We start from the raw sequence: 55336 nt of genomic DNA, 5'->3' as shown, positions 1-55336 counted from the left end.
AATCGACATCGGCGCCCCCGCCGATCGCCTCGAAGCCTTCGCGCGCCAGTTCCGCGATCTTCATCCGCTCTGCTCCCCCGTGCCGTCCGGCACGAAAAAATCTGATGTGCCGCAGGCACGAAAAAAGCCGCTGCCGATCTCCCGCGAGGCGGTGATCGGACAGCGGCTTTGCTGAATTCCGGTGGATGTTCGCGCCTACGTCGCCGCGGACATCCGATAAGCGTCCCCCGGCCATTCGGGCGACTCGCATAAGCTGACGCGAAGTGGGTTTCTTCGCAAGTGCAAAAATTTCAGCTTTGTTTCAGGGCCTGCAGATAGCCAGAAATATCCTGCGGATCGAAAGACTTGCCATCGAAGAACCGATCGGGCGAGAGCATCAGGCTGCCCTGATGCGACGCAGCTGCGAGCGGATTCGCCAGCGAACCCTCGACCTTCATGCTCGCGCCCGGCATCGCGACACCGCGCCCGGCAAGCGCGCTGCGGTACAGGTCGGAGCGGAACACGCCGGCGGCCGCACGCTCGGCCTCGGCACTCGGTTCGACCATCCCCCAGCGGACGAACTGCGAGTAGATCCAAAGCGCCTGGCTGCGCCACGGGAAGTTGGCCGCGCCACGGTGGAAGACCAGGAAATCGGTCAGGTCGATCACCTCGCCGCCGCACATCAGCGGCATCCGCCCGGCCAGCGCCTGGGCGATCAGCTCGGCGGGCTGGCCGACATAGTCGGACCGGGCAAGCAGGGCCGCCACATCCTCCCGGTTGGCCGGATCGTCGCACCAGGCGGCGGCGCGGTCGAGCGCGCGGAGCAGCTGGCCGAGCTGATCGGCATTGGCTTCGGCCCAGTCGGCGCGGGTAGCGAGCACCTTCTCGACGCCGCGCTGCCAGATGTTCACGCCCGCGGCGGCGATCTCGCCGATCCCCTCGGCCACCGCGACGCTGCCCCAGGGCTCGCCCGCGATGAAGCCGTCGATCTCGCCCAGCCGCAACGCCTGCACCATCAGCGAGGGCGGCAGCACGCGCAGGGTCACATCGCGGTCCGGGTTCACCCCGGCATAGGCAAGCCAGTAGCGCAGCATCAGCGCGTGGCTCGAATAGCGATGGACGATGCCGATCACCGGCTTTCGGCGATGCAGCCCGATCGCGGCGGCGAAATCATGCGCGGTGGCGACGGGGTCCTGCACGCGGTTGCGCGGATCGGGATCGAGCGCGGCCGCCAGCTCGGCCGAAAGCGTCAGCGCATTGCCATTGTCGTTGAGCTTGAACGGCGCGGCGATCGCGCAGGGCGCCTGGCTGAGCCCCAGCGTCACCGCCACGGCGAGCGGCGCGAGCATGTGCGCGCACTGGACCTGGCCATAGACCAGCCGGTCGCGCACCGTCGCCCAGCTGGTATCGCGCACCAGGGTGAGGGCGATGCCCTCGGCCTCGGCGAAGCCACGCTCGCGCGCCACGATCAGCGGCGCGCTGTCGGTCAGGGGGAGGAAGGCGATCGAAAGCGGCGTCATCGCCCGTCTCCAAACAGGTCGGCGGCTGTGATCAGGGCTTCGGCGACTTCGGCGATGCGCCGCCCCTGCTTCATCGCGGTGGTGCGCAGCAGCGCATAGGCTTCGGGCTCGCTGAGGCCCCGGCTCTGCATCAGGATCGCCTTGGCGCGATCGAGCGTCTTGCGCTCGGCAAGCTCGGTGCGCGCGGCATCGAGCTCGGTCTGCAGCCTGGAAAAGGCATTGAAGCGGCGGATCGCCAGGTCGAGCACCGGCTTCACCCGGTCCTTGCGCAGCCCGTCGACGACATAGGCCGAGACGCCCGCATCGATCGCCGCCCCGATCATCCCCTCGTCCGACTGGTCGACGAACATCGCGATCGGCCGGGCGAGCGCGCGGCTCACCGTCAGCATCTCCTCCAGCGAATCGCGATTGGCGTTGCCGAGGTTCATCAGCACGACATCGGGCGCCATCCGCTCGAGCCGCGCGACAAAGGCACCGTGCGGGGGCACGATCTCGATTTCCTCGAAGCCGGCCTCGCGCAATCCCTCCTCCAGGATCGTGGCGCGCAGCCCGCTGTCGTCGATGATGGCAATGCGCAACGCCGGTCCCCAAGCCTACGCGCGCGAGGCTTATCCGGCGCATGCCCTGCGTCAACTTCGGACTCCCGCAAATCTGCGCCGTCGCAGTGGACGCGGCCATGGCGATATCTACACTGGCGCCATGCTTGCTGTGATGAGCGCCGTCTCCGCTTTCGTGCGCACGCGCCGGCTGGCCCGGCGACTGGCAACGCCTGACGACGTGCGACGCTGGCAGGCCGCGAGGCTTGCCGGCTGGATGAAGGCCGCGGTGCCGCGCGTCGATGCCTTTGCGGAGGAGCCGGTTCGCCGCCTCGAGGAACTGCCGGTGATGGACAAGGCGATCCTGACCGCCGATTTCGCCGCCTATAACCGCCCCCGCATCACGGCGGACGAAATCCGCTCGGCCCTCGATGCGGGCGCGGATCGGGTGCGGGGCCATCCGATCGGGCAAAGCACCGGGACGAGCGGGAATCGCGGCTATTACGTCATCAGCGAAGCCGAACGCTTCGTCTGGCTGGGAACGATTCTCGCCAAGGCGCTTCCCGATGTGCTGTGGCGGCGGCACCGTGTCGCGCTTGCCCTGCCCGGCTTCTCGACGCTCTATCGCTCGGCCGAACGGGGGCGGCGGATCAGCCTGCGCTTCTTCGACCTGGCGCTGGGGGTCGATGGCTGGGCCGACCAGCTCGCCGCCTTCGCGCCCGACTCGATCGTGGCGCCGCCCAAGGTGCTGCGGCGGCTGGCGGAGAGCGGCCGGCTGACCGCGCACAACCTGTTCAGCGGCGCGGAAGTGCTCGATCCGCTGGACCGCGCGGTGATCGAGGCTGCGACCGGCGCCAGGGTGCGTGAGATCTACATGGCGACCGAAGGGCTGTTCGGCGTTGCCTGCCCGCACGGCACGCTGCACCTTGCCGAGGATGCGGTGCGGTTCGAGTGGCAGCCATCGGGGGACAGCGGACTAGTGACGCCGCTGATCACCGATTTCACGCGGCGGACCCAGATCATGGCGCGATACCGGATGAACGACCTGCTGGTCCTTTCCGACGAACGCTGCGCCTGCGGCTCGCCGCTACAGGCCGTTGCGCGGATCGAAGGGCGGCAGGATGACGTGTTCGAGCTGCAGGATGCCGGCGGGCAGTGGCGCATGATCACGCCCGACGTGCTGCGCAACGCCGTTGTCGATGCCGATCGGGCGATCACCGACTTCCGCATCGTCCAGACCGCGGAGGACCGGATCAGCGTCGCGCTTGACCCCATACTCCCGCCGGAGAGCGACGCGCGAGTGTCCGCCTCGCTGGCGGGCTTGTTCGATCGTGCCGGCGTGGTGCGGCCAGAGATCGCGATCACCCGCGGGCTGACAGTGGATTTCGACCGCAAGCTGCGCCGCGTCCGGCGGGAGTGGCGTCAGAGGTAGAGTATCGCCTCGTGCTGCTCGACCGCCTGCGGCCTGCCATTGGCCAGCCGCCACACCGTCGGCCCGATCAGATCGGCCGGGCCGATCGCGAAATCGACCGCGCCCCAGTCCTTCAGCGCCTCGACCTGGTCGGCCAGCACTCGCTGGTCCTGGCGCAGCAGCGGCAGGTTGAACGCCTTGAGCACCCAGCGCTTGAGCCAGTTGGGCGCGATGCCCCGGCGGGTGGAGAACAGCGCATAGGGGCGCACCAGATCCGTGTCCTCCGGCACGAAGATCGCGGTCAGCGAGACACTCAGGCCGCGGTCGGTGCGGAATTCGAGCTGGCCGATCGTCGGCGGGAAATAGCGCCCGATCGACACCGTCCTCTTGCCCTCCAGCAGGCGCGGCATGATGCCCTCGGCACGGGCGTTCTCGTGATAGACGGCTTGCGCGCCATCGGGCCCGAGCGACACCTCCACCCGCATCGCCCGGCGCTTGCCGGTACCGCGCAGGAACCAGGGATGGACATAATGCGGGTGCGAGGCGTCGAGCATGTTCTCGATCCCGTCGAGCAACCGCATCCGGCTGGGCGCGACCAGCCAGCGAAAATGGTCGAGCGCCGGATCGTCGAGCAGCGCAGGCAGGCGAGGGAATGGCGGCGGGGTCTCGGCCAGGCAGGTCCAGACCAGCCCGGCGCGGATCTCGACCGGCAGGACCCGAGCCGAGACCGCCGGCACCTCGTCGGAGCCGGGGACCTCGACGCAGCGGCCATCCGCGCCGAAGCGCCAGCCATGATAGGGGCAGGCGATCGTGCCGCCCAGCACGCAGCCGTCGGAAAGCTTGAGCGCGCGGTGCGGGCAGCGATCGAGCATGACGACGGGCTTGCCCGCGCTCAGGAACAGCACGACCGGCGTGCCCATCAGCCGCCGCGCCACCGGCTTGCTGCCGAGCGCGTCCAATGCCGCCAACGGATGCCAGCCCTGCGCAATCGCCACCGGCCATGCGTCGCTCATAGCCCTCGCCTCCTCATCAACGGAACTGCCAGCCGATCGAGCGCGGCCTGCATCAACCCCAGCACGGCGCGCCGCCGCCAGGGCAGATGGCCGGCGGCGACCGCAGTATATTCGATCACCCCGGTGGCACCGCGGTTGCGCTTGAACTGCGCGGCACCGGCCGAGCCGTTGAGCCGAATGCCCTTCTCGTGCGCCATCGAGGTGAACAGGAGCGTGGCAATGCGGTACAGGCCTTCTCGCCGCGGCCGGGCGGTGTCGTAGCCGACGATCGGCGGGGTCAGGACATCGCCCCGCACCAGGGCGCCCGTCACCGCCAGCAGCGTGCCCTGCGCGTCGCGTGCCCCACAATACCGCAGGATGCCCTCCCGCCAGGTCATCAGGATCCAATCCGGCGAGAAGATCGGGTTCAGCGGCGAATATTTGCCGACATAGAGCAGATGGTAGAGCTCGGCGATCCGCGCCGCGTCGGCTTCGGTCATCACCGCGAACTCGTCGATCACCAGCCCGCTGCGGCGAAGCAGGCGGAAGTCGTGCCCGGTATTCCGCCGCGCGCGCCACTGCGTTTCGAGGTCGCCGGTCACCCAGATCTGGCGACTGGCGAGCAACCGCCAGCCGTCACTCCGCGCCGCGTCGAGCAGGGCCGGCGAGGACCAGCCGTCCACCGAGCGGACCGCGATGGCATGGGTCGGAAAACGCTCGGCCAGGAAGGCGCGGATCGCCGGGAGATCGTCGCCCTGCCAGTCGCCGTGCAGGTTGGTCGACAGCATCCAGTTGTCGATATGGAGGACGCGATTGACCTGCCCCCAGCGCAACAGCCGATCGGCGGCAGCGATCATCGCGCGCAGCAGCGGTCGCAGCCACCCGGTATCGACGATGTCGAGCTCGGCCCGCGCGTAGAGGATATAGGCGCTGTGCGGCAGGCAGACATAGCTGCCTCCCACCCCGCCTTCATTGATCGTCACCGGATAGACGCGCTCGCCCGCGCGAAGCGCCATCCAGCGCGTGGCGACGTTGGGGATCATCGCGCCCACGCCCGCCCGCGCGATGCCCTCGATATAGGCACGCGAATCGCAGCCGGCCGGCCACGCGCCCGGCGGCGGGTCGAGCGGATCGAACAGGATCATGCGATCGGCTCACCATTCCATTCGATGTCGGCCGTGGTCGCACCCGCCGCACTCCCGCGCGACAGCAGAGCCTGCCTGGCGAAACGCGCGGCATCGAGCATCGCACCGATAACCGGGCGGCGATCGCCCGGCCGCCCCACCGCATCGTGGCCGAGCCTGACGTCGCGCGCCAACTGGCCAAGCCGCCCGCCCCCGATCGCAGCCGGCAGCCCCAGCAAGGCCATCGCCGGACCGAGATAGCGCAAGCCCTTAACAGGCTGCGCCTCGCCCCGGCCGAGCATCGCATCCGCGAGTTCCGGCCGCGCATCGAACAGATGCACTCCGCTAACCGCACGCGGATTGCACTCGATCGGCACCGCCACGCCCTCCGGCGTGAGGATCAGGTCGAGCGAGAGGTGCCCGCTCAGCTCGTTTGCCGCAGCCAGCGTGCGCGCGACTTCGATCGCCGCCGGGCAATCGACGGCCTCAAACGCATAGGACGCCGCCTTGCCGTGCCGCCAGACCGGGCGATACACGACCGCGGTAACCAACCGCCCCGCCCGGGCGAAGGACCAGAGGCACAGTTCCTCGCCCGCGACGAAACGCTGCGCCGCCCAGGCCCGGTCGGCGGACGGATCGATCGCCGCCAGTTGCGCGCGCGAAGGCCGGACCAGAGTCTCGGTCGCGAAGCGGGAGAAATCGGGCTTCAGCACCAGTTCTCCGAACGCTACCGGCAAATCCTCGAGTTCGGCACAAGCCTCGATCCGCCAGGTTTCGGGCACCCCTATGCCCAGTCCCCGAGCATGCGCGACGAAAGCCAGCTTCGAATGCAGCGTACGGAGCGTCCCAAGCGGCGGCGCCAGCACGCGATCGCCGAGACCCGCCGCCGCAACGTAGAACACTTCCTCGCAGGTCGGGATGATCGCCACCGGGTCGAGCCTCGCCACCAGGTCGCGCAGCGCGCTGGCGAACCCCGCGAAATCGCCGCGCGGCGACGGAAACAGGTGCGTCGCGGCCACCGCCCGCGACAAGCTCGCCGCCCAGCCAGCGATCGAGTCGGCCAGGTGAACTTCATGCCCCGCTGCTGCGAAGGACCGCGCCAGATCGACCGCGACCGGCGCGCGCGCACCGGTGATGAGGATCTTGCTCACGCCTCGGCTTCGGCGGCGCGTTCGGGGCAATGCGCCGGGGTTAGCCGGATCGCCGGGTTGCGCTGCCAGAGCGCATGCAGCTTTGCCAGGGTCTGCTCGACGCGCCCGGCATTGCCCAGCAGGCTGCTGGTCAGCCGTGGCGGCGGCATGTTGCGGCGGATCGCGTCGCTCGACCAGGCGGCATCGGCGACCAGGAAATGCTCGCCGTGCAGGCTGTCGGCAACGACCATGCCCCAATGGCCCGGGCAGTGGCCGGGGAGCTCGGCCGCGAGCAGGCTGCCGTCGCCCAATATGTCGGCCCCTTCGGCAAAGGGCTGCAACGCGCCGGGCAGGGCAACGCGCGGCGCATCCTCGAAGAAGCGCGCACGCACCGCGATATCGGCGGGGAGCAACGCCGGCAGCACGCCGCCGAGCAGCGCCTTCACCCGCCCGCTCGAACATGCCGCGTCGAGCCCAGCACGCGCGCAGTGGATCGCGGCATTCGGAAAGGCATGGGTGCCCGCGATATGATCGGCGTGGAAATGCGACAGGACCAGATGGCGAACATCGCCCGGATCGAAGCCGAAGCGCCGCAACTGGCTCGCGACGTCCGCGCCCGGCGGCAGCGTGGCCGGGGTCAGCCAGCGATAGAAGCGTTCGGGAAAGGGCCGGGTCGCGGCGAAGAATGCCGGATCATAGCCGGTATCGAACAGGATCGGCCCCTCATGGGGGTGCACGATCAGGATCGAGAGCGCGGGGAAGATCGCCGGGCGCAGGCTGCCGTCGCGGATCGTTGCGCGCTGCGGGTGGACGCAATGCCCGGCGCGGATCAGCCTGACCTCGACCTCACGCATGGATCGCCTCCGGCAGGGCATGGGCGATCATCGCCTCGATCCCGTGGCGCGGCACCCAATCGAGCAGATCGCGCGCGCGATCGAGCTGCATCGTCTGCGAGAAGCCGAAGGTCATGACGCTGTAACGCGTCACCGGCGGTTCCGGCCTGCCGGGCAGCAGCGCGGCAACGCGTTCCATCGCGCCGGCCATTGTCATCGCAAGCCCGGTCGGCACCGTCACCAGGCGCGGTGCGCTTCCGGTCCGCGCGAACAGCTGGCCCAGCAGTTCGCGCACCGGCCGCGGATCGCCGCCCGATATGTTGATCGCCTGCCCGCCCGCCGTCTCCAATCGGCGGTCGGCGGCGACAAAGGCGGCTGCGGCATCGCGCACATCGGTCGGCTCGATCAGTGCCCCGCCCCCGCCCGGCAGCGGAAACCGCCCGCGACGCCCGGCGCGCAGGATTCGCGGCAGCAGGACAGTGTCATGCGGCCCCACGATCGCGCGCGGGCGGATCGCGAGGCTGCGGAAGCCCGGCGCGTCGGCAGCCAGGACCAGTCGTTCGGCGGCATATTTGGTCGCGGCATAGTCATTGGCGAAGCGCGGCCCGACCGGGCTGTCCTCGGTCAGGCCGATCCGGTCGCGCGGTTCGGCGTAGATGGAGGGCGTGGAAGCGTAGACCAGCCCCTCGCACCCCGCCGCGCGCGCGGCATCGGCCAGCCGCCGGGTCGCAGTGATGTTGATCGCCTCGAAAGCCGCACGCGACCCCCAGGGAGACGAGAGCGCGGCAAGGTGGAACACCACATCCACGCCGCCGAGCAGCGGCGCCAACGGATCGGTGACCAGATCGGCCGGCAGGAATTCCGTTCCGAGCTGGGCACCGATCGCCCGGTCGCGGCCGGTCGCGCGCACCTGATATCCGGCCGCGCGCAACTGGCCGACCAGTTCGCGTCCCAGTCCGCCGGTCGCTCCGGTCACCAGCGCATGCCGGGTCACCAGCGGATCACCGCGCCGCCCAGCGATACGCCAGCCGATGTTCCGATCAGCAGGCTGTGGCTACCGGGCGCGAGTTGACCTCGCTCACGCGCGACATGGAGCGCATGCGGCATGCCCGCCGCAATCTGGTTGCCATGGTCCCGGAAGATGTCGACCGTCCTGGCATGGCCATCCGGCACCGAGCGCTTGAGATGCTCGATCGCCGCCGCGCTTGCCTGGTGCGGCACGATCGTATCGAGCCCTTCGGCCGCCACACCGCCTTCGGCGAACAGGTCGCGCAGGAAACGCGGGAAGCGCTTGGCGGTCGCGGCGAACAATGCGGGACCGTCCATCCGGAACTTCGATACCGCCAGGAAGGCATCGAGATCCTCGGTCGGGCGCATGCGGGTGCCGCCCGATTCAAGCCGGCACAATTCCGACCCGTCGCCGAAGGTCGCGAGCCGGCAGGCAAGCAGGCGGCTGGGGCCGTCGGCTTCGATCGCCACGGCGGCCGCGCCGTCGCCGAAGATCACCGATGACTCGGGCGAACCGAAATCGAGTGCGGCGGAAGCGATGTCGACCGAAACGATCAGGCCCCGGCGCCATTTGCCGATCGCCATTCCCATCAACAGCGTGTCGAGCGCGACGAGGAACGAGAGGCAGGTCGCATTGACGTCGAATGCGGCGATGCCGCTCGCGCCGATGCCGAGCCGGCGCTGGATGAGCGGGGCGTTGCCCGGGATCGGCTGCTCCATCACGCCGCATGCAGAGATCACCACATCGAGATCGGCGGCATCCCAGTTCGCCGCCGCCAGCGCCGCCGCACCCGCCGCGGCGCCAAGCGACGAACTGGTTTCGTCGCCCCGCGCCCAATAGCGGGTGGCGATCGCGAAATTCGCTTCGGTCCAGCCGGGATCCCGGCCGAGCCGGGCATCGATCTCCACCGAAGGAACGGCGGTCCTCGGCAGCGCGACACCGCTGCCAGCGAAGCGAAAACCGAGGCCCCGAGTCGCATTCATGCGAATATATTGAACAGTGTCTATTTACTTGTAAAGGGGGCGCAACGAATTGCCTCGAGCACGCGGGCATGGACGGTGTCGAGCGGATCGGTTTCGCCGAGCAGCGCGAAGGTGCCGTTAAGCGTGAAGAAGCAATGGCCGTGCACCGTTGCCAGCAGCGATCGCGTCAGGGCGTCCGCTTCGTCCCGGCGCTTGGCCGGCAGCGCGGCGGCGATCTCGTCGCGCACGATCCCGGTAAGCGAACGGATATGGTCGCGATAATATTCGGGTGCCTCGACATCGTCGGGCAGGCGGTGATCGTATAGCGCCGTCCAGGCATGGCGGTGCAGGATGGCGAACTCGAAATAGGCCTCCACCAGCACCCGCAGCCGGTTACCGGTCGCAGCAGCCAGGCGCGCCTCGACATGCGCCTGCCACTGCGCCAGCGTGCGCGCATTGATCGCCACGATCAGCATGTCGTGGCTGCCGAACACATTGTAGACCGTCCCGATCGAGTAGCCGATCCGCTTCGCCACCTCGCGCGCGGAGAACCGCGCAAAGCCGACTTCTGAAATCTGACGATGCCCCTCGTGGACTATCATGGTCCGGAGCTCGTCCCGGGTATGATCGGACCGGCGTGCCACGGGGCCAACCTGCCCCTGAACTTTACACTGTTCAATAGATTTGCGCGCAGGAGCAGATCCGGCGACCGCCCAGCCTGTCGCTGCACTGCCCTCGGCTGGCGCGGCGCCCTCCCTTCGGCCTCGTGCCAGAAGAGACCGTGAAGATCGGGCGATCGCCCTTCATTCTCTATCCCAGCCTCAAGCGCCTGTTTGAACGATCGCCACGATGAGCGCGGCGATCGAGGTTCTCACCGGTGCCGGCGAGACGGGAGGCTGTGAACTACCGTCGATGCCGTCCAGGGATGGGCCGGTGCCGGGAACCATTCAATCGCGATGCCACAAGGCGTTCAACAAGAGGCTGAACGCAGGCGAAGGTTGCCGCCGGCTGGGATAATAGAGGTAATAGCCGTCGAACGGCTCACACCAATCCTCCAGGACGCGGAGAAGCCTCCCCTCCGCGACATGGCTGGTCACGTGATCTTCAAGGAGGAAGGCAATCCCGTGGCCGGCGAGCGCGGCGGTCATGATGAGGTCAACATCGTTGAACACGAACTGACCTTCGACCTTGACCCTGAGTTCCTTGCCGTCCCGCTCGAACTCCCACACGTACAGGGCCCGGGACCCAGGCAGGCGTAGGTTGATGCAGCTGTGGGCGGCAAGGTCATAGGGTGTCCCTGGTATTCCGCGCTCAGCGAAATAGGACGGCGCGCCAAACGCGGCCATGCGCAGCTTCGGGCTGATCGGGACCGCGATCATGTCCTGCTCGAGCCTTTCGCCAAGCCGGACGCCGGCGTCGAACCGCTCGGCGACGATGTCGACGAGCCCGCCTTCGATACTCACCTCCACATTGATGTCGGGATTCTCGGTGGTCAGCCTATCGATGACCGGCCACAACACCGCCCGCGCGGCATGGGATCCCGCCGTGATGCGCACCGTGCCTGCCGGACGATCGCGAAGCTCGGTCAGGGCGGCGAGCTTGTCGTCGATATCGTCCAGCGCGGGGCGAAGCGTCTCGATCAGCCGCTCGCCTGCCTCGGTCGGCGCGACGCTGCGCGTCGTTCGGGTGAGCAGACGCAGCCCCAGGCTCGCCTCCAGGCGTCGCATAGAATGGCTGAGTGCCGACTGCGAGATGCCGAGCTTGGCGGCTGCCTTGGTGAAACTGCGGTCTTCCGCGACGGCCAGGAACATCGCCAGGCTGCCCAGTTCTTCACGCCGCATGTCTCGTCGCCCGTACGTCAGGTTTCATGACACCGAGTCATAGACCCAAGCGATTTGCCCTGTCTAATCCGTAGAACCGGTTCGGGTTACATAGCTCCCATCGCGACAAGCATCCGCCGCCGTCGAGCGCAGTACGGGCGCTATGCCGCTCCCATGGGCAATTGGTCCGTCGCTGACCGATTGAGGAGAAGACATGACCAGCACTCCCCCGAACGTGACGCTGAACAATGGCGTCGAGATGCCTATCCTGGGTTTTGGCGTCTTCCAGGTGCCCGATCCCGTCGAATGCGAGCGCAGCGTGCGCGATGCGATCGATGTCGGCTATCGGCTGCTCGATACCGCGACGTCCTACGGGAACGAGGAAGCCGTTGGCGCAGCGATCAGAAACCACGGCATCGACCGCCAGGCGTTGTTCGTCACGACCAAACTATGGATCGAGGACGCGAGCTATGAGGGCGCCAAGGCGGCATTGGAACGCTCCCTCAATAAGCTGCAGCTCGATTATCTCGACCTCTGGCTGATCCACCAGCCCTATGGCGACGTCTATGGCGCCTGGCGCGCGATGGAGGAGATGCACAAGGCTGGACGCGTCCGGGCAATCGGCGTCAGCAACTTCTATCCCGACCGGCTGCTCGACTTCGTGCTTCACAACGAAATCACGCCCGCGGTGAACCAGATCGAGATCCATCCCTTTCACCAGCAGGCCGATGCGCAGGCGCTGCTCCGCGAATATGGGGTTCAGCCAGAGGCCTGGGGACCGTTCGCGGAAGGCAAGAACGGCCTTTTCAGCAACGAGGTTCTCCAGGCGATCGGCGATAAGCACGGCAAGAGCATCGCGCAGGTAGTGCTGCACTGGCTGATCCAGCGCGGCATCGTCGCGATCCCCAAATCGGTACGCAAGGAGCGCATGGCCGAGAACTTCGCGATCTTCGACTTCGCGCTCGATGCCGAGGACATCGCCCGCATCGGTGCGCTCGACCAGAAGGCGAGCAGCTTCTTCGACCACCGCGATCCCGCGATGGTGAAGTGGCTCGGCACGCGCAAGCTCTGAGTCCGCTTAGCTCCATCGCTCCGATCCTCGGGGCGTGACACGCACATCGCCACGAACCGCCCGCCAACTCGAAGGGAATTGCTCGTGAACTTCTGGAAAGGGTCCCTCGCCATCCTGCTTCTGGAGTGCGGCACCAACGCGCCGGCCGGTGCAAGCCCAGCCGCGAATGGCCCGGCCGAGCCGTTGGTCATCCAGCAGCAGGGCAGCTTTGCAGTCGGCGGGACGGTATCGCAGGCGCCCGGGACCTTCGTGAACAACGCCCCGACCACCCAGGGCCAAAGCTTCCATGGCGATCACCTCTACGCCTTCTACCAGGTCCCGGTGCGGCGGCGTGCCTTGCCGATCGTCATGTTGCACGGCGCCTATGTATCGGGCCGAAGCTGGGAGACGACGCCCGACGGCCGGGAGGGTTTCCAGACGATCTTCCTGCGCCGACGCTTCCCCGTCTATCTGGTCGACCAACCTCGGCGCGGTCGCGCCGGCGCCAGTATGGTCGCAACGGCCATCGAGCCGACGCCTAACGATCAGCTCTTTTTCGATCAGTTCCGTTTCGGTGCTTGGCCGAACTACTTCGACGGCGTGCAGGCCGCGCGCGGCCCCGAAGCAATGGATCAGTTCTTCCGATCGCTGACGCCAAACACTGGCCCATATGATGCTCAAGTGATTGCGAGGGCCATGGCGGCACTCTTCGACAGGACAGGCCCAGCAATATTGTTCTCGCATTCGCAGGGCGGCGAGCCAGGCTGGCTAACGGCGATCAAGAGCGCGAACGTCAAGGCTGTCGTTGCAATCGAGCCGGGAAGCGGGTTCGTCTTCCCGAAATCGGAACTGCCGCCCGAAATGCCCAGTGTGGCCGGCACGCTCAAGCCGCAGGCCGTCTCAGCTGAAGATTTCGCGAAGCTCACGCGCATCCCGATCGTGATCTATTACGGGGACAATATCCCGACCTCGCCGACCGCTGAGCGCGGGCGTGACAACTGGCGCGTCCGTCTCGCGATGGCGAAGCTCTGGGTCGCAGCGATCAACCGGCACGGCGGCGATGCGCGGGTAGTACACCTCCCGGAGATCGGCATTCGCGGCAACACGCACTTCATGATGTCGGACCTGAACAATGTTCAGATCGCGGACCAGATCTCGCGATTCCTGGCCGAGAAGAAGCTGGATCGAGAGGACTGAGACCATGGCCAACCCAACAATCGATCAGAGCAGGCGCAGATTCCTTGAGGTGTCCGCGCTCGTCCTCGCCTCAGCCTCGACAGGAGTGCCCTTCATGCACGACGCATCCGCTGAACCCGCGGCCCAGCCACTCGACTACCGCGATAACCCCTTTTCCCTCGTCTATGCCGGCGCGCTGACCGGGAACGAACCCGGCAAGGTCAACATCCACCCCGTCAAATATGAGCACCTCGGACGGGAGATCGCCGCAAACGTCTACACGCCGGCGGGCTACGATCCGCGCCGTACCTATGCCGCGATCGTCGTCGCGCATCCGAATGGCGGCGTGAAGGAGCAGGTCGCGGGTCTCTATGCGCAGCGCCTCGCCGAGCAAGGCTGTGTCACGATCACGATGGATGCCGCCTTCCAGGGCGCGAGCAGCGGCGCGCCACGCAACACCGACAAGCCGCAATATCGCACCGAGGACATCCATGGCGCGGCCGATTTCATCACCCGCTACCCTGGCGTCGATGCCGAGCGGATCGGCCTGCTCGGGATCTGCGGCGGCGGTGGCTACTCGCTGGCGGCGGCCAAGGTCGACAAGCGCTTCAAGTCCGTCGCGACGATCAGCATGTTCAATTCTGGGCGCGTGCGCCGCAATGGCTTCCAGGACTCGCAACTGGCCACAATCCAGCAGCGACTGCGCCAGGCGTCGAACGCGCGCGCCCGGGAAGCGGCGGGCGGCAAGTCTCAATATATCGGCGGAGGTGCGCCACTGACCGATGCCCAGATCGCGGCACTTCCTTTCGAGATGTACCGCGAGGGTGCGGTCTATTACGAGCGGACCCATGGGCATCCCAATTCGGGCGCCTATCCGAATTCCGGCGGCACCTATACGGTTAGCAGCCTGATGGACCTGATGCGGTGGGATGCCACTGACCAGATCGAGCTCATCAACCAACCATTGCTGATGATCGCCGGCAGCAGGGCCGACAGCGCCTATATGACCGACGACGCCTTCGCAAAGGCAACCGGCACCGCCTCAAAGGAGCTGTTTCTGATCGAGGGTGCCACGCACATCGAGACATATTGGGTCCCGCGATATGTCGATGCCGCCATGGGCAAGCTCACGCCTTTCTTCGACACCAGTCTTGCAAGCGATGTGGACTCCCAGGGGCGCCAGGCATGAAGTTCAGCACCACAATCAGGCTCGCGACAGCGGGCGCGAGCCTTCTTCTGACCGGGACACTATCGGCGATGGCGCACGCGCAAACCAGCGGCGAGGCGGCCGACAAGCAGCCGTCTCGCGCCCAGCAGTTGATGGGTGACATTGCCCCCAAGCTGGCCGAACTGACGGATAACGTTCTCCTCGGCGACGTGTGGGAGCGCCCCGGTCTCGCGAAACGGGATCGCAGCCTTATCACGGTTGCCGCGCTCATCGCGCTCAACCGCCCCGACCAGTTGCGCTCGCACATGCAGCTCGCGCGTCGGAACGGAGTCACGGAGACTGAAATGGTGGAGGCGATCACACAACTCGCCTTCTATGCGGGCTGGCCCAACGCGATCACCGCCGTCGGCATCGCGCGTGAAGTTTTCAACGCAAAATGAGGTGGGCGACATGCACATTCATCGCCCTCGGGCTGACCTCGCTCTCGGCATTGGCAATGGCCGGAACGAATGATCCGAACCAGGAAAGCCTCTCGGTCATCCGGGCGGGTTCTAGTCCTTCAAGCGAGGGATCGCCCGATAACTTCACCGGCAGGGTTCGGGTTCAGGGACGCTTCCAGCGGGAGTCTCCCGCGCGCGTCGGCGGAGCGACCGTCATGTTCGAACCGAGCGCACGGACTGCCTGGCACACCCACCCACTAGGGCAGACGCTGATCGTCCTCCAAGGACATGGTTTCGTACAGGAATGGCAGCATTCCGCGCGAGCTATCGGCCCCGGAGACGTGATCTGGATTCCGCCGGGGACAAAGCACTGGCACGGCGCCTCGGCGGCCGAGCCCATGACTCACGTTGCCATCGCCGAAACCAGGAGCAATCGCTCGGTCACTTGGATGGAAAAGGTCAGTGACACTCAATATGCCGACGCCGTGAGTCTGGGCAACGGAACACCATGAGTTTCCAGCAACGGCGCCTTTGCAATTGACGGACGACCATCGCAATCGCTCGCCGGCACACGGCCCCCCAGGTCCGGAAGTCTATGTTCCGACTATAGTCGCCAGTAAACCGCTTCCGGCGCCTTCAGATGTCAAAGTCCGCAATGACCGCCGCCTGCTGGTTGAAGGCCGCCGAAAGCCACCGATGATCCCGCAGATTGGGACATCCCACCAGCATCAAAGCCAGATGGGCGGAACCATGCCTGCAGACTATTGGGCGAGCTCAAGGGTCTGCCCCTCCTTTATCAGTTGCCCGCGAAGTTTCGCGTAATCGATGTCCTGCACCGGCAACCGGTCGTCGATCGCGATCGAGGCAGCGACCGATGCCGACTGGCCCAGGATCATGAAGACCGGCTCCATCCGGATCGATCCATAAGCGATATGCGACGCCGATAGTGCCACAGGTACGAGCAGATTCGTGACCTCGCTCCTGCGCGGGACGATCGCGTCATAGCTTATCGGATAGGCTCGGCCGGGGCTCACCTCGATATTGCCTTCGTTGCGGACGAAGCCGTGCATATCGACGATCCGCTGCACATTGTGCGAGTCCATGTTGTAGGAGCCCATCCCAATCGGTCGCGGAGTCGGGCGGGTACCTCGCAGGTGGGGCTCCGCCATCACGAAGTCGGACACCATGCGGCGCGCCTCGCGCACGTACATTTCCCGGGGCCAGTGGCCATTGCGCGCGAACTCGTCCTTGCAGAGGCCCCATTTCGACATCTCCGCACGCGTCTCCGCCGGTACTCCGGGATCATTCGCCATGAACCAGAGCAGCCCCTGCTGATAGACCCTGTGCTCGCGCGCGATCTCGCGTCGCTCGGCGTCACTGCCCTCGGGATAGCGATAGTTCATGCCGATATTGTCGAAGGAGAAGGCGCCGAAGTTGTTCGTGTCGGTCTTGCCATTCGGGATCCGGTCGAACTTGCGGAAGAAGTCGCGGTAACCCGCATCCATATAGCGCTTGAGGAGCGCATACTGGCCGGCGTCATAGCCCTGGGGCCTGGAAAAGGGCACCCGATTGGCCGGCACGTCGGTGAGGCACATCCGGTAGGTGTAAGCCTGGATCCTGGCGTCGGCTGTCCCGTCAGGCGCCGGGCTCTCAGCGCTGATCCGCGGCAGCAACCCGCTCGAGCGATCACCGGCAAGCCGGTAGGGGTCTATGTCGATCGTGAACTGGTGGTTGGTCGTGTTCTTCAACTGCACGCCATTCAGCGTCTCGCCATAGGTCGCATTGGCTTCCCGGCCGACCGCGAACCGGACACCGGCACCTGCCATCAGGTCTCCTTCATAGGTGGCGTCGATGAAGACCTTGCCTTCGAACCTCTGCCCCGTCCTCGAACGGAAAGCGACGATTCGCCGGTTCGCGACCTGGACTCCCAGCCTGGAGCGATCGAGCGGCTGGTTGCGGACGATCGTCACTCCCGTCGCACGCGCCCAATCCTCGTAGATTCGCTCGCCGACCCTGGGTTCGAACTGCCACATCGCCTCTCCATCGACGAAATTCTCGGCGCGAACCGGCCTGGGCGCGTGCACCCACATCTTTGGGTCGTCATAATAGCGCTTCACCTTGCGATAGAATTCGAGTGACAGGCCGCCGATCGCGCGATGATTGCCGGTATCCGACCATCCCAGACCATTGGTGGACATGCCCCCGAGATAGTCTTCGCGACATACCAGCAGGACGGATCGCCCCAGGCGCCGCGCTTCGATGGCGGCGATCACACCTCCCGAAGTGCAGCCATAGATGACTATGTCAGCGCGATTTGGCGCAGCCATCGCATTCGGTACGCCCGTACCCAAGGTGACAGGGACGATACAGGCGACTGCCAAGGCGCGGCAGAGCGTGCGCTCGATCATGTTTTCCCTTTCGTCTCTGCTCAGAAGCTCGCGGCCAGGCCGAAGAAGATGCGGCGGTCCTCACGCGCGGAGAAGGTCAGCCGATCGGGCTCGCCCAGATATTGGGAGTCGATTTCCTTGGTAAGATTGATCCCCTCGAGCGTCAGACGCAGGTTGGGAGTAAGATTGACCTGCACCGAGGCATCCAGCTGCCCGCGCCCGTTGACATAGTTGTTGCCGCCACTCGCCGCGCCGCCGACGCTGTTCAGATACTCGCTGCGATAGGTATAGGCCGCCCGCACCGAGAAGGTCTTGTCCTCGAAATAGCCGATCAGCGTGAAGCTGTCGCGGGAGAGCCCCGGAAGCGGCAGGCGCGCGCCGGTAATCGCGTCCCGGAGCGGTGTGCGGCTGTCGACATAGGTATAGTTGGCTTGGACACCGAGACCGTTGAAGGGCGCGGGCAGGAAGCGCAGGGCCTGTTGATAGGCGAGTTCGAACCCCTTGATGCTGCCATCTTCGCCATTCTGGGGCTGCGAGATATCGAACAGCCCGAAACGCTCCGAGAAGCCGGGCACGAACTCGCGGCTGACCGTGTTGACCGTGAAAGAATCGACCTTCTTGTAGAAAACCGCGCCGGTCAGCGAACTCGCCTGCGCAAAGTACCATTCCAGCGTCGCATCGGCCTGCATGGCCTCGAACGGCCGCAGGCCCGGATTGCCGCGTGATCCGGTCATCGAGACGGTATTGGGAACGAAGCTGGCGCTGACCTGATTGAGGCTGGGTCGCGATACTACCTTGGCGGCGGCTAGCCTCAGGGTAAGATCCTTGTTGAAGTTGACCGCCAGATTGGCGCTCGGCAGCCAGTAGCCGAAATCCGATTTGATGACGTTAGTCTGGGTCGCCGACAGATAGCCCAGCGTGGAGCGTGCAGTCTCGATGTATCGGACGCCGGCGTTGCCGGTATAGTCGATAGCGCCCAGCGCACCCTCGAAATTCGCCTTCACATAGGCGCCGAGCGTCTCCTGCGTCACATCCTTGATCGAGGTCGGCCCCACCGTGATGCTGGTGTCATAGGGATTGGGGGCCGCCAGCCCCAGCCCTTCACGGGCGGCCTGCTTGTCGAGCTCGCCACCGAGCAGATCGCGCGGGAAGTTTCCGGCGACGCCCGGAAAGAACCCGCCATAGTCTTTGCCATAGCTCAGGCCCGGAAGCTCATCGACAGTCAGGATGCCGTCGCCGTTGCGATCCCCCCTGCTCAACAGGCTCGCGGCCACGGGCAGGTTTTGCGGGTCGGCCGCGAGCAGTTCGACGCGCTCGTAGCGCATGCCCGTCTCGACCGAGGCAAGGATGCCCCACTCCGTCTTGTACTTCCAGTCGAGACGCGCGTCATAGCCCCTGTTGTCGGTGACGGCGTCATAGTCGAAGATCGACAGCAGCTGATACTGCGCGGGATCGTTCGGGTTGAAGTTGGCCGATATCGACAGGTCCGGCACGGCATTGCCGCCGCGAAAGTCATAGCTGGCATTCGCCACGTTCCCGGCGCGCGGAACCACAACATAGGCGAAGGACGCGCCCGGACCACCATCGCTGCCCTTGCCGCGGCTGTAGGACATGTCGAGGGTGACGCGTGCCCGATCATTTTCCCATTTCACCGATCCGCCGAGTAGCGTCGATTTCAGGTCGGTCGGTTCGTCATAGATCAGCGGGCGGACGGTCACGCCGGTGAAGGTGCCCGCAACCACGGTGCCCTTTTCGTTCACCGTGGCGGCCGTGTCATTATTGTTGAACAGCACCTGGTAGTTGACGCTGTTCCGCCGACGCTTGAGGTGATTGTAGGTGGCGTCGAGGATGACTTCCAGTTCGTCCGTCGGCCGCCACTGCGCGGTGCCATTGAGCGTCAGCCTTTTCTCGGTGCGGTCGAATACGCGCGCCATGAAACGGTTCGGCCGAAAGAGCCCGGGATCGTCGATGCCGTCGCCATTGCCGTCGATGGCGCCGGTCTGGGTCCATCCGCCACTGTCGAAGGTGTAACCCAGTGTCTTGGTGTCTGAATAAGCGACGCTGGCAAGCAGGCCGAACCGGTCACCGAGCCTGGTGGAGACCAGAGCCGACCCGCGATAGCCGACATGGTCGGCCTGGTCGGCATAGGCGCCCTGAAGTCTTCCCGCGACGACAAGATCGGCTAGTTCCAGTGGCCGCTTCGTCCGCAGGTTGACTGTCGCGCCGAGGGCACCCTCCGGCATATCCGCGGTCGGCGATTTCACGACGACGATCGAGGAGAGGATTTCGGGGCTGATCGTCTCCAGCGCCGCGTTGCCGCCATTGCCCGGACCGATGAAATTGCGGCCGTTGATTTCCAGCCGGTTCTGCGAAATGCCGCGGATCGTGAAGGTGGAGCCATCGCCTTCGCGCCGGCTGATCTGCACGCCAGTGACGCGGCTCAGCGATTCTGCGACATTCTGGTCGGGTAGCTTGCCGATGTCCTGCGCGGTGATAACGTCGACGATGCTGTCGGCACGGCGCTTCACATTGATCGACTGCTGCAGCGACCCACGAATTCCGGTTACAACGATTGCCTGTTCGGGTGCATCCGGCGATGCCTCGACCTGGGAGCTCTCCCCGGAAGGCGAACTAGCGCCTGCGGCCTGTCCGTTTCCCACGCGCACGATTGCGATCGCGCCAGCCTCGCCATTCCGGCTGCCGAACCCCGTGCCGCGCAGCAACGCAGCCAGAGCATCTTCGGAAGAGGCAGCACCTCGAAATCCGGCGCTGTTCAAGCCGGCGACGTCCTCGACACGGTAGATCACCGGCCTGCCCGATTGTCGTGCGAATGCGTCCAGAGCAGCCTTCAGGGTGCCTGGCCGGATGTCGAAGTTTCGCTGTTGCGCCTGAGCCGGCGCCGCAATCGCGAACATGCAGGTGCTGGCGGCAAGCGCCGCAGCGAGGCTGGTGGACCTCATCCTCTTCCCCTTTTGTGCGGGTGCTCCATAGCCGCCCGTCTCCAGGGATTAGGACAATCAACGATCGGCCGGCTGTAATGCAGTTTTCTGAATTTTGATTTCCACGTCCGTTTCCGCGATTTCGAGCCCATAGGCATCGCGGAGCAACCGTGCGAACGCGCGCGGCTCCGACGCCGGGAAAGTGCCGCCGATACGGATGTTCGCGGCGGCCGGATCGGCGATGACGATCTTCTTGCGATTATAGCGGTTGAACTCGAGGGCAATGTCGCCAAGCCGTTCGTGATCGAAGCCCAGCATGCCTTCGCGCCAGGCCAGAGCCTGATCCAGGCGTTCCGGTGATGCTGCAGTCACCAGCGTTGCCGCACCATCGCTGAGCGCAACGCCGCCGGCGGTAACTATCGCCGAGCGAGCCGCGCTGGCATGTTCCGCAGTATCGACGCGCACACGCCCCTCGCGCACCCAGACCACCACCTTGCCACCAACCCGCCGGACTGAAAATTTGGTACCCAGCACGGTGATTTCACGGGACCCGGCGTGCACCACGAACGGCAGCCCATCACGGTGCGCCACTTCGAAAAATGCCTCGCCCTTATCCAGCCACACCGCACGGCCGCCGCCGCCCACCGCGGTCCTGACCCGGGTATCGGTATTCAGTTCGACGCGGCTGCCATCGGCGAGCCCGACCAGTCGGTGGCCGCCCACATCCGTCGTGAAGGTAGCGGCAGCTACGCTGCCGGTTTCGGCGTTTCTCCGATGTCCGTCATGAACGACCACGCCTATGATCGCGACCAGCGAGGCCGCGAGGCCAATCAAGCCGCTCAAGACCCGGGGCTTTATCCGAAAAGCATGTCCACGCTTAGCCGCCACCGCAGGACTGCCATCTCGAAGTGCAGCAATGCGATCGGCCTGTCTCCAGCTGTGCTCGAGGCGCCAATAGGCCGCCTTGTTCAGGTCGGATTCCTCGAGCCACGCATCCAGTGCCGCCTGGTCTGTATCGGACCAACCCTGCTGCTCGCGCGCGAGAATCCAGCGGGCGGCGCGGTCTCTGGCTGAACCGGCGTCGCTCACGACTCGCCCCTCTTTGCCCGTTGCGCCGGATATCTGCGCCTGACGATCTTGCCCGCGCCCCCAAGCATGTGGTCGGCCAGCGCTTTCATCCCCATCGCAAGCTGGTGATTGACCGCATCCTTTCCGATCCCGAGCCGTTGCGACGTTTCCGCGACGTCGAGCCCTTCGACCTTGCGCAGCAGCACGATTTCCCTAACGCGCGGCGACAGTTTCTCAATGCCTGCCTGCACTCTGCGCAGTGCGTCACGCGCATGCAACTGACGCTCTGCTTCGAATATGTCGATCTCCGGCGCAATGGTCTCGAGGTCTGCCACAAGCTCGAACGAAACGATGCGGGCGCGCTTTGCGCGGTTGATCAGGTGATTGCGCGCGACGGTGAACAGAAACCCCGCCGTATTGTGTGGAATAGCATTCCGGGCGCCGGTGATTGCAAGCTCGTAGACGTCATGCATCAGATCGGTCGCATCGTCCGTGCTAGGCCAGTTTCTTTTTATGAAGCGCAGCAGCGCCCCTTCAAGGGGAAGCACCTCCTCACAGAACCAGGTTCGGACCGCCTTATCCCTGTCCAATTGCTCAATCCGATCGTTGCCACGGATCGCGGCAGCTCTGCTGACCTCAGACAATCCTGGCGAGCGGAACTGTAACTCAAAAAACGTATGCCGATGACATTCGGGCAAATCGGACACGCGGACATGCTGCAGGCCGCCGCAGATGAAGTGCGGCAGGAACGTCATGAATTCCGACCGCACCGTCTCTTACGATTTAACCATCACTCAAGGGCGCCTCGACGGCCTCCGGGCGATCCGCGAAGAGGTCAGCAATTTCGATGGCAATACAGGGACGCAATGCGGCCTCGACAACGGCGTTTACGCGGCGCTCCTGCCGCTTTGCGGCGATACTCCTGCGAACGCCAGGCGTGAACAGGGTGATGAGAACGGCATCGTTGCAGAACCGCAATTCCTTGGCACAGATTGCCGCCGCAGTCGCCGCAGCGGCGGCAATCGATCCAATGGCAATCAGAATCCGTACCGGATACCGACGCGCCCGCCGCCTCCGCGACGGCCAGACCCAAAAGCTCCTTCCGCCTGGATAAATCCGCTGAGCGGCCCAGCGCCGCGAATGCTGGCTCCGATCGACGTCCGAAGCTGATCAGGCAGTGCTGGTCCGGTGATCGCGTCGCTGGCAGCGCTACTGAACAGCGTCGCGGCACTCTTACCAGCGAACTCGTGCACATAGTGCACACCGCCATAGAAGGTCGCCGACGTCGAGCCGAGATGGGCCGCGCCCCCCAGCCGCGCGCCAAAGGTGCCGCGCACGCTGTTCAAACTGTCGAGCGACACCGTCTGGCCTAGTGCGGTGATGTCGTCGAGGCTGGTGTGCGACCAGGACAGCCGGGCCGAGGGCTCGACAAAGAAGACCCCCTTACCGAAGCGGGCACCCACCTCCGCCTGGGCGCCGACGCTACGTCCGGAGACGTCGTCGCTATAGCCCAGCGACCGATCGACGACTTTGAGCGAATGGAAGGCCACGCTCACCGATCCATTGGCGAAGAACCGGCCGCTCGACAGACGCCCATAGCCGCCAAGGTCGAAGCTGTCGGCAGTGGCATGGGCCGCGCTGCCCGAGAAATTGACCTTCGAGTTGATATAGCCGCCGGCAATGCCGAAGCCCGGCCGCCCGGCATTGCCGCCGCCAAAGTCGTAGCCGATCCGGGCTTCCACCTCGTCCTGCCGGTATCCGACTGCTGTATCGCTGCCGTTGATAGAGCGGGTCTGGCGGATACGCTCGGAGCCGCCGCCGAAAATGCCCCAGAGCGCGCCGGGCTGGGCCGTGCCCCCATCCCGGACGCCGGCGAGATGCGTCGCGACGGTGTCGGTGCCACGGTTCCATGCATTGGCCAGCGCCTCGTTCAGCCTGGCCAGGCGGTAGACCGGCGTGCCCGCTGCATTGCGCAACAGGAACTTCCCGCTCGCGGCGTCGAAGCCGAGATCGTAATGGACCAGGCCAATGTCGCTGACTGCCAGGGTGAAGGCATTGGCCGAGGAACCCGCGCCGGCCTGGATCAGCGCGATGGGTGCCTGACCGGTCAGGACGGCGTTGGCATTGCCAACATCTGCGAGGAGCACGGCGGTGGAGCCGGTCGCAGCGCCTCCGATGACGAGCCGATCGGCCGTGCCGTTGCCGACATCGAGTGCAACGCGGGCACCGTTCGAGCCGACATAGTCCTTCGGGAGGGTGAACGTGTCCCCGGCATGGCCGTTCGACAGATCGATCGTGCCGCCGGCATTCTCGAACCGCTCGAGCCCGAGCAAGGTCACGCTTGCGGCAGGCGCACCCGCTGCGCCGATGCGGACGGTGCCCTGATTGACGAAGCGGTCATTGCCGGTACCGAAATCACTGTCCGCGGTAGCGAGGAACAGGCCGGTGTTGGTCAGCAGATCATCGCCGTCGCCGAGCAGCAGGCGACCCTTGATCGTGCCACTGTTGGCGATCGTCGCGGTGCCCGCGTCGATGCGCAACGCATAGCCGCTGCCGCCTTCGAGCAGCCCGGCATTGGTCAGCGTGAAACGGTGCATCGGATCTGCGGCCGCCCGCAGGCCCTGCTCCTCGCCCTCGCCCGGCTCGGCGGGCGGCACATAGGTCTGCGCGCTGACGACGACGCCGTTGACGCCCGAAACGCTACCGCCGGCGGCGATCGTCAGGGATATGTTGTTGCCGGTGGCAGTGATCGCGTCCCCCTGCGACCTGGTCGCGCCACGGACGGTGATCCCGACATCGCCGCTAGCCATCGCGTCGATCGCGGTGCCGGTCGTGCTGACCGCGGCACTGGAGACTGTCAGGTTCCCGCCGATCGCGCTCGCGGCGATGCCAATGCTGCCGGCGCCGGTGAGCGTGATGCGGTCGACCTGGATCGAGGTGTCACCGTCATAGCTGGTGACCACGGCACCGATATTGCCGTCGCCCGAGCCGGTGATCGTGCCGGCCTTCAGCACCGCGTCTCCGCCGGCGGCGAGGATATCGACTGCCCGTGAGTCTGCTCCCGCGACGATGACGGTCTGGACGGTGACCGACGAATTCAGACCGCCCGCGCGGATCGCATCGGTAGCGTTGCCGCGCGTCTCTACGTTGCCCGCCTCGACACTGACATTCGCATAGGGCGACAGGGCGAAGATGCCGGTGGCACCGACGCCGGTGGTCTTGAGGCTGTCGACGATGACGCGGACATCGTCATAGACGCTGGCAGCATAGACGCCGCGGGCATCGGTGCCCGTGGTGGTGATGGTGCCGGCATCGATAGTGATCGCGCCCGCGCCCACCGCATAGACGGCATCCGAGCGGTTGCCCGTCGTGGCGATCGATTCCGCCTTGATCGAGATGCTGCGATCGACGTCGGAATAGATGTCCATCGGGATCGCGCGGGCGATGATCCCCTCGGAATCGTCGCCGGTGGTCTTCACCGTACCGGCTTCGATCGTGGTCCAGCCGTCCATGGCGGCGGTGACGATGGCCGGCGCGTGAATCCCGGCGGTGCTGACCGCGTCGGCCTTGATCGCGATGTTGCCGAAATTGGCCTGGGCGTCGATGCCCGCGCCACCGCGCCCGGACGTCTCGACGCTGCCTGCATCAATGAAGATCGTGCCGCTATAGGTGCTGGCGAGGATCCCCTCCGCCCAGGTTGAGTGCCGGCCGCCGCCGAGATCGCCCGAGGTGATGACCTTGTCGACATTGACCCGGACGTTACCGAGCGAGCCGCTCGCCGAGATGCCGCGCGCACCGCCGCCGGTGGCGATCACCGTGGTGGCATTGATGACCACCGCGTCCCCGCCGTTGAGCGCGATGCCCGATGCCGCAATCCCCTCGCTGTGTTCGCCCGCCGTGGTGATCGTGCCGGTTACGTCGATGCTCGCCATCCCGCCGCCCGAAAGCGCCAGGGCACCGACCGCATAGTCGCCGCGCGTTTCCACCGATCCCACCGTGATATGGGCGGTCTCGCCCTCGGCGAAGCTGTAGGCGCCGATGCCGGTACCCTTACCGCCGAGGGTGGATACGGTTCCCGCCTGGACGTCCACCGAGCCGGCCACGCTGTATGCGACGATGCCCTGGCTGCCATAGCCGCTCACCTGCACCGAATGGGCATCGACCGAGACGTCGCCGATCGACAGTGCCCCGATGCCGATTGAATAGTCGCGGCGCGTCTTCACGTCGCCGGTCTTCACCGTGACCGAGCCCTCGCTGTAGTTGATCGCGTACACGCCGTGCGAATTCTCGCCGCTGGTCGCGATGTTGCCGGTGGTGACCGTGATGTCGCCCCCGAAGCTCACCGCGTGCACGCCCTGCGACCCCGTGCCCAGCGTCGTCACGTTGCCGGTCTGCACCGAGACATCGCCATTGCCGCCGGCATAGATGCCGAACGAGGCCGGGCCGCGGGTATCGACGGACCCGACATCGACGTGGACCGCGCCGCTTTCGGAATAGTTGAGCGCGACGATGCCGTCCGAAAAGGCGCCCGACGTCGAGACCGAGCCTGCGCTGACGCTGATCGTCGGCGTGACCTCGTCGTCGCTGTAAACCAGGTTGCTGCGCGCGAAGATGCCGGTGGCATAGTCGCCATTGGTGCGCACACCGCCCGAGATAGCGACATCGACCGCGGTGCCGATCGCGGTCACCGCCGTCGCATCGGCCTCCGTGCCGTAGCCGCCGCCCGAAGTGCCGACCGATTCCGCATGCACGGTGGTAGTGCCCGACGCATAGGCGACGATGCCACGTGCCGAGCCGCCCCAGGCATAGGCCGCGCCGGTCTCGATCGTGGTGTTGCCGTGGCTGGTCGCCGCATAGATCGCATCGGCGCCGAGACCGTAAGTGGAGACCACTCCGGTGTGGATCGCGATGTCGCCATCGGGCGAGTTCGCCCGGACGCCGAACGCCGCCTCGCCCGAGGTGCTGACCTGGTCGGCGGTGATGCTGATGCTGCCACCATTACCGGCATCGGCGATGATACCCTCGGCGCGATAGCCGCTGGTGGTGACCGTGCCGGCTTCCACGGTCACGTCGCCCGCGGCCGTGACCGCACGCACGCCGGTGCTGCGCCAGCCCGCGGTCTGCACGGTCGAGCCCGCGGCGGACACCGTGATCGCACCGCCGCCGGTGGATACGCTGATGCCGGCGGTCTCGTCATCCACGGTCGAGATCACGGTCTCCGGCGGCACGACGACAGTGAGATCCTGGGGCGGCAGCGCAGTGAGATCGTAGCGGACGCCGGTCGGATGCGCGTCGTCGGCGGGCGCACACTGAACGGTACCAGCGACCACCGGGCCGCATTGCTGGTCCGCCTGGGCAAGCGCCGGGCTGCTGGCGAGCAGCGCGGCGAGGGCGCCGGCGCTGGCTCCCCAGAGAATGCGCTTCGACGGAGAGGATTTCGGCATGCGAGCCTGCGGAGCGGCGGCACGAACCATAAGGGGCATCGGGATCTCCAGCATGGACGCCGGGGCGTCAGGTTACGATCCTGTGACGCCGTGTCGCCGAACGAGCCTTGCGCCCGGCAACCTTCGAAAAGCCAAAAATTACGGAATGCAAAAAAATGTCGCGCAAGGGCGATTTGGCGCAAGGTTACAGCGCCGTGACGGCGTCTTTCAAAATAGTGACAATCGCGCGGGTGCGACGTGCCCGCAGGCTTGGGGACGCGACAAATGACCAAGGCGGTGCAAGAAGCGGCAGGGAATATGGCATCGGCGAGCACGGGAGCCGCGAGCGCGCCGGACGCGGCACCCCCCGCGCCTGCGCCGGGAACATCGCAGATCAGCGTATCGCGCGGGCTCGGCGCCTGGCTGGCGACGCACCGCACCAGCCTGGCCTTCTCGTCCTATCAGACCGGGCAGCTGTTCCTGGTCGGGCGACAGCCGAACGGCACCGTCTCGTTCAACCAGCAGAATTTCAGCCGCGCGATGGGCCTGTCCTGGTCGAACGGCCGACTCTATCTCGGATCGCTCTGCCAGGTATGGCGGCTGGAGAACATGCTGCGCCCCGGCGAGCGCGGCAACGAGACCTTCGACATGGTGCTGGTGCCGCGCAATGCCCAGACGACGGGCGACATCGACATCCACGAGCTCGGCGTGGACAGCGATGGGCGCGTTATCTTCGTGAACACCAAATATAGCTGCCTGTGTACCCCGGACCTGACCCACAGTTTCAAGCCGATCTGGAAACCGCCCTTCATCTCGAAGCTGGCGCCGGAGGACCGCTGCCACCTGAATGGCATGGCGATGGCGGATGGCCGCCCCGCCTATGCGACCGCGGTCAGCCGATCGGACGTGCTGACCGGCTGGCGAGAGCGTCGGCACGAAGGCGGCGTGATCGTCGAAGTCCAGACCGGCCGGATCGTCACCGACCAGCTTTCGATGCCGCATTCCCCCCGAGTGGTGGACGGCCGGCTCTATGCGCTGGACAGCGGCCGCGGCCAGATCATCGAAGTCGATCCGCGGACCGGCGAAAAACGCGACATCGCCTTCTGCCCGGGCTTCCTGCGCGGGATGACGATCCATGACGGCCATGCGATCGTGACCGTCTCCAAACCTCGCGACGGGACGTTCAAGCACCTCTCGCTCGACGGCGAACTCAAGGCGCGCGACGCGGAAGCATGGTGCGGGCTGCTGATCGTCGACCTGGCCACCGGCAATCTGGTCGAGTGGATTCGTCTGGAGGGCCATATCACCGAGCTGTTCGACGTGACGGCGATGCCGGGCATCGCCTGCCCGATGGCGGTGGGCCCCGACACCCCCGAAATGCGCGGCACGATCAGCTTCGACGCCACGCTGCTGGACAGCGCCCCGCTCTCGCAAGCCGCGTGAGCGGCGGGGCTGGGCCGGGCCGGGCACATTTCGGCAATGTGCTTGACGTTGCCCGGCGGAAAGGCTCTGCTGCACCGCAGCATTGCGAAAGCAGGGTGCCGCTGCGGGTCAATGGCGGGCGAAGGGTGCAGGGGGAAAGTCAGAACACACTGGTCGCGACATTCATGCAGCACCGGGATGCGCTCGCCCGCTTCCTGGCGATACGCTGCGGCACCGACAGCGCCGAGGATCTCACCCAGGAGCTCTGGATCAAGGTCCAGCAGGTCCGTACCGAAGTCGATGTTCCCCTCGCCTATCTCTACCAGATGGCGCACCGGCTGGTCCTCGATACCCGCAGAGGCGCTTCGCGCGGGCGGGACCGCGAGCAGGACTGGAGCTTCACCCAGGGCATCACCGAAGCGGTGGAGGCACCGATGGCCGAGCGTGCCCTGCTCGCGCGCGAGCATCTGCATCAGGTCGAGCGGACGCTCGCCGAAGTCGGCACCCGGGCGATGCGCATCTTCACCCGCTACCGGGTCGACGGGATCGAGCAGCGGCGGATCGCCGAGGAGATGGGGATCAGCATCAGCACGGTGGAGAAGGATCTGCGCCGGAGCTATGCGGCGCTCGCCCGCTTGAGGGACGACAGCGATGCGGTTTAGAGCGGCCCATGGCGTCATCGGCGCGAGGAGATGCCGAGGATGAGCAAGCAACTGTCCGACGCCGAGGAACAGGCGGTCGCCTGGGCAATCCGAGCCGACGCGCCCGGTTTCGTCGAATGGGAAGCGCTGGAGCAATGGCTGGCCGCGGATCCGCACCACGCCGTGCTGTTCGATCGCGCCGCCAGCAGCGCGCACGACGCCGCCTTCGCCATCGCCGCGGTGCCGGCACGCGACCGCTTCACGCTGATCAAGGGCGACCTTGCGGACCCCGTCGAGGAAGCGCGCCGCCCCGCGCACCGCGGCTGGGCAATGGCCGCGCTCGCCGCCGGCGTGGCAGCGCTGGCCTTCGGCACCTCCTGGTTCCTGCAGCAACCGAGCCCTACGCCTGAGCAGATCGTCGGCACCAAAACGGGCGAGGTTCGGATGCTCGCGCTCGGCGACGCGAGCAGCGTGACCTTGCGCAGCGACAGCGAGGTCCGCTTCCTGCCCGCCAATCCGCGCGCGGTGCGCCTGACCCGCGGTCAGGCGAGCTTCCAGGTTCGCCATGACGCCGCCCATCCCTTCACGGTTACCGCCGGCGCTGTCGAAGTCACCGATCTTGGCACGCGGTTCGACATCGATCGGGGGACGGATGCCACCACCGTCGCCGTCACCGAGGGATCGGTGGCGATCCGCGCGGCCGGCAAGCAAGTCGAGCTCCGGGCCGGGCAGCGAAGCGTCATCCCGAACGGCGCGGCACCGGGCAACCCGACCGGCCTGGTGGCCGGGCAAGGCTCCGAACGGCAGGGCGGCGCGTTGAGCTATGACGACGTCACCTTCGCCCGCGTCATCGCCGATGTGAGCCGGCGGACGGGCATTCGCATCCGGCTGGCACCGGACCTGGCAGGCCGGCACTTCGCGGGGTCGATCAACCTGGACGGTTCGCCCGAGGCCGTGATCTCGCGGCTCGAGGCCGTACTCGGCGTTTCCGCCCGCCGCGATGGCGATGGCTGGACCTTCGCACCGGCAGCGGACGGGAATCCGAACTAGCCTCGTGACCGCACTCCTGCTTGGCCCTCCCTGCCGATATGCGTGCGCGCTGCTTCTGCCGGCGCTGTCGCTGACCGTCGGGGCGGCGCCTGCCGGGGCGCAGGAAGCCCGAACCGTCCATCTCGACCTGCCCGCCGGCCCGGTCTCCACTGCCCTGCGCGCGATCGCCCTGCAGGCCGGCGCGAGCTTCGGCACTGACGATCCAGCGCTGCTCCGCCGGCGGGCGCGACGGCTGCGCTTCGATGGCGGGATCGACAAGGCGATCGAGACGGCCCTGGCCGGGACCGGGCTGGTCGCGAGACGGGTGGCTCCCGGAAGCTGGCGCGTCGCGGCGGCGCCTCCTCGCTCACGGCCGCGCCCGTTCAAGCCACCGCCACCCCAAGTCGCGCCCGACATAGTGGTGACCGGCAGCAAGATGGATGTTTCCCTCGCCCATTATCCGGCGAGCGTGGCGGTGATCGACGGGAGCGACATCGCCCATGTCACCGGCGAACATGGTACGCTGGCCATCGCTGAACTGCATCCGACACTGCTCTCGACCCGCCTGGGGCCGGGCCGCAACAAGCTGTTCCTGCGCGGCATCTCCGACAGCAGCTTCTCGGGCGCCAGCCCGTCGCTGGTGGGCCAGTATCTGGGGGACCAGAGGCTCGCCTATGCCTCGCCCGACCCCGACCTGCGCCTATACGATATCGAGCGGGTCGAGGTGCTCGAGGGGCCGCAGGGCTCGCTCTATGGCGCGGGGTCGCTCGGCGGGGTGTTGCGGATCGTGCCGAACGCGCCCGACCCGCGGCAAGTCTCGGGTGAGGCATGGGCCGGCGCCAGCGCTACCGCGCATGGCGCCGGAAGCATGGACGCCGGGCTGGTCGCCAACCTGCCGCACGGCGAACGCGCCGCCGTGCGGGTGCTCGGCTATCACGAGAAGATGGGCGGCTATATCGACGATGTCGGACGAGGGAAGAAGGACATCAACGGCACCCAGGTCACCGGCGGGCGGATCGCGGCGCACACGGCGGTCGGCGCGCGCTGGTCGCTGGACCTGACCGCGATCGGCCAGAACGTACGCAACGCCGATGCGCAATATGAGGAGCGCATGCTCGGTCGCCTCGTCCGCGCCTCCGCCTTTGCCCAGCCCTCGCATCATTTCTACCGTGCCCTGGCCGTATCGGTCGCCGGCCCGCTGGCTGGCGGGCGCCTGCAATCGAGCTGGGGGCTGGTCGATCAGCGGCTGTCGCAGGTGTTCGATGCCACCCAGCCCGACGAGGAGCCGATCGCCTATCGCCAGCGCGATCACATCTCGCTTCTTTCCAGCGAGACGCGACTGACCCGCAGCTTCGGCAAGCGCTGGGACGCATTGATCGGCTTTGCCGCGCTGCGCTCGATCGCAATCCAGGCGCGTAGCACCGGGGCACCGTTGCAGCCCGTCAGCCTTGGGACACTGGACAGCCGGGTACGCGAAGCCACGGTCTTCGGCGAGGCGCGCTGGCATCCGGACGACCGGCTGACAGTGAGCGCCGGCGGCAGGGTTTCCTTCATTGAGATGCGCGGCGCCGCGACCGGGGTTCTCGCCAAGCCCGCCCCGGGCACCACGCCCGCCCCGCCACTGCGCCGCCAGCGGCTCTCGACCCCCAGCCTCGCCCTTGCCTGGATGCCGGTGTCACGGGCTACGCTCTATCTGCGCTATGCAGGCGGCTATCGGCCCGGCGGGCTGACGGTGAGCGGCGCGATCGAGCGGTTTACACCGGACACCGCGCGAACCGCCGAGATCGGGTTTCGGATGCAGGCGTGGGAAAGCACCGGTCTGCAGATCGAGGGAGCGCTGGCGCGCACCGACTGGCGCAATGTGCAGGCCGATACCGTCGATGGGCTCGGGCTCCCGCACACGGCTAATGTCGGTGACGGGATCGTTCGCACCGCCACCTTCCAGTTCCGTCTTTCGCCAGCACGCGGCGTGACCGTGGCGGCGGGCGGCTTCGTCGCCGACAGCACATTAGTCGGCTGGGTACCCTATCTGGAGCAGACGGTGCGCTCTCCGCTTCCAAATGTCGCGCGGCACGGCGCCGTGCTGTCCCTCGGCTACGAAGGGCGGACCGCTTCCGGGAGCAACTTTCGCGCAAATCTCCGCGCCCATTCGCTCGGGCGTTCGATCCTGGGCTTCGGGCCAGAGCTCGCGATCGAGCAGGGCGACTATGCCTATTTCTCCGGCAATCTCAGCCTCGACATCGGCAGGACCACCCTCTCGCTGGAGGCGTTCAACCTGTTTGACACGCGCGGCAATATCTTTGCCCTGGGCACGCCATTCACTCTGGGGACCACTATGCAGGGCACCCCCCTGCGTCCCCGAACAGTCAGATTGAGCCTCCTGCGGCGTTCCTTCTGATAGCATGCTTCAGGTGAGGAAACGACGTGGCGGGCATTGGCACGAAGCTTCCAGCGCTTCTTCTCGACCATCGGGTCGATACCGTCGACGATCATCCTGCGCGCGGAGTCGCGCTTGGCGCGGGCATCGGCCAGGCTGACCTCAGGCCATACACCGAGGGCGAGGACCTTCTGCTTGCCGAGAAAACGATAGCGGAAGCGCCAGTATTTGGCTCCGTTCTGCATCACCAGGAGGAAGAGAGAGCGCCCGTCGCCGATCTTGCACTGCTTCGCTTTGGGCTGGGCGTTTCTGATGACCACCAAAATTGGTGGTCTGTCGGCAAACCCGTCCAAATCCCGTCGGAAAGATACTTGAAGAAGCGTCTTCCCAGCCACTTACGCGACGATCACGGACGTCACTGGATGGGGAAAATGGTACCAGAAGAGAACCTAATAAATATTGACATCAATTTGAGAAGATTTTTCTAAATAAAATCGACGTCAATTCCATACCACCAAATACACCCAATTTGCAGAGCGTGGATCGGGTTCGAGTCCTTGGCAACGTACCTTCATCTAAACTTTCCAACAAAACATCTATACTACAGCGCCGCCGCCGTGTCCATGCGGACGCCCTCGGATTTATCGATTTTTCCTCACTAAACAGCGGGACTCACATTCTAGAATATCGATCCGGATCATTTCCAGGGGGCACCAAGAATGAGCTTCCCGGTCTTGAGCGCCCGCGCGCAACTCGCGCTAATCGGACATGCTCCCTGTCCGGAGGTACGGCCCGCGGCAGCGGTCGCCACAGGCTGCGAAAGCCGCTCTCTCAATCTAAATTCCGCGAAAGGCGCACTGCACCATGGTCCGGTTGCGCAAACCATTCACGATGTGCGTAAAACCATCACATACCGCAGAATTTGCGAAATTTAATCGCGCGGGTGCGAGCCATCACCGCCCAACCGAGGCGAGACCTCGATTGGGAAATCGCGCTACGCCAACCCATCCCGTGGGCTCGAGGGTCGGCAATCGTGGAATCGGAAGGAGATTGACGCGACCCAGTCTGCTCGCGGGTTCTCAGCCCGGCTCGGCTGTCCGAAAAACGACTACAAATTTCGGACAGCCGGCATTCGTTACGAGCGCCGATAAGGCCGATATCATTCAACGATGCTTTGGCGCACCGTTTCGATAGGCAGGAACAAGGTCCTGGAGCCCGCTGGAAAAATCTGGAAGCCGTACTTGGTGTAGAAGCTCACGGCGTCATCATCGATCGCATGGACGATTAAGGCGCGAAGCCCACCAATGCGCGAAGCTTCCGCGGTTCGCTGCAAGGCCTCGCGAAGGAGCGCCGGCCCTAATCCCTTGCCAGCATGGCGTTTGTCGACTGCGAGACGGCCCAGCACCATCACTGGAACGGGATTGGGCAAGCCTTGACGAATCTTCTTCGGCACCTCTTCGCGCGTGACGCTTCCAAAGGCGAGCGTGTAATACGCAACTACATTGCCGGCATCCTCGCCTAGCCTGGCATCGACGACATAGGTCCGGGACGCCTTGCCTTCATTGTCGAGGGCATGGGTCTTGAGCCAACTGTCGAGCGGCGGCTTGCCGCACTCGAAGCCGTCCAGTCGATGGTCTGCGGTGATTGGCGTCGGTGCCGCGTAAGCTGGTCTGGGGGCGCCGAGTGGCTCAATTACTCCCAAGGCGACTTGCTCGCCATCAGCTTGCGCAGCGCGTCGACCGGCGCTGGCGGGTTTTCAAGGACATCGGCAAGGGCATCGCTCGCCTCGGCATCGAGATGGAAAACGCGCTGATCCAGCAGTACATCGATCGCACGCTGTCGAGCGCTCTCGAGCACGAACTCGGTGCGTGATTTATCGATGGTCGCGGCCGCGCGATCGATGAGGTCGCGCGTCTGCACGGGCAAACGCATCGTGATCGATGTATCGGCCTTCGGCCGTTCCGCTACGCTGGCCATGATCCCATCCTTGGTACGTCTCACCCGGCACATATTGGAATTGTACTAACAATGTCAATACAGGCAATTTTGGATGCGACCTTCTTCAGCGTGCTGAAAGCGGTCGACGCTCCTCATAGGCGGTGATCCCGCAAGCCGTGCTGCCACCGGTCGGGCGAGTAGTCCCCAGGAAATATCAGCTGATTATACCCTGCGGGGTATAAACCAGAAATATACCCCGCAGGGTATAGGCCCGCCCCGCCGATCAAAGGGCGGTCCACCGAAGCGACCTGTTCGGAAAGCCGAACTGAGCCAGGGGCCGAACGAATTCTACAGTTCGAACGAAAACTGCCGCCCGTCCTCGACGGCAAAGGAATGACCATCGAGTCGGGCCGCCACGGCTCGCGCGAGTTCGGTCGCGGCCTGCTCGCGCAAGCGAGGGCTGGGAGCAGTGATACCCACTCGCGCCCAGCCCGGCGCATGCAGAATAGCCTCTGAGATATCGGTCGGGTCGGCGAATCGGTCCATAAGCTCAGAATAGAACAAAATATGAACATTGAAAGCGTCCACGTGCCAACCGCTGCGTCGGGGCAAGGCCTACCTCACCGCTTGCGCCGCAAGGACCAGACGAGACCGGCCAGGCTTGAGATGACCGCCGCCAAGCCCAGAAGCATCGCTTCGTTGAGAATGATCATGACAAACTCCTGTTTGGAGTCGACTCATGTTCACTCTATGTTCCTACATTTCAAGCTGATTCTTCGCTCGGGGCGATCCAGCAGCAGTATCGATACCGACGATCAGCCCGTCGGCAAGCCACTGGCCGAGCATCGCGCCAGCGCGCGCGACGCCAGCATTCTCGCCAAGCGCCTCGGCCAGCGCGGCGCACAGGTCCGGGAACGGCATGCCCGACCGAGCCCGGAGCACTGTCTGATATTCGAGCTGATCGGCCGCACGGAAGCGCGGTGCTTCCCCGTCACGCCAGGCCAGGATAGCGCCCACCTCGGGCAAATAGGCCACCGACGGCGGTTCCGCGCCCTCCGCCAGCGCCGACCAGATGGCGGGCGCATTGGTGGTCAGCGCGGCAAGGTCCAGCGAGGGAGAGAAGCCCAGCACGGCACGATCCCAGTCGACCGCGCCGAGATCCGCGACGGAAAGCGCCGCAGCATTGGGCGCGACGAATGCCTCGGCAAGCGCTAGGTCGATCCAGGCGAGCTCGGCGACCTCCGGATCGGCGGGATACAGCAGCGCCAGCGTGGCGGGGAAATCGCGGGGATAGGCGTCGAGCGTCCAGGTGCTCGGCTGCACACGGGCGACATGCGCGACCACGGCCTGGTGGAACGCATCCCCGCCGACCCAGTCGCGCGTCCGGGCGAAACTTTCTTCCAGGCAGGCGGCGAGCTGCGCGCGGAAATTGTTCTGATGGATGCGCAGGCCCGGGGCGACATCATCACCGCCCAGCCGATCGACGGCGGCCTCCTCCTCGCGCGCCAGCCAGGCGCGCATGTCGCGCTGCAGCTCGAGCAGGCTCATGCCGCCACCCGCATGCCATCGGCCGCGATGCGCCGGGCAGTGCCGAGCTCGGCGAGCAGTTCGTGCAGCGGTGGGATCGCGTCGTCACGCTCGATCATCGTCGCGACCGGACCGAGCCGGGGCAACGCATGGGCGTAGAGCTTCCATACGGACACGGGCACCGGTTGGTCGTGCGTGTCGATCAGCAGCTCGCTGCCGTGGCTGTGCCCGGCGAGATGGATCTGGCGCACCCGCGCATGCGGAATCCCGTCGAGATAGGCGAGCGGGTCGAAGCCGTGATTGCTCGCGCTGACGAACACATTGTTGATGTCGAGCAACAGGCCGCATCCGGTACGTGTGCAGAGCGCGTCGAGGAACGCCCATTCGGTCATGTCGGCGGGTGCGAAATCGATATAGGTCGAGGGGTTCTCGATCAGCATCTCGCGACCGAGCGCGTCCTGCGCGCGCGCGACATTGTCCGCCACCACGTCGAGCGCCTCGTGGGTATAGGGTAACGGCAGCAGATCGTGCGAATTGAAGCCTTCGATCCGCGACCAGCTCAGATGATCGGAAACGAAGACCGGTTCCACCTCATCCACGAGCGCGTGCAGCCGCGCGAGATAGGCGCCGTCCAGTCCATCGGCCGAGCCGAGCGACATCGACACGCCGTGCAGTGCCACCGGATAGCGCTCGCGCACCTCGCGCAGGATCCGGCGCGGGCGCCCGCCCTCGACCATGAAGTTCTCGGAGATCACCTCGACGAAATCGACGGCGACCTTGGTCTCGAGGAACTCCGCATAATGCGGCTTGCGCAGGCCCAGGCCGAAGCCGGCAAAGGGAGGGATCATCGGGGCGGTCCTGAATAGGGTTGGCCGGCCCGGCGCCTGGGGAGCGCCGGGCCGGCCGAGGGGGTCACTTCGGCGCGGTCAGGCTGCCGCTGGCGGCCTTGCATGCCTTGGCGGTCACTTCCTTGAAGCCCTGGCCCTTGCAGTCGTTCTGACCCTTGCAGTCGTTCTTCGCGGTCTTGCAGTCCGAGGTGCCCCTGCAGGTGTTGATGCCATAGCAATGGACGACCTTGGCAGCACCGGCGCCCGACTTGGCGATCGCGGTGGTCGGCGCGGCGGCGGTGATGGCGATGACGGCGGCGGAAGCGGCGAGGCTGACGCCGGTGCGGACGATGGTCATGGGGGATACTCCAGAATAGGTTCAGCCGGATTGGCTCTCCCTATTCGGGCCCGCGGGGGCCCCGGTTACAGCCGTCAGCGAATTTACCAGCGCAGCAGCCGCGGGCCGAGCAGCGCGCCGAGCGAGGCGGCGAGCAGGATGCCCAGCGAATACCAGGTCAGCACGAAGATCGCCGACACCTCCGGGCAGTGCATGCAATAGACGGTCGCGGCAAAGGCGCCCGCCGCGAGGCCCGCCGCCGCACCGGCTGCGCGTAGCCTGGTCGGTGCCAGCCGGCGGAACGACCAGAGCAGCCCGATGAAAATCGGCATCGCCAGCGCCAGCACCAGCCAGGGGCAGATCATCCAGCTATGCCCCAGCCACATCGCCAGCCATTCGCCAGGCGGCGTGCGTGCAAGCTCCGCGACGCCGAGGATGGCGAGCAAGCTTACCGGCACCACCAGCAGCCAGGCCCAGCGCAGCCGGGCGCTGTCCGGCCGGGCGAGCTGCACCACCATCACCACCGCCGCGATCGCGAGCGAGAAGGTATAGCTCCACTTCACCCAGAAGGCGGTGCCACGCATCGCGAGACCGAGATCCGGCCGGATGCCGAGCACCAGCGCCACCAGCGCCGCAGAGACGAGGCCTCCCAGCGCGAGGCCGATGCCGAGCCGCCAGCCGACCGTGCGCCGCGGCACCGGAGGCACGTTTTGCGAGAGGCGGGAGATGAGGTCTTCGGTATTCATCGCGCGCCTCCCTGGATACGCGCCACCAGCGCCTTCAGCCCGCGATGCACCGATACCTTCACATCGGATTCGCCGATCCCGCCTGCCTCGGCAGCTTCGACCACGCTGAGGCCCTCAATGCGAGTGGCACGGATTGCAACGGCCTGCTTCACGGGAAGTACCGCCAGCAGGTCCTCGATATCCAGCCTGGCCACGAGCGCATTCTCGAAATCCGCCGCTACCAGCGTCTCCTCCAGTCCTTCGATCGGCTGCAAACGGCGCGTGCGACGGAAATGATCGACCATCTTGTAGCGGGCGATAGCGAAGAGCCATGCCGTAAAGGCGCGCCCGCGGTCATAGGTGGCACGGCGCGTATGCACCGCGATCAGCGTTTCCTGCACCAGATCCTCGATATCGTCATCCGAGCCATTTGCGCGGTGCCGGTAAAAGCCACGCAGGAGGGGAACGAGCAAACGCAGTAATGCCGCATGGGCAGCGGCATCGCCGTCCAGCCCATCGACCATCAATGTACGCAGCGCATCCTCGTTCGCTCGCATTCCCGCTCCTCGAGCAAGAGTTCGGCTCGATCGAACCGAAGGTTACACGTGCTCCGAAATTTTTTTCGAGCGCTTTTTGTAACGCAACCGCAGGCGACAACGAACTGGCAGGGTGATCGGCTTCTCCCGCCTCCTCGTCGATCACCGCGCGGCCCGGCTTCCCCCGGCATGGGCCGCGCGCCGGAGGCATGGTTCATGAAGGACAGATATCATGCGTTCGACCAACGCTACCCTCGCCGCCACCCTCGCCATCGCCGTCGCTGGCGCCGCGCTTGCCCCCGCCGCCCCGGCCCAGACCAAGCCCGCCATGGAGAAATGCTACGGCGTTTCGCTGGCCGGCAAGAATGACTGCAAGGCCGGCGCCGGCACCAGCTGCGCCGGCACCTCCAAGGTGAACTACCAGAGCAATGCCTGGAAGCTCGTCAAGGCAGGCACCTGCACTACGATCAAGACGCCCAAGGGCAATGGCTCGCTGACCCCCAAGGCCTGAGGCCGCGCGGCCGGGGCGCGCACCCGCATGCGCCGGCCGCCGCTTTCGGAGACGCTCCCCATGACTTCGCCAACCGCATTCTACCTGCACCTCACCCGCCGCGTCTCCTCGCTGGTACCGGATGCGCTGCTGCTCCTCCTCGCGCGGCTGGGCATTGCCGGCGTGTTCTTCATGTCGGGCCGCACCAAAGTGGACGGCATCCTGCACATCACCGACGGTACCTATGAACTGTTCCGCACCGAATATGCGCTGCCCCTGGTCCCGCCCGGGATCGCGGCGGTGGCGGCGACCTGGTCCGAACATGTCTTCTCGATCCTGCTCGTGCTGGGCCTGGCGACGCGCTTCTCGGCGCTGGCGCTGTTCGCGATGACGCTGGTGATCGAGATCTTCGTCTATCCCGATGCCTGGCCGACGCATCTGAGCTGGGCGGCGATCCTGCTGCCGCTGGTCGCCCGCGGCGGCGGTGCCTGGTCGCTCGACGGGGCCCTTGGCAGACTGCTAAACCCCACCACCTATGAACACTGAGTAGTCGGTCAGCGACTGCCTGGGCGCTGCCAGAAAATGTAAGGCTGACAGGATGGTCGCGCTTCGATAGGCTCCCTGCGATGGTCGATATGGCATCTGCGAGAAGAGAGAAGCTCGTCGCCGATCTCGGCCTGGTCGCCGATGGCAACGAAGCCGCCCTGCGTGACGTCTATGATGCAACGTCCGCGAAGCTTTTTGGCGTCTGCCTGCGTATCTCGGGAGACCGCGAAGCCGCCGAGGATATCTTGCAGCAAGTGTACATCAAGATTTGGAACCGGGCCGGGCGCTTCGATGCCAAGCGTTCGAGCCCGATCACCTGGCTGTGCGTGATCGCCCGCAACACTTCGCTCGACTGGCGGCGGGTAAACGGCAATGCCGCATATCTGCCCGAGAGCGCGGCCGCAGCGATCGCGGACGATCGCCCGCTCGCTCCGGACAAGATCGACGCGGAAGCACAGCAAGCGCGGATCTTCGATTGCCTCGACGCGCTCGAGGAGCGCCCGCGACGTGCGATCCGCGCCGCGTTCTTCGATGGCCTGACCTATGCGCAACTCGCCGAGGCCATGTCGGTGCCGCTCGGCACCCTCAAGAGCTGGGTGCGCCGCGGACTGATCCAGCTCAAGGGATGCCTGGGCGATGCCTGAACCGATGACGCCCGAGGAGCGCGACGCGCTCGCCGCCGAGCTGGCTTTGGGCCTGCTCGAAGGCGATGACCGCACCCGCGCGATGCGGCTATTGTTGTCCGATCCCGAATTTGCCGCTGCCGTCGATGGCTGGAACCTGCGCTTCGAACCGCTCTATGGGCAGTTCGAGGCACAGCCCTCGCCCGAGCTCTGGCCCGTTATCCAGCGCCGCCTGCACGGCACGGACAATCGCCGCATGCGGCGCAGCCTCGCGCGCTGGCGGATCGGCGCGGTTGCGAGTGGCGCGCTGGCCGCGTCGCTTGCCGCGATCCTTCTATTGCGGCCCGCGCCGGTCGAAATCGTGCGCGCGCCGGACAGGGCGGTGATCGCCCAGCTCGGCAGCAGCGATGCGCCAGCACTGCTTGCCGCTGCCTATGATCCCGCGCGCGGCGTTCTGCGCATCCGGGCCGTCCGCCTGCCGGGCAGTCAGCTGGCGCCCGAACTCTGGGTGATCCCGGCGGACGGCGTGCCGCGCTCGCTCGGCCTGGTCTCGGCGGACGGCGTGAGCCGGGTCGATGTTCCGGTGCCCCATCGTGCCCTGCTCTCGGACGGCGCCACGCTGGCGATCACGCTCGAGCCGCGCGACGGGGCGCCGCACAAGGCGCCCAGCAGCGCTCCGATCGCGGCCGGAAAAATCTCGACGATCTGAGCTTTGGCTGCATCCGCCGGACACCCGCGGCCGTAGCTTCTCCGCACCCAGGCTCCGGGTGCCGGAGAAGGAAGCCAGAATGCCCAACCTCAAGAAGCTCAGTCTCGCGATCGCCGGTTCGGCGCTGCTCGCCACCGGTGCGGTCGCAGCCGTCCAACACTATCCGATGGTCGGCGGCGCAGCGATGTACCCGACCAAGAACATCGTCCAGAATGCGATGAACTCGAAGGATCACACCACGCTCGTCGCCGCCGTCAAGGCGGCCGGGCTGGTCGACACCCTGTCCGGGCCTGGACCCTTCACGGTCTTCGCTCCGACCAACGCCGCCTTCGCCAAGCTGCCTGCGGGTACCGTCGACATGCTGGTGAAGCCTGAGAACAAGGCCAAGCTCACCACGATCCTCACCTATCATGTCGTCCCCGGCAAGATGAGTGCCGCAATGCTGGCCAAGAACGCAGCGATGCACGGCGGCAAGGCGATGCTCACCACCGTGCAGGGCGAAAAGCTCACCGTCACGAAGGGCCCCGGCGGCGGCTGGTGGGTCGTGGATGCGAAGGGCGGCAAGGCCAAGATCACCATCGCGGACGTCAACCAGTCGAACGGCGTGATCCACGTCATCGACGGCGTGCTGATGCCCTGATCCCCCGACGCGTTCCTTTGGGAGCGCGCCGCTGCGCCTGTCGGTGACGGACATCCCTCCTGTCGGCCGATGCCGGCAGGCGCAATGCCGAAAGCCGCCGTTCGCCCTGGACGGCGGCTTTCCCGTGCTCAGAAGAGATGAATGCGCAATCAAAGCAATCCTTCAGCGCGAAAGCTGAAGACCTCCGCGCGCGTCACGATGAGGTGATCAAGGACCCGCATGCCAAGGCACCGCGCGGCTGCGACGACCTGCTGGGTCAAGCCGTCGTCCGCGCGGCTGGGCTCCGCTTGTTCCGAGGGGTGATTGTGGACGAGTATCAAGCCTGCGGCGCCAAGTTCGAGTCCGCGGCGAACGATCTCCCGAACATAGACCGGGCACTCGTCGATCGTCCCTTGGGCGGGCACCTCTTCGCGCAGCAGACGGTTGCCGGTGTCGAGATAGAGGATACGCATCTGCTCGGTGATCTCGCTTCCCTGCGCGAAGCGTAGATAGTCCTTGAGATCGGCATAGTGCTTGATGACCGGTCGGTCCTCGATGCCTTGCCGCAGCGCCCGGCCCATCGCCTGCCGGATCGTCACAAGCCGGTCCGTCAGCTCCGCATCCCCCTGCACGGCGCGGAAGATCTCGGCGCGGGGGGCCAGCAGCGTCGCGCGCAGCGATCCGAAATATTGGAGCAGCCGGTCGGCATCGGCTGCTGCATGGGTTTCCCGCCCCGGCCGAAGCAGCGCGTTCAGAAGCTGCCGGCAGCGCGGCGACGGCTTGCCCGATGGTGCCCGATTATGCCGAGGGAGAGGAGGAACAGCGCCGGATAGCTCGAGGCGCCCACCATCAGTGCATAGGCCATCCGCGACAAGTCGGGCGTGACCATCCGGGCCAGATGGCCCGTCGTCGATATCGCCTGCAACGCCACTACCCATATCAGCCACCGCCGGTCGGCCTGGACCATGACCCAGACCAGCGCGCCCAGCAAGCTCAGGTCCACGATCAACACGCCGATTTCGATTGTCCGGTAGCCGCCGGTCACGCTCGACTTGAGCAGGATCGATCCGGCGGCCGCCGCAAGGAAGAGAAACGCTACGATCCGCTCCGGCCAGCCGCCCCAGCGCAGTGCCGCCAGGCACAGCAAGGGCAGGATCAGCCAGAAGGCATAGACGTAGAGATAAGCCGCGACCACCATCCGCCCACGGGATCACCATGGGCGGCGGCGGTCAATGCGTCACGCGACGCGGCGCAGCGCCGCATTCGGCTCGCAGTCGGGCCCGAAGGTGAGCGGGATCCCGAGATCCTCGGACAGGGCGGCGAGCATCCGGTGCGCGTCCGCAAAGCTGTTCGCCGCGGCGACCGCCTGGCTGGTCGCGGTGGCGATCAGTGCGAGCGCCTCGGCGCCGGTCTGGGGCGGCAGCTGCGCCTTGTCGCGCTGCTCGATGATCGTCGCGATGCAGCGCGCGCCCTGCGCGGCGCTGTCCTGCGCGGCCTTCTCGGCGGGAAAAAAGACATGGGCCACCGCCTGGGCGGCTTCGATACGGGTCTTGGGCATGCGTGTCTCCTCGCCCGGAGGGCGAGGCCCCGCGGGTCAATGTCTGGGTTGCATGAGGTCGGCGAGCGCCTGGAAGCCTTCGGCCAGAGGCCGGGCCGCCGCGGCGACGATCACGATCGCGGCCGCGATCACCGCGGCCAGGGCAATGCGGTGGACAGGGCTCAGGTCATTGCGGCGCGCTCCGCTGGCGAGCGGCTGAAGCGCGGGGATCTCGGGCGAGGCGTCCCTCCTGGCCGCCACGTCGCGAACGACATTTGCCCCCCGTTCAACCACGTCGAGTTGATAGGATGGGCCCTGGCTAACGGGTATCGGCCTCGCCGCCGCTTCCCCCTGGGTGGGTATAACCACCGGGTGGGTACGGTTCTCGAACTCCGCAAAGGCGCGGGCCGCGGAGAAGCGCGAGTTGGTATCGAGCTTGCGGAGCGCCGCCTTGATATGCGCCTCGACCGTCTCGTCGCTGATCCCGAGCAGCAGCCCGATTTCCTTGGCGCCCCGATCACGCGCGACGAGCCGCAGGCACTCGGCCTGGCGCGGCGAGAGACTTTGAAAGAGCTCGGGTTTCATCGTCCGTGGGGATACGCAATCGCTCAGGGGGATGCATCCGAATTGGCGGTGCCGGTGCCGATCATGAACCGAAATGGACGGATATCCCCGGAGGGCCGCCGGCCCCATCACGACGCCGACGGACGTGCTCGGACCGAACCGGCACGAAGCCGTGCGTGCCGACTGGCAGCGCAGGCAGACGCGTGGCAAAGAAGAGGAATGCCGCTTCGCGATATCGAGCTCTGGTCCGCCGCCAGCATGGTCCTCGCGACCCATGGCGAACGTGCGCCGCTGTTCGTCGCGGAGCGGATCGGCGCGCTGGCGCTGGCCGGCGATGCCGAGGGCATCGCGGTCTGGCAGGCGATCGCGCGCCGGCTTTCCGAGCTGGGTGCGGATGCCGGCCCTGTGGCCGTGACGCACTGAGGACATCATGCTGCTTTCGCTTCTGGGTATCGTCACCACCGGTGTCGCCTTCACCTGCACGCCCGTCGCGGTGTGGGACGGCGATGGCCCGATCTGGTGCGCCGAAGGCCCGAAGATCCGGCTGCACGGGATCGCCGCGCGCGAGGTGAAGCGGGTGCGTGGCGGGATCGTCGATGGCGGGTGCAAGCCCGGCCATCCTTGTTCGGCCATATCCGGAGTTGTCGCCCGGGACCGGCTCGTCGCTTTGCTTGGCGGCGCCAGAGGGAGCTTGCCGACCGGGCATATCCGCGTGACGGCGCCTGCGATGCGCTGCATTTCCTATGGCTCGGGCAAGGGCACGCGCACCGCCGCGGCCTGTTCGCTCCCGGGCTTAGGCGACCTGTCCTGCGCTTTGGTCCGCGCGAACGTCGTGCTGCGCTGGCGATCCTATGGTGGTGACGAGGTCTGCCGCTGATGCCGCTGGGTGTCGCGCTTAGCCTCGAGGGGCTTCTGCTCGAGGATGGCCGGCATCTGTATCTGCGCATGGACGATGGCGGCGGCTGGCGCATCGAGGCGGGCTGGTCCGCCCGCAAGCTCGTCGGTCAACGGGTTCGGATCGAGGGCACGCGCGACGGGTTCGACCTGTGGCGGCGAAGCGGGTCGTGCCTGTCTCCGGAACGGAGTGAATCTGATTCGTTTCGGAGGAAGTTTCGGGGGCCACTCACCCGAATGTGGGATGCAGGCGCGGTTCCTGGCTGCCTAGGAGCGAGAGGCATCTTCCGTTGCCCGGTCAATCCCTCCCCTACGCGCCGTTCGAAGCGTCGCGCTGGCGATCCTTTCATCGAGAGACCGGGTGGCGCACGGCCGGGTGGCCGACGCGCATGTCCAGGCCGCCCGCGGCTAAAGGCGTTGGCGCGTGTTTTCCCAAGCACGTTCTCATCATCCGGCTTTGCCGGGAGATGTGTGTAGGGCGGCCGCCGCCGCGGAACACACCGGCGGCTCGCGTTGGTACATATTGAGTTAGGTCCAGCACGGTGCCGGAGGATGGCGGCGAGTAACGTCTAGAGAAGCGTCGGCAACGGCTCGGCGGGCGGAGTACCGTGAACCTGGCGGACCGCGAGAGTGCCGGCCGGAAGGATGCGCAGCGCGTCTGCGGCGGTAGTAGCAGCGTCGAGCCACGCTGCCCATTGATCGCGCGCGAGGGGAATGACCTGTCGATGGTGATATGGCGCTACATCAGGACCAGCATCCAACGTCAGCATCGTGAAGGCCTCGCCGATCACCGGATCCCTGCGCCAGATTCCAGCAATGGCAAACCAGTCGTGATCATTGAGCGTGAACAGCCACTTGTTCTGCCGCTTCTGCTTCGGATCATCGGACTTGGTGAATTCGTAGAACCCGTCGGCGAGGATGAGGCACCGATTGGCCGCGAAGTCGCGGCCCTCCGCGCGATAGTTATAGACCGGCTTGCCCGTCAGTCCCGGCCAGCTCCATCGCCTGTTGACCAGTGCGCCTCGCCCGCTCTCGCCCTGCGGATTGGTGACGATCGGAGCGACATCGGTGATCATGATGTCCTCGCGCGCGGCCACATTGGGTGTGCCCTCCGGCGTATCGATGTCGATCTCTAGCTCGTCGAAATCCTCCATGATCGAGGCGATATCCACCTCGAGGCGATAATCATTGCACATGAGAGATCCTCGATTTGCACGCAGGCTTCGTTCGCATTATGTTCTCACCATGCAAGCGAGTCCCTTCGAGTCGGATGCACCCTTTGGCAGCCGCAAGATCATCATCCGGCGCAACCCGCGGTCGGGCAAGCCCCAGGCGATCGAGGCCAGCTGGGGGCTCGAGCCGTGGGAGCCGGACGGCAAACCATTCAGGTTCATTCGCTCCGAAGGCCGCACATTCCCCCATCAACGCTGCTTGGTGCCAGCGAGCGAATTCCAGGTGACCAATGGCGAGCGCAAGTTCCGCGTCACGCTCGACGACGGGAATTTCTTCTATCTCGCTGGGATCTGGCGCCCGAGCTCGGGCGAGCGTGACGTCAGCTACGCGATCATCACGATTCCGGCCAATCCGGACATCTTCTTCTACCAGGAGCGTCAGGGCGCCGTGTTGCTCCGGCGTGAGAACATGGCCTGGCTCGACCTCACTCAACCCGAATCCGAGCTGCTGAGGGCGCTGCCCAAGCACAGCTATCAGATCGAGGAAGTGGGCAAGCGGGGCCTCGCCGACCGCCAGCGCATGCTGGCTCTTTGATCGAGATCGCACATGTTCAGCCAGACATCTCCCATGACCGCGCCCGTCCAGCTAGCCTCCGCGGCGACCGCGCAACTCAATTCGGTTGCGCTGACAGGCGCCCAGATCGCCGCGGCGCTCCAGATCCTTGCGGGGTTACCGGAGCCGCAACGCGACGGTCCGTTTGCACAGGGGGTTGCGCTTCGGACCTACGCGCTCGATGCGGGCTTTTCCGACGTAGCGATCGCCGGTGCGGCGCTGCACGCGCGCGTTACGGCTCTCGCGAAATGGACGGCTCTGCACGACCCGCTACGGCAGTCAGATCCGGGAGCGGCGATCGAAGCGACGGCCCGCCACCCGCTTGTCCAAGTGGATGGCGGAATTGGCTTCGAAGGTGCGGCCTTTCAGGAAATGATCCTCTTCATCGAGGAATTGCCCTGGTAGCGTCCGGCCGAATCGAGCGACTACCGCCTATCGTTTCAAATAGGATGCGACCGCATCGGCTCCGCTGCCGACGGCATCGACGGCCTCCTGCAGACGTTCTCGGCTCACGCCGAACTTGTCCGTCCAATATTACACCTCGTAATCCTCACCCATCGCGATGCGGGAGCTGTCCTGCGGCGCGCGCAGGGTCTTGTTTTCCGCCATGTCGGTCTCCTCTTTTGCTGAGGGCCCAACGCTTCCGATTCCCGTGAGTTTCCGGTGGGTTGCGTCGGGGCGGAACGAACCGTTGCTGAATCGAGTCTAGGAGAGATGGCACGCATGGCCGTCAAATCCGTCAATCCTCCCCGGCGCCGCAAAGGCTCCTCCCTCAAGGATGCCCAGAAGCCACCGGCGTTTCGCCCTGTGCAACTCGCCCAGCTCGTCGACACCGTTCCGGCGGGCGATCGCTGGCTTCATGAAATGAAGTATGACGGGTATCGCACGCTCGTCGCCATCGGCGGCGGCAATGCGCGCGGATATACTCGCTCCGGCCTCGACTGGTCCGATCGCTACCCGGCGATCCTGCCCGAGGGCTCGAGCCGCCTGCGCTACTCCGAACATATCGTCGGCAATGGCGAGCGGCTGCTCGGCCAGTTCTGCGGGGCCGGTCTCGAGGGCGTGATCTCCAAGCTTGCGTCGAGCAAATATGTCGGGTCGCGCTCGGGAAGCTGGGTCAAGACCGAGTGCATCAAGCGGCAGGAATTCGTGATCGTCGGCTGGACGCCTTCGGACAAGTCGCGAACTTTCCGTTCGTTCATCCTTGGTCTGCACGATCAGGGCCATCTCCGCTACGCGGGCAAGGTCGGGACCGGCTTCGGCACCGACGAGCTATTCCGGCTCATGGAGTTGATGCGCCCCTTCGAGATCGAGGGTCGCACCCTCGAGGCCCCGCGCGTCGAGCTTCGGGGAGCGCACTGGATCGTGCCGAAGCTCGTCGCGGAGATCGCCTATACCGAGATGACCAACGAGGGGACGCTGCGTCATCCCAGCTATCTGGGTCTTCGGGCCGACAAAAAGCCCGAAGCGGTGGTGCTGGAGACGGAAGCGCCTGCCGCCATGGTGGGCGCGCCCGGTTCAGGCGTGAAGATCAGCAATCGCGAACGTGTGATCTATCCGGAGAGCGCGATCACGAAAGGCGAACTTGCGGACTATTACGAGGCGGTCGCGCCGATCATCTGCCCTGGGTCGGATCGCGACCGATCAGTCTGGTGCGATGCCCGCAGGGCCGGGCCCGGAAATGCTTCTTCCAGAAACATGATGCGGGGAGCTTCGGGGATGCCGTCCGGCATGTCGGCATCCAGGAGAAGGACGGCCATGAGGAGCCCTATCTCTATATCGACACAGCCGGCCTGATGACGTGCGTCCAGATGGGCACGATCGAGTTTCACGGCTGGGGTGCAAGGATCGAGGATGTCGAAAAGGCCGACCGGCTGGTGTTCGATCTCGACCCTGACGTCGGTCTCGACTTCGAGAATGTCCGCACCGCTGCCTTCCATTTCCGCGATATCCTGCGCTCGATAGGGCTGGAGACCTTCCCCATGCTCACCGGCGGCAAGGGCGTGCATGTCATCGCGCCGCTGACTCCGCGCGCGGAGTGGCCGGAGGTGAAGGACTTCGCGCACCGGCTGGCGCTCGCGGTCGCGCAAAGCGACCCGGAGAATTTCACGGCTGCGCTGCCGAAGGTACAGCGCAAGGGCCGGATCTTCGTCGATTATCTGCGCAACCAGCGCGGGGCGACCGCATTGATGCCCTATGCCGTGCGTGCCCGGGAGGGGGCGCCCGTGGCGGCGCCGATCATCTGGAAAGAAATGGAGACGATCGACAAGCCTTCGCACTTCTGCATTCGAGAGGCTGGTGAGCTGCTACGGCGCGCCGGATCCAAGGCGCTGTCTAACTGGGTCGCGCCGATCAGGAACTCCCGGACCTGTGAGGATCGCCACCTATAATGTGAACGGCGTGAACGGCCGGCTACCGGTGCTGCTGCGCTGGCTGAATCTGGCCGAACCCGACATCGTATGCCTCCAGGAGCTGAAGGCCCCGCAGGACAAGTTTCCGGAAAAGCCCATCCGGGACCTCGGCTATGATGTGGTCTGGCACGGGCAGAGCCGCTGGAACGGCGTCGCGCTCCTCAGCAGGATTGGCGAAATTCACGAGACGCGGCGAGGGCTGCCCGGCGACCCCGAGGACGTCCAGAGCCGCTACCTCGAGGCCGCGATCGGCGGAGTGCTGGTAGCTGGTCTCTATCTTCCCAACGGCAATCCGCGGCCGGGACCCAAATTCGACTTCAAGCTGCGCTGGTTCGAGCGCCTGCACCAGCACATGGCCGGGCTGGTCGCGCTGGACGCACCGGTGATCGTCGCGGGCGACTATAACGTCATGCCGACCGATCTGGACGTCTATGTGCCCGACCGCTGGCGCGACGACGCGCTTTTCGCCCCGGAGGTGAAGCAAGCCTATTTCAGGATCCTCGACCAGGGATGGACGGACGCGCTGCGCCACATGCATCCAGACGAAACGATCTACACCTTCTGGAAATATCTGCGCTTTGCCTTCGAGCGGAACGCGGGACTGCGGATCGATCACCTTCTGCTCAACCCGGTCGCTGCCCGAAGACTGATCGCAGCGGAAGTCGACAGGCGCCCGCGTGGCTGGGAGAAGACGAGCGATCACGCCCCCGTGTGGGTCGAACTATCGGATTGACCAGGACGGACCGCGTCCTCGAGACCGGCGAACCATTCGGCGTAATCGGTGGTCCTCGCGATGCGCCGGCTCAGGTCCGGTGCGCCGTCGTCCCACCAGACCGGCCCGCGCTCGCCCAAGGCATGCTTCGCGCGATCGACCGCGGCGCGCGCCTCGGCCTCTCCGGATGGGTCGTCACGCCGCTTCGCCACGCCGACCGCCCGCCTGGCAGCCATCAGGGCATGCACGAGCGTCTCTCGCTCGCGGTCAGGCAAGGCGGGGTTGGCCATCCGCCAGAGCCGGCCGCGCACGACGAAATAGCGACCGTCCGGCGTCACCGGATATTTTCCGGCAGGGCCTACCCCTTCCACCATCAGCGCAGTTGGCTGTCCTTGCTCCCGCGCCGATTGATTCCGGTGGAGCGGACCGCCGCATCGCGATCGGACTGGCACGCAATACAGGTGCGGCTCCCCGGCTGCGCCTTGCGCCGGGCCTCGGGAATCTCTTCTCCGCAATCTTCGTAATAGCGCGTGCCTTCGCCGGTCGCGAGTCTCGACCGCGCAAGGCTCACTGCGTCGGTGACGGTGTCCTCGATCTGCTCCTGCACGGCGCCATCCTGCGCCCAGCCATTGGCCATTTCCGATCCTCTCTGCACCGGAACGCGCGGCGCGCTCCTGGGTGCCGACGCGTCAAACGCGAAGGGCCGCCCTTTCGGACGGCCCTTCCATTGTCATCCGAACGCGGACAGCTCAGCCGAGCCGGACCCCCGCGGTGGAGGCCATGCTCAGAGAATTTGCCGCGAGCGGCATGTGACAATGAGACATCCGACCACCTCCTTTCCGTTGTTGACGATTGCCCGGATGTGGGATGCCAGTAGCGGTGTTTCAATCGCAAGAAGCTGACATCGCACGCATTTTTCGGGCGGCGACGCCTTTCGAAGCCCGACCGGGCCCTGCCACCCAGGACCGGACACCTTGCCAGGAACCCGCGCCGATGGCTCCTCGTTCTGTCGATGGGGGTACTGGAGCGTGCCATGACCGAGATAGACCGCCTCATCGCCCAATCCGAAACGGAGCTTCTCCGGGCAAGGACCGCGCAGTCCGTCGACGCGCGCGATCGTCATGTGATGTGCTCGGAACGCCTGCTCGACGAAGCCTGGCGGCTTAACGAGGCCGACGCGGATTTGCCGCCGCTCGAGAGCGGTCTGTGGTGCGTGCGTACAGACGGGATGCGCGCGGCCGCCTGAGGCCCGGAACAGGCACCCGGCGGGACGGTTGGGAAAGGACGAGGAGAGACATCATGACCGATCATGTTCCCCAAGGGGCCAGTCCCCAGGATTTCCGCGAGACTGCCGAACGCAGCCTCGATGCCGGTATCGCCGATGAGAGCGCCAGCTACGCGGCCGCGGCTGTACCGGCCGGCGACGATCCGGGACGGCAGGATGCCGATGGCATCCCCCAGACCGGCGAGGAGGATCCGCTCGCGCAGGTGAGCGACGGCGATTCGAGCGCGGGTGCCGCCGAGTTCGCGCGCATGGAGCGCGCCGAGGCGCCGCAGGAGTCGGTGGACGGTAGCGACAGCATCGAGCCCGGTCGTATCCCGGGCTCGGCGGAAGACATCGAGGTGGCTGGCGTGACCGGGCCCGGCCCGAGTGGCTGACCGCGGATCTAGCGGAAGTCCCGTGGCTTGATCTTGATGCCCTCGGTCGGCTGTCCGGGAATGATGCCGGATCCCAGGCGAAGGTCCGGGATATAGATATCGCGAGGATTGCGGCCGAGCGGCCGCTCCGCCGGATCGCGCGGATCGGGGCCCTGGCCGTGCCTGACCACATCGGCCCGCGCGACGCGGTAGATGTCGGCGACCTCGCGCCGGCTCCCGACGCTCGCCAGCAGCGAGGACAGGTCGTCGAGCTGCTCGGCGATGACGTGGATGACGTCGCCTTCGCGCTGCACCTTTCCGCGAAGACCGATCATCGAGGCGCCGAGCACGACGCTGCGATATTTCTCGAAGACGCCGGTCCAGACGACGAGGTTGGCGATATCGGTTTCGTCCTCGATCGTGATGAACATCACGCCCCTGGCCGAGCCCGGCTTCTGCCGGACCAGGACCAGTCCCGCGAGATTGATCCAGCGGCCGTCCCTCGTCGTCCGGGTCGCCGAGCAGGGCAGGATATGCCTGTCGGCAAGTTCCTTGCGGAGGAAGGCGAGTGGATGCGCCCGCAGCGACAGGCTCGTGCTGCGATAATCCTCGACCACTTCCTGACCCTCGCCCATCGGCGTCAGTATCACCTCGGGCTCGATGGCCTCATCGCGCCAGGCCTGGTCACGCCGGTCGGCGGCCGCGAACAACGGCAGCGGCGCGTCCGCCAGGCCCCGGACCTGCCAAAGCCCGCTCCGGCGCGTCTGGTCCAGCGAGCCGAACCCATCGGCCTCTCCGATACGGTTGAGCGCGCCGGCGCCGATTCCGGCGCGCCGCTGGATTTCCTCTACGCTGGCATATCGCCCTTCGCCCCGCGCGGCGACGATTGCAGCCGCATCGGCATTGGCGAGGTCGCGAACCATGCGCAGGCCCAGGCGCACCGCCATGTAGCGCCCGTCGGTCGGCTCCAGTGTACAGTCCCAGCGGCTGGCGTTGACGTCTATCGGGCGCACCTCGACGCCGTGCTCGCGGGCGTCCCGGACGATCTGTGCGGGCGCGTAGAAACCCATCGGCTGGGCATTGAGCAACGCTGCGCAGAAGGCGTCGGGATGATGGCATTTCATCCAGCTCGAGGCATAGGCGATGAGCGCGAAGCTCGCCGCATGGCTCTCGGGAAAGCCATAGCTACCGAAACCCTCGATCTGCTTGAAGGTCTTCTCGGCGAAGTCATGGGCGTATCCGCGCGCGACCATGCCGTCGATCAGCTTGTCGCGAAAATGGCTGACGCCACCGGTCAGCTTGAACGTCGCCATGGCGCGGCGGAGCAGGTCCGCCTCGCTCGCCGAGAAGCCGGCGCATTCGATCGCAACGCGCATCGCCTGCTCCTGGAAAAGCGGTACGCCGAGCGTCTTCTCGAGCACGCGGCGCAGTTCCTCCTTCGGATAGGTGACCGCCTCCTTGCCCTCGCGACGCCGGAGATAGGGGTGGACCATGTCGCCCTGGATCGGGCCCGGGCGCACGATCGCGACCTCGATCACCAGGTCGTAGAAGGTGCGCGGCTTGATGCGCGGCAGCATCGCCATCTGCGCGCGGCTCTCGATCTGGAAGACGCCGAGCGTGTCGGCCTTGCGGATCATCGCATAGGTAGCCGGATCCTCCGCCGGGATGGTCGCGAGGTCGAGCGCGACGCCCTTGTCGGCCTCGAGGAATTCGAAGGCGCGCCGCATGCAGCTCAGCATGCCGAGCGCCAGCACGTCGACCTTCATGAAGCCCAAAGCGTCGATGTCGTCCTTGTCCCATTCGATGACCTGGCGGTCCTCCATTGCGGCGGGCTCGATCGGCACCAGGTCGTCGAGCCGGTCCCGGGTCAGCACGAAGCCGCCGGGGTGCTGGGAGAGGTGCCGCGGCGTGTTGATCAGCTGCCGCGCCAGCTCGAGCGTGAGCGCGAGCCGGGGATCTGCCATGTCGAGATTGAGTTCCTCGGCTTGGACGGAAGTGACACCCTCGCGGCTCCAGCCCCAGACCTGGCTCGCCAGCCCGGCAGTCATGTCCTCGCTGAGCCCCAGCGCCTTGCCGACCTCGCGTACCGCCCCGCGCGCGCGGTAGCGGCTGACGACCGCGGTGAGCGCGCTGCGGTCACGGCCATAAGTCTCGTAGATCCACTGGATCACTTCCTCGCGCCGCTCATGTTCGAAGTCCACGTCGATATCCGGCGGCTCCCTGCGCTCGGCGCTGACGAAGCGCTCGAACAGAAGTTCGGAGCGGACCGGATCGATCGACGTGATGCCGAGGCAATAGCATACCGCCGAGTTGGCGGCCGAGCCCCGGCCCTGGCAGAGGATGTCCCGCGAGCGCGCGAAGGCGACGATGGAATGGACGGTCAGGAAATAGGGCGCGTAGTCGAGCTGGCCTATGAGGCGCAGCTCATGCTCGAGCTGCGCGCGGATCTTCGGCGTCACGCCGTCCGGATAGCGCCCGGGGGCCTTCTCCCAGGTCAGCCGCTCCAGCTCCTGCTGGGGGGTGCGCCCCGCCCCCTTGATCTCGTCGGGATATTGATAGCGGAGGTGCTCGAGGTCGAAGCTGCAGCGCTCCGCAATCTCGAGGCTTCGTACGACCGGACGCGTATCGCCGAGATAGCGGCGGTACAGCCGCTCCATCTCCGCGCCGGTCTTCAGGTGCCGGTCGGCGATCCTTTCGCGGCGGTCGCCCAGCGCATCGACCGTACATTTCTTCCGGATGCAGGTGACCACGTCCTGCAGCAAACGCCGCTCCGGCGCGTGATAGAGCACATCGCCCGTCGCCACGGTGGCGACCCGCGCCTTCGCCGCCATTTCGCACAGGTCGCGCAGTCGCACCGCGTCGCGCGGGCCGCGGCGCAGCGCAAGCGCCAGATAGGATCGGTCGGCGAAGATACGGCTGGTCCGGTCCAATGCCGCCAGAGTATCGGCATTGGCCCGGTCCGGAACCAACACGCCGATAAGTCCCTGGTTCCAGGTCTCGATATCGCCCCAGTCGAGATGACAGGCGCCCTTGCCGGCCCGGCTCTTGCCGATCGAAAGCAGGCGTGTGAGCCGGCTCCAGGCGGTCCGGTCGGTCGGATAGACGAGCAGGGCTGTGCCATCGGCCAGATCGAGCCTGCAGCCGGCAATGGAGCGCACGCCGGTCGCCTTCTGGGCGTCCCAGGCGCGCACGATTCCCGCGACCGAGTTGCGATCGGCGATACCGAGCGCGGGAAGACCGAGCAGCGCCGCCGCAGCAAACAATTCCTCGGGCGAGGAGGCGCCGCGCAGGAAGCTGAAATGCGTGGTTACCTGGAGTTCGACATAAGAGGGGCTGGACATGGGACGAGTCGGCAAGAGGAACGGTGTTCCTTATATGTTCTTGCCGGCCGGGTCGAATCGATCCTCAGGCCTCATTGCCCCGGACCGACGCTCGTGTCCGGGGCCGACCGCCGCCTAGTCGCCCTGCGCCAGCAACGTGCGGATCGCCACCGCAAGCGTCTGGAGCTTGTATGGCTTGCGAAGAATGGGAAATTCCCGCTGGTCCGCGGGAATGAACTGCTTGCTGCTATAGCCGCTCGCCAGCAGCACCGCGACCCGATCGTTCTGCTCGCGCACGCGCTTGGCAAATTCCAAGCCGTTCATGCCCGGCATGACGATGTCGGAGAATATCAGGTCGACCGAGTTGTCTCTCAGGCGCTCGAGCGCTTCCTCGCCGCTCGCAGCCTCGACCACCTCGCAACCGAGATCCTCGAGCAGCTGTCGCGCGAAATAGCGGACATGGTCGCTATCCTCGACCAGCAGCACATTGAGGCCGGCGGAAATCGAGACTTGGGGATCGAGCTCTGCCCCCTTTTGCGCCGGCTTGTCGGTCCGGGGCAGCAGAATGCGGACCGTCGTGCCGTGGCCGAGCTCCGATTCGATGGTTGCGGAACCCCCGGATTGCACGGCGAACCCATGGATCTGGGACAGGCCGAGCCCGGTGCCCTTTCCGGCCGGTTTGGTCGTGAAGAAGGGCTCGAAAACGCGCTCCAGCTTCTCGGGCGCGATGCCCTCCCCGGTATCGCTGATCGCAAGGCACACCATGTCGCCCTCGGGCCGCGAAAGGTTGCTCGTCACGAGACGGATCTGGCCTCCGTTCGGCATCGCATCGCGCGCATTCAACACCGCATTGAGCAACGCAGTCTCCAGCCCCGTCGGATCGATCTCGACCGGCCAGAGCGCCGGCGCCAGGTCGAGCTCGAGCGCGACATTGCCGCCCAGCGTACGCTGGAGCATCTCGGCCACCGCATCGAGACGAACGCTCAGATCAAGAACCTCGGGCTCGAGCGGCTGGCGCCGCGCAAAGGCCAAAAGCTGCGAAGTCAGGCTGGCGGCGCGCTCGGCGGTCTCCAGCATGACGTGGAGATAGCGGTTACGCTTTTCGGCGGGCAGGTCCGGCTGCTGCAGAAGGAAATCGGTCGAGCCGCGGATCACGGTCAT

Annotated in this window: 59 protein-coding genes and 2 pseudogenes (2 of these 61 running past the window's edge); 25 read left to right on the top strand and 36 right to left on the bottom strand. The window is 66.0% G+C overall.

The annotated features are described in order from the left end of the window. The 3 genes from O3305_RS20445 to O3305_RS20435 form a co-directional block, all read right to left on the bottom strand. On the bottom strand, window positions 1–64 hold the 5' end (the start) of the coding sequence (locus tag O3305_RS20445) for a nitrate/nitrite transporter (protein ID WP_269574183.1). The gene continues 1226 nt to the left of window position 1, outside the view; the window shows 64 of its 1290 coding nt (coding positions 1–64); it begins with the start codon at window positions 62–64; its stop codon lies off the left edge, out of view. Between the two features lie 226 nt (window positions 65–290). Further along, entirely contained in the window at window positions 291–1499 is a 1209-nt protein-coding gene (locus O3305_RS20440; protein ID WP_269574182.1) for a CmpA/NrtA family ABC transporter substrate-binding protein, read from the bottom strand. Further along, the gene (locus O3305_RS20435; protein ID WP_184170618.1) at window positions 1496–2077 is read right to left on the bottom strand and encodes an ANTAR domain-containing response regulator; all 582 of its coding nucleotides are present in this window, start codon (window positions 2075–2077) and stop codon (window positions 1496–1498) included. The genes O3305_RS20440 and O3305_RS20435 overlap by 4 nt, the downstream gene beginning before the upstream one ends. Before the next feature lie 121 nt (window positions 2078–2198). Between O3305_RS20435 and O3305_RS20430 the strand changes: the two genes are divergently transcribed. Next, window positions 2199–3467 (top strand): F390 synthetase-related protein, encoded by a 1269-nt coding sequence (locus tag O3305_RS20430; protein WP_269574181.1) that lies wholly within the window; start codon window positions 2199–2201, stop codon window positions 3465–3467. Here the strand turns inward: O3305_RS20430 and O3305_RS20425 are convergent. From O3305_RS20425 to O3305_RS20390, 8 genes are all read right to left on the bottom strand, one after another. After that, on the bottom strand, window positions 3458–4459 hold the full coding sequence (locus tag O3305_RS20425; protein ID WP_269574180.1) for a Rieske 2Fe-2S domain-containing protein: 1002 nt from the start codon (window positions 4457–4459) through the stop codon (window positions 3458–3460). The two genes, O3305_RS20430 and O3305_RS20425, sit on opposite strands and share 10 nt — an antisense overlap. Further along, on the bottom strand, window positions 4456–5583 hold the full coding sequence (locus O3305_RS20420) for a hypothetical protein (RefSeq protein WP_269574179.1): 1128 nt from the start codon (window positions 5581–5583) through the stop codon (window positions 4456–4458). The genes O3305_RS20425 and O3305_RS20420 overlap by 4 nt, the downstream gene beginning before the upstream one ends. Further along, window positions 5580–6713 (bottom strand): ATP-grasp domain-containing protein, encoded by a 1134-nt coding sequence (locus O3305_RS20415; RefSeq protein ID WP_269574178.1) that lies wholly within the window; start codon window positions 6711–6713, stop codon window positions 5580–5582. The genes O3305_RS20420 and O3305_RS20415 overlap by 4 nt, the downstream gene beginning before the upstream one ends. Further along, a complete protein-coding gene (locus O3305_RS20410) occupies window positions 6710–7546 on the bottom strand; it encodes an MBL fold metallo-hydrolase (RefSeq protein ID WP_269574177.1) in 837 nt (278 codons plus the stop codon). The genes O3305_RS20415 and O3305_RS20410 overlap by 4 nt, the downstream gene beginning before the upstream one ends. Further along, a complete protein-coding gene (locus O3305_RS20405; RefSeq protein WP_269574176.1) occupies window positions 7539–8519 on the bottom strand; it encodes an NAD-dependent epimerase/dehydratase family protein in 981 nt (326 codons plus the stop codon). The genes O3305_RS20410 and O3305_RS20405 overlap by 8 nt, the downstream gene beginning before the upstream one ends. Beyond that, the gene (locus tag O3305_RS20400) at window positions 8516–9517 is read right to left on the bottom strand and encodes a 3-oxoacyl-[acyl-carrier-protein] synthase III C-terminal domain-containing protein (protein WP_269574175.1); all 1002 of its coding nucleotides are present in this window, start codon (window positions 9515–9517) and stop codon (window positions 8516–8518) included. The genes O3305_RS20405 and O3305_RS20400 overlap by 4 nt, the downstream gene beginning before the upstream one ends. 20 nt (window positions 9518–9537) lie before the next feature. Next, entirely contained in the window at window positions 9538–10098 is a 561-nt protein-coding gene (locus O3305_RS20395; protein WP_269574174.1) for a TetR/AcrR family transcriptional regulator, read from the bottom strand. A 345-nt stretch (window positions 10099–10443) separates the two neighbouring features. Then, a complete protein-coding gene (locus tag O3305_RS20390; RefSeq protein WP_269574173.1) occupies window positions 10444–11337 on the bottom strand; it encodes a LysR family transcriptional regulator in 894 nt (297 codons plus the stop codon). Window positions 11338–11530: 193 nt separating this feature from the next. On the opposite strand from O3305_RS20390, the gene O3305_RS20385 reads away from it, so the two are divergent. From O3305_RS20385 to O3305_RS20365, 5 genes are all read left to right on the top strand, one after another. Then, window positions 11531–12388: an aldo/keto reductase gene (locus O3305_RS20385; RefSeq protein ID WP_269574172.1), complete on the top strand. Its 858-nt coding sequence runs from the start codon at window positions 11531–11533 to the stop codon at window positions 12386–12388. Window positions 12389–12472: 84 nt separating this feature from the next. After that, complete coding sequence (locus O3305_RS20380) at window positions 12473–13564, top strand: alpha/beta hydrolase (RefSeq protein ID WP_269574171.1); 1092 nt, start codon at window positions 12473–12475, stop codon at window positions 13562–13564. Window positions 13565–13568: 4 nt separating this feature from the next. Further along, window positions 13569–14732 carry an alpha/beta hydrolase gene (locus tag O3305_RS20375; RefSeq protein ID WP_269574170.1) on the top strand — a complete coding sequence of 388 codons (1164 nt, stop codon included), beginning with the start codon at window positions 13569–13571 and terminating at the stop codon, window positions 14730–14732. Next, on the top strand, window positions 14729–15151 hold the full coding sequence (locus O3305_RS20370; RefSeq protein ID WP_269574169.1) for a carboxymuconolactone decarboxylase family protein: 423 nt from the start codon (window positions 14729–14731) through the stop codon (window positions 15149–15151). Before O3305_RS20375 ends, O3305_RS20370 begins: the two co-directional genes overlap by 4 nt. Continuing rightward, complete coding sequence (locus O3305_RS20365; RefSeq protein ID WP_353739209.1) at window positions 15148–15663, top strand: (R)-mandelonitrile lyase; 516 nt, start codon at window positions 15148–15150, stop codon at window positions 15661–15663. Before O3305_RS20370 ends, O3305_RS20365 begins: the two co-directional genes overlap by 4 nt. 249 nt (window positions 15664–15912) lie before the next feature. Here O3305_RS20365 and O3305_RS20360 read toward each other — a convergent pair whose 3' ends face one another. From O3305_RS20360 to O3305_RS20335, 6 genes are all read right to left on the bottom strand, one after another. After that, window positions 15913–17478, bottom strand: coding sequence for an FAD-dependent oxidoreductase (locus O3305_RS20360; RefSeq protein ID WP_269574168.1), 1566 nt, complete (start codon window positions 17476–17478; stop codon window positions 15913–15915). A 101-nt stretch (window positions 17479–17579) separates the two neighbouring features. After that, window positions 17580–20498 (bottom strand): TonB-dependent receptor, encoded by a 2919-nt coding sequence (locus O3305_RS20355; RefSeq protein ID WP_269574167.1) that lies wholly within the window; start codon window positions 20496–20498, stop codon window positions 17580–17582. Between the two features lie 57 nt (window positions 20499–20555). Further along, the gene (locus O3305_RS20350; protein ID WP_269574166.1) at window positions 20556–21566 is read right to left on the bottom strand and encodes a FecR family protein; all 1011 of its coding nucleotides are present in this window, start codon (window positions 21564–21566) and stop codon (window positions 20556–20558) included. Further along, window positions 21563–22300, bottom strand: a complete 738-nt coding sequence (locus tag O3305_RS20345; RefSeq protein ID WP_269574165.1) for an RNA polymerase sigma factor — start codon at window positions 22298–22300, stop codon at window positions 21563–21565. Before O3305_RS20345 ends, O3305_RS20350 begins: the two co-directional genes overlap by 4 nt. Before the next feature lie 28 nt (window positions 22301–22328). After that, entirely contained in the window at window positions 22329–22523 is a 195-nt protein-coding gene (locus O3305_RS20340; RefSeq protein WP_269574164.1) for a hypothetical protein, read from the bottom strand. A 59-nt stretch (window positions 22524–22582) separates the two neighbouring features. Then, the gene (locus O3305_RS20335; protein ID WP_269574163.1) at window positions 22583–26989 is read right to left on the bottom strand and encodes a beta strand repeat-containing protein; all 4407 of its coding nucleotides are present in this window, start codon (window positions 26987–26989) and stop codon (window positions 22583–22585) included. Window positions 26990–27253: 264 nt separating this feature from the next. On the opposite strand from O3305_RS20335, the gene O3305_RS20330 reads away from it, so the two are divergent. The 4 genes from O3305_RS20330 (at window position 27254) to O3305_RS20315 (ending at window position 32458) form a co-directional block, all read left to right on the top strand. Further along, on the top strand, window positions 27254–28411 hold the full coding sequence (locus O3305_RS20330; RefSeq protein ID WP_269574162.1) for a TIGR03032 family protein: 1158 nt from the start codon (window positions 27254–27256) through the stop codon (window positions 28409–28411). A 164-nt stretch (window positions 28412–28575) separates the two neighbouring features. Then, window positions 28576–29052, top strand: coding sequence for an RNA polymerase sigma factor (locus O3305_RS20325; protein WP_269574161.1), 477 nt, complete (start codon window positions 28576–28578; stop codon window positions 29050–29052). Window positions 29053–29091: 39 nt separating this feature from the next. Beyond that, window positions 29092–30081: a FecR family protein gene (locus O3305_RS20320; RefSeq protein ID WP_269574160.1), complete on the top strand. Its 990-nt coding sequence runs from the start codon at window positions 29092–29094 to the stop codon at window positions 30079–30081. 4 nt (window positions 30082–30085) lie between these two features. Continuing rightward, entirely contained in the window at window positions 30086–32458 is a 2373-nt protein-coding gene (locus tag O3305_RS20315) for a TonB-dependent receptor (protein WP_269574159.1), read from the top strand. 113 nt (window positions 32459–32571) lie between these two features. Here O3305_RS20315 and O3305_RS23175 read toward each other — a convergent pair. The 9 genes and pseudogenes from O3305_RS23175 to O3305_RS20270 all read right to left on the bottom strand — a co-directional run. After that, window positions 32572–32757, bottom strand: a pseudogene (locus tag O3305_RS23175) (Arm DNA-binding domain-containing protein); the annotation flags it as partial. Between the two features lie 839 nt (window positions 32758–33596). Further along, window positions 33597–34139 carry a GNAT family N-acetyltransferase gene (locus O3305_RS20305; protein WP_269574157.1) on the bottom strand — a complete coding sequence of 181 codons (543 nt, stop codon included), beginning with the start codon at window positions 34137–34139 and terminating at the stop codon, window positions 33597–33599. After that, window positions 34130–34414 carry a type II toxin-antitoxin system TacA family antitoxin gene (locus O3305_RS20300; RefSeq protein ID WP_269574156.1) on the bottom strand — a complete coding sequence of 95 codons (285 nt, stop codon included), beginning with the start codon at window positions 34412–34414 and terminating at the stop codon, window positions 34130–34132. Before O3305_RS20300 ends, O3305_RS20305 begins: the two co-directional genes overlap by 10 nt. A gap of 309 nt (window positions 34415–34723) precedes the next feature. After that, complete coding sequence (locus tag O3305_RS20295; protein ID WP_269574155.1) at window positions 34724–34921, bottom strand: DUF6771 family protein; 198 nt, start codon at window positions 34919–34921, stop codon at window positions 34724–34726. A 210-nt stretch (window positions 34922–35131) separates the two neighbouring features. Next, complete coding sequence (locus O3305_RS20290; RefSeq protein WP_269574154.1) at window positions 35132–35923, bottom strand: HvfC/BufC N-terminal domain-containing protein; 792 nt, start codon at window positions 35921–35923, stop codon at window positions 35132–35134. Next, window positions 35920–36750, bottom strand: a complete 831-nt coding sequence (gene bufB / locus O3305_RS20285) for an MNIO family bufferin maturase (protein WP_269574153.1) — start codon at window positions 36748–36750, stop codon at window positions 35920–35922. Before bufB ends, O3305_RS20290 begins: the two co-directional genes overlap by 4 nt. A 64-nt stretch (window positions 36751–36814) precedes the next feature. Further along, complete coding sequence (bufA2, locus tag O3305_RS20280; protein ID WP_269574152.1) at window positions 36815–37087, bottom strand: BufA2 family periplasmic bufferin-type metallophore; 273 nt, start codon at window positions 37085–37087, stop codon at window positions 36815–36817. 83 nt (window positions 37088–37170) lie between these two features. Further along, window positions 37171–37812, bottom strand: coding sequence for a DUF1109 domain-containing protein (locus tag O3305_RS20275; protein WP_269574151.1), 642 nt, complete (start codon window positions 37810–37812; stop codon window positions 37171–37173). After that, window positions 37809–38348, bottom strand: a complete 540-nt coding sequence (locus O3305_RS20270) for a sigma-70 family RNA polymerase sigma factor (RefSeq protein ID WP_269574150.1) — start codon at window positions 38346–38348, stop codon at window positions 37809–37811. The genes O3305_RS20275 and O3305_RS20270 overlap by 4 nt, the downstream gene beginning before the upstream one ends. A 211-nt stretch (window positions 38349–38559) precedes the next feature. Here O3305_RS20270 and O3305_RS20265 point away from each other — a divergent pair, with 211 nt between their 5' ends. The 5 genes from O3305_RS20265 to O3305_RS20245 all read left to right on the top strand — a co-directional run bounded on the left by O3305_RS20265 (window position 38560) and on the right by O3305_RS20245 (window position 41335). Continuing rightward, window positions 38560–38838 (top strand): BufA1 family periplasmic bufferin-type metallophore, encoded by a 279-nt coding sequence (locus O3305_RS20265; RefSeq protein WP_269574149.1) that lies wholly within the window; start codon window positions 38560–38562, stop codon window positions 38836–38838. 60 nt (window positions 38839–38898) lie between these two features. After that, entirely contained in the window at window positions 38899–39363 is a 465-nt protein-coding gene (locus O3305_RS20260; RefSeq protein WP_269574148.1) for a DoxX family protein, read from the top strand. Between the two features lie 89 nt (window positions 39364–39452). Then, a complete protein-coding gene (locus tag O3305_RS20255) occupies window positions 39453–40007 on the top strand; it encodes a sigma-70 family RNA polymerase sigma factor (RefSeq protein WP_353739208.1) in 555 nt (184 codons plus the stop codon). After that, on the top strand, window positions 40000–40695 hold the full coding sequence (locus O3305_RS20250) for an anti-sigma factor (RefSeq protein WP_269574146.1): 696 nt from the start codon (window positions 40000–40002) through the stop codon (window positions 40693–40695). Before O3305_RS20255 ends, O3305_RS20250 begins: the two co-directional genes overlap by 8 nt. Before the next feature lie 79 nt (window positions 40696–40774). Beyond that, window positions 40775–41335 carry a fasciclin domain-containing protein gene (locus O3305_RS20245; RefSeq protein ID WP_269574145.1) on the top strand — a complete coding sequence of 187 codons (561 nt, stop codon included), beginning with the start codon at window positions 40775–40777 and terminating at the stop codon, window positions 41333–41335. Window positions 41336–41484: 149 nt separating this feature from the next. On the opposite strand, the gene O3305_RS20240 is transcribed toward O3305_RS20245, so the two are convergent. Genes O3305_RS20240 through O3305_RS20225 form a run of 4 tightly spaced genes read right to left on the bottom strand, consistent with a single transcriptional unit; the run spans window position 41485 to window position 43436 of the window. Beyond that, a complete protein-coding gene (locus O3305_RS20240; protein ID WP_269576574.1) occupies window positions 41485–42060 on the bottom strand; it encodes a JAB domain-containing protein in 576 nt (191 codons plus the stop codon). A gap of 5 nt (window positions 42061–42065) precedes the next feature. Continuing rightward, window positions 42066–42512 carry a hypothetical protein gene (locus tag O3305_RS20235; RefSeq protein WP_269574144.1) on the bottom strand — a complete coding sequence of 149 codons (447 nt, stop codon included), beginning with the start codon at window positions 42510–42512 and terminating at the stop codon, window positions 42066–42068. Window positions 42513–42551: 39 nt separating this feature from the next. After that, window positions 42552–42872, bottom strand: coding sequence for a hypothetical protein (locus O3305_RS20230; protein ID WP_269574143.1), 321 nt, complete (start codon window positions 42870–42872; stop codon window positions 42552–42554). Between the two features lie 36 nt (window positions 42873–42908). Continuing rightward, window positions 42909–43436 (bottom strand): helix-turn-helix domain-containing protein, encoded by a 528-nt coding sequence (locus tag O3305_RS20225; RefSeq protein WP_269574142.1) that lies wholly within the window; start codon window positions 43434–43436, stop codon window positions 42909–42911. A gap of 198 nt (window positions 43437–43634) precedes the next feature. Between O3305_RS20225 and O3305_RS20220 the strand changes: the two genes are divergently transcribed. The 3 genes from O3305_RS20220 to O3305_RS20210 are packed head-to-tail and all read left to right on the top strand — an operon-like array spanning window position 43635 to window position 44786. Continuing rightward, a complete protein-coding gene (locus O3305_RS20220) occupies window positions 43635–43838 on the top strand; it encodes a DUF6961 family protein (RefSeq protein WP_269574141.1) in 204 nt (67 codons plus the stop codon). A 7-nt stretch (window positions 43839–43845) separates the two neighbouring features. Next, window positions 43846–44292: a hypothetical protein gene (locus tag O3305_RS20215; RefSeq protein WP_269574140.1), complete on the top strand. Its 447-nt coding sequence runs from the start codon at window positions 43846–43848 to the stop codon at window positions 44290–44292. Then, entirely contained in the window at window positions 44292–44786 is a 495-nt protein-coding gene (locus O3305_RS20210; protein ID WP_353739207.1) for a DUF5818 domain-containing protein, read from the top strand. The genes O3305_RS20215 and O3305_RS20210 overlap by 1 nt, the downstream gene beginning before the upstream one ends. Before the next feature lie 92 nt (window positions 44787–44878). Here the strand turns inward: O3305_RS20210 and O3305_RS20205 are convergent, their stop codons facing one another. After that, window positions 44879–45505: an SOS response-associated peptidase family protein gene (locus tag O3305_RS20205; protein WP_269574139.1), complete on the bottom strand. Its 627-nt coding sequence runs from the start codon at window positions 45503–45505 to the stop codon at window positions 44879–44881. 238 nt (window positions 45506–45743) lie between these two features. Here O3305_RS20205 and O3305_RS20200 point away from each other — a divergent pair, with 238 nt between their 5' ends. Continuing rightward, window positions 45744–46076 carry an SOS response-associated peptidase family protein gene (locus tag O3305_RS20200; protein ID WP_269574138.1) on the top strand — a complete coding sequence of 111 codons (333 nt, stop codon included), beginning with the start codon at window positions 45744–45746 and terminating at the stop codon, window positions 46074–46076. Between the two features lie 33 nt (window positions 46077–46109). Next, window positions 46110–46499 carry a hypothetical protein gene (locus O3305_RS20195; protein WP_269574137.1) on the top strand — a complete coding sequence of 130 codons (390 nt, stop codon included), beginning with the start codon at window positions 46110–46112 and terminating at the stop codon, window positions 46497–46499. 27 nt (window positions 46500–46526) lie between these two features. Here the strand turns inward: O3305_RS20195 and O3305_RS20190 are convergent, their stop codons facing one another. Next, window positions 46527–46607, bottom strand: coding sequence for a DUF3606 domain-containing protein (locus O3305_RS20190; RefSeq protein WP_269576572.1), 81 nt, complete (start codon window positions 46605–46607; stop codon window positions 46527–46529). A gap of 201 nt (window positions 46608–46808) precedes the next feature. Between O3305_RS20190 and O3305_RS20185 the strand changes: the two are divergent. The 3 genes and pseudogenes from O3305_RS20185 to xth form a co-directional block, all read left to right on the top strand. Then, window positions 46809–47492: pseudogene (locus O3305_RS20185) on the top strand (ATP dependent DNA ligase); the annotation flags it as partial. 254 nt (window positions 47493–47746) lie between these two features. After that, window positions 47747–48484 carry a non-homologous end-joining DNA ligase gene (gene ligD / locus O3305_RS20180; RefSeq protein WP_269574136.1) on the top strand — a complete coding sequence of 246 codons (738 nt, stop codon included), beginning with the start codon at window positions 47747–47749 and terminating at the stop codon, window positions 48482–48484. Beyond that, window positions 48465–49238: an exodeoxyribonuclease III gene (gene xth / locus O3305_RS20175; RefSeq protein ID WP_269574135.1), complete on the top strand. Its 774-nt coding sequence runs from the start codon at window positions 48465–48467 to the stop codon at window positions 49236–49238. Before ligD ends, xth begins: the two co-directional genes overlap by 20 nt. On the opposite strand, the gene O3305_RS20170 is transcribed toward xth, so the two are convergent. Further along, window positions 49205–49591 carry a hypothetical protein gene (locus O3305_RS20170; protein WP_269574134.1) on the bottom strand — a complete coding sequence of 129 codons (387 nt, stop codon included), beginning with the start codon at window positions 49589–49591 and terminating at the stop codon, window positions 49205–49207. The genes xth and O3305_RS20170 overlap by 34 nt on opposite strands. After that, entirely contained in the window at window positions 49591–49854 is a 264-nt protein-coding gene (locus O3305_RS20165) for a DksA/TraR family C4-type zinc finger protein (RefSeq protein ID WP_269574133.1), read from the bottom strand. Before O3305_RS20165 ends, O3305_RS20170 begins: the two co-directional genes overlap by 1 nt. Window positions 49855–50250: 396 nt before the next feature. On the opposite strand from O3305_RS20165, the gene O3305_RS20160 reads away from it, so the two are divergent. Together O3305_RS20160 and O3305_RS20155 are read left to right on the top strand one after the other, a co-directional pair. Continuing rightward, window positions 50251–50463: a hypothetical protein gene (locus tag O3305_RS20160; RefSeq protein WP_269574132.1), complete on the top strand. Its 213-nt coding sequence runs from the start codon at window positions 50251–50253 to the stop codon at window positions 50461–50463. Between the two features lie 53 nt (window positions 50464–50516). Continuing rightward, on the top strand, window positions 50517–50876 hold the full coding sequence (locus O3305_RS20155) for a hypothetical protein (protein ID WP_269574131.1): 360 nt from the start codon (window positions 50517–50519) through the stop codon (window positions 50874–50876). A gap of 8 nt (window positions 50877–50884) precedes the next feature. On the opposite strand, the gene O3305_RS20150 is transcribed toward O3305_RS20155, so the two are convergent. Next, window positions 50885–54196, bottom strand: a complete 3312-nt coding sequence (locus tag O3305_RS20150; RefSeq protein ID WP_269574130.1) for an error-prone DNA polymerase — start codon at window positions 54194–54196, stop codon at window positions 50885–50887. A 114-nt stretch (window positions 54197–54310) separates the two neighbouring features. Then, a protein-coding gene (locus tag O3305_RS20145; protein ID WP_269574129.1) for a hybrid sensor histidine kinase/response regulator crosses the window boundary here: on the bottom strand, window positions 54311–55336 show its 3' portion. It continues 879 nt past the right edge of the window; 1026 of the gene's 1905 nt are visible here — the last part of the coding sequence; the start codon falls outside the window, past its right edge; it ends in the stop codon at window positions 54311–54313.

The sequence above is a fragment of the Sphingomonas sp. NIBR02145 genome (genome assembly GCF_027359115.1).
In the GTDB taxonomy this organism is placed as follows: Bacteria; Pseudomonadota; Alphaproteobacteria; order Sphingomonadales; family Sphingomonadaceae; genus Sphingomonas; species Sphingomonas kyeonggiensis_A.
The sequence above is the reverse complement of the archived record's forward strand: the minus strand, read 5'-3'. Positions and strand labels throughout refer to the sequence as shown.

Excerpts from the sequence above, each read along its gene's own strand:
- O3305_RS20375 (WP_269574170.1), top strand. The coding sequence starts at position 13,569 with ATGGCCAACCCAACAATCGATCAGAGCAGGCGCAGATTCCTTGAGGTG.
- O3305_RS20430 (WP_269574181.1), top strand. The coding sequence starts at position 2,199 with ATGCTTGCTGTGATGAGCGCCGTCTCCGCTTTCGTGCGCACGCGCCGG.
- O3305_RS20335 (WP_269574163.1), bottom strand. The coding sequence starts at position 26,989 with ATGCCGAAATCCTCTCCGTCGAAGCGCATTCTCTGGGGAGCCAGCGCC.
- O3305_RS20225 (WP_269574142.1), bottom strand. The coding sequence starts at position 43,436 with ATGAAACCCGAGCTCTTTCAAAGTCTCTCGCCGCGCCAGGCCGAGTGC.
- O3305_RS20390 (WP_269574173.1), bottom strand. The coding sequence starts at position 11,337 with ATGCGGCGTGAAGAACTGGGCAGCCTGGCGATGTTCCTGGCCGTCGCG.
- O3305_RS20425 (WP_269574180.1), bottom strand. The coding sequence starts at position 4,459 with ATGAGCGACGCATGGCCGGTGGCGATTGCGCAGGGCTGGCATCCGTTG.
- O3305_RS20320 (WP_269574160.1), top strand. The coding sequence starts at position 29,092 with ATGAGCAAGCAACTGTCCGACGCCGAGGAACAGGCGGTCGCCTGGGCA.
- O3305_RS20220 (WP_269574141.1), top strand. The coding sequence starts at position 43,635 with ATGCCGCTTCGCGATATCGAGCTCTGGTCCGCCGCCAGCATGGTCCTC.
- O3305_RS20205 (WP_269574139.1), bottom strand. The coding sequence starts at position 45,505 with ATGTGCAATGATTATCGCCTCGAGGTGGATATCGCCTCGATCATGGAG.
- O3305_RS20155 (WP_269574131.1), top strand. The coding sequence starts at position 50,517 with ATGACCGATCATGTTCCCCAAGGGGCCAGTCCCCAGGATTTCCGCGAG.
- O3305_RS20165 (WP_269574133.1), bottom strand. The coding sequence starts at position 49,854 with ATGGCCAATGGCTGGGCGCAGGATGGCGCCGTGCAGGAGCAGATCGAG.
- O3305_RS20170 (WP_269574134.1), bottom strand. The coding sequence starts at position 49,591 with ATGGTGGAAGGGGTAGGCCCTGCCGGAAAATATCCGGTGACGCCGGAC.
- O3305_RS20295 (WP_269574155.1), bottom strand. The coding sequence starts at position 34,921 with ATGGACCGATTCGCCGACCCGACCGATATCTCAGAGGCTATTCTGCAT.
- O3305_RS20365 (WP_353739209.1), top strand. The coding sequence starts at position 15,148 with ATGAGGTGGGCGACATGCACATTCATCGCCCTCGGGCTGACCTCGCTC.
- bufA2 (WP_269574152.1), bottom strand. The coding sequence starts at position 37,087 with ATGACCATCGTCCGCACCGGCGTCAGCCTCGCCGCTTCCGCCGCCGTC.
- O3305_RS20440 (WP_269574182.1), bottom strand. The coding sequence starts at position 1,499 with ATGACGCCGCTTTCGATCGCCTTCCTCCCCCTGACCGACAGCGCGCCG.
- O3305_RS20270 (WP_269574150.1), bottom strand. The coding sequence starts at position 38,348 with ATGCGAGCGAACGAGGATGCGCTGCGTACATTGATGGTCGATGGGCTG.
- O3305_RS20345 (WP_269574165.1), bottom strand. The coding sequence starts at position 22,300 with ATGACGTTCCTGCCGCACTTCATCTGCGGCGGCCTGCAGCATGTCCGC.
- O3305_RS20300 (WP_269574156.1), bottom strand. The coding sequence starts at position 34,414 with ATGGCCAGCGTAGCGGAACGGCCGAAGGCCGATACATCGATCACGATG.
- O3305_RS20245 (WP_269574145.1), top strand. The coding sequence starts at position 40,775 with ATGCCCAACCTCAAGAAGCTCAGTCTCGCGATCGCCGGTTCGGCGCTG.
- O3305_RS20250 (WP_269574146.1), top strand. The coding sequence starts at position 40,000 with ATGCCTGAACCGATGACGCCCGAGGAGCGCGACGCGCTCGCCGCCGAG.
- O3305_RS20410 (WP_269574177.1), bottom strand. The coding sequence starts at position 7,546 with ATGCGTGAGGTCGAGGTCAGGCTGATCCGCGCCGGGCATTGCGTCCAC.
- O3305_RS20235 (WP_269574144.1), bottom strand. The coding sequence starts at position 42,512 with ATGGTGGTCGCGGCTTATCTCTACGTCTATGCCTTCTGGCTGATCCTG.
- O3305_RS20265 (WP_269574149.1), top strand. The coding sequence starts at position 38,560 with ATGCGTTCGACCAACGCTACCCTCGCCGCCACCCTCGCCATCGCCGTC.
- O3305_RS20330 (WP_269574162.1), top strand. The coding sequence starts at position 27,254 with ATGACCAAGGCGGTGCAAGAAGCGGCAGGGAATATGGCATCGGCGAGC.
- O3305_RS20325 (WP_269574161.1), top strand. The coding sequence starts at position 28,576 with ATGCAGCACCGGGATGCGCTCGCCCGCTTCCTGGCGATACGCTGCGGC.
- O3305_RS20385 (WP_269574172.1), top strand. The coding sequence starts at position 11,531 with ATGACCAGCACTCCCCCGAACGTGACGCTGAACAATGGCGTCGAGATG.
- O3305_RS20400 (WP_269574175.1), bottom strand. The coding sequence starts at position 9,517 with ATGAATGCGACTCGGGGCCTCGGTTTTCGCTTCGCTGGCAGCGGTGTC.
- O3305_RS20195 (WP_269574137.1), top strand. The coding sequence starts at position 46,110 with ATGACCGCGCCCGTCCAGCTAGCCTCCGCGGCGACCGCGCAACTCAAT.
- O3305_RS20290 (WP_269574154.1), bottom strand. The coding sequence starts at position 35,923 with ATGAGCCTGCTCGAGCTGCAGCGCGACATGCGCGCCTGGCTGGCGCGC.
- O3305_RS20360 (WP_269574168.1), bottom strand. The coding sequence starts at position 17,478 with ATGGCTGCGCCAAATCGCGCTGACATAGTCATCTATGGCTGCACTTCG.
- O3305_RS20260 (WP_269574148.1), top strand. The coding sequence starts at position 38,899 with ATGACTTCGCCAACCGCATTCTACCTGCACCTCACCCGCCGCGTCTCC.
- O3305_RS20275 (WP_269574151.1), bottom strand. The coding sequence starts at position 37,812 with ATGAATACCGAAGACCTCATCTCCCGCCTCTCGCAAAACGTGCCTCCG.
- O3305_RS20215 (WP_269574140.1), top strand. The coding sequence starts at position 43,846 with ATGCTGCTTTCGCTTCTGGGTATCGTCACCACCGGTGTCGCCTTCACC.
- O3305_RS20395 (WP_269574174.1), bottom strand. The coding sequence starts at position 10,098 with ATGATAGTCCACGAGGGGCATCGTCAGATTTCAGAAGTCGGCTTTGCG.
- O3305_RS20210 (WP_353739207.1), top strand. The coding sequence starts at position 44,292 with ATGCCGCTGGGTGTCGCGCTTAGCCTCGAGGGGCTTCTGCTCGAGGAT.
- O3305_RS20160 (WP_269574132.1), top strand. The coding sequence starts at position 50,251 with ATGACCGAGATAGACCGCCTCATCGCCCAATCCGAAACGGAGCTTCTC.
- O3305_RS20420 (WP_269574179.1), bottom strand. The coding sequence starts at position 5,583 with ATGATCCTGTTCGATCCGCTCGACCCGCCGCCGGGCGCGTGGCCGGCC.
- O3305_RS20230 (WP_269574143.1), bottom strand. The coding sequence starts at position 42,872 with ATGCCCAAGACCCGTATCGAAGCCGCCCAGGCGGTGGCCCATGTCTTT.
- O3305_RS20150 (WP_269574130.1), bottom strand. The coding sequence starts at position 54,196 with ATGTCCAGCCCCTCTTATGTCGAACTCCAGGTAACCACGCATTTCAGC.
- O3305_RS20355 (WP_269574167.1), bottom strand. The coding sequence starts at position 20,498 with ATGAGGTCCACCAGCCTCGCTGCGGCGCTTGCCGCCAGCACCTGCATG.
- O3305_RS20255 (WP_353739208.1), top strand. The coding sequence starts at position 39,453 with ATGGCATCTGCGAGAAGAGAGAAGCTCGTCGCCGATCTCGGCCTGGTC.
- O3305_RS20370 (WP_269574169.1), top strand. The coding sequence starts at position 14,729 with ATGAAGTTCAGCACCACAATCAGGCTCGCGACAGCGGGCGCGAGCCTT.
- bufB (WP_269574153.1), bottom strand. The coding sequence starts at position 36,750 with ATGATCCCTCCCTTTGCCGGCTTCGGCCTGGGCCTGCGCAAGCCGCAT.